Source organism: Streptomyces sp. NPDC002446, assembly GCF_053595675.1.
The window spans coordinates 1-51,952 of record NZ_JBSFYC010000056.1 but is presented as its reverse complement, the minus strand read 5'-3'; the positions used below and the strand labels follow the sequence as shown (position 1 = coordinate 51,952).

Here is a 51,952-nt window from a genome sequence, read left to right as displayed (position 1 = left end):
CCGCATGCAGATGATCGTCGTGATGAAGTTGACCGAACCGAGGATCGTGCCGAAACCGGAGAAGGCCAGACCCATGATCCACATATCGGCACCGATTCCGGGGGAATGCACGGCATCGTTGAGCGGTGCATAGGCGAACCAGCCGAAGTCGGCGGCCCCTTGCGGCGTCAGAAATCCGCCGACCGCGATCAGCGAACCGAAGAGGTAGAGCCAGTAGGCGAGCATGTTCAGCCGGGGAAAGGCGACATCGGGTGCGCCGATCTGCAGCGGCATGATCCAGTTCGCGAAACCGGCGAACAGCGGGGTGGCGAACATCAGCAGCATGATCGTGCCATGCATCGTGAACGCCTGGTTGAACTGCTCGTTCGACAGGATCTGATGGCCGGGACGGGCCAGTTCGGCACGCATCACCAGAGCCATCAGCCCGCCGACGCAGAAGAACGCGAAGGCGGTGACCAGGTAGAGCGTGCCGATCGTCTTGTGGTCGGTGGTCGTCAACCACTTCACGGGGAGCTTCATGTCCCGTACGTGTCCGGAGCCGCCGCGAACCTCACCGCCTACGGGGGCGCAGGGCCGCTCTGACCGGGTGTGAAGTCTCACCCGAAGAGGGTGTGAAGATCGGGGACATGCCGGACACCAAGGGTTCATGAGCACGGACGACGCCTTCGCCGAGGCCTATCGCGCGCACTACTGGGCGGTCAGCCGCTTCGTGGCGCGGCGGCTGGACGGGCAGGCACACGACGTCGAGGAAGTGGTCGCGGAGGTCTTCTCCATAGCCTGGAGACGCCGCTCCGAGCTTCCCGACGCTCCGCTGCCCTGGCTCTACGGGGTGGCCCGCAACTGCCTGGCCAATACGGTGCGCGGCCTGGGCCGCTACCGGCGGCTGCTGCACCGGCTCGGCAACCACGAGGCGGCGCACCAGCGGCAGACCGTGGACAGCCCGGACACCGAGCGGCCCGGCTCCTGGGTGCACGAGGTGCTGGCCCGCCTCTCCCCCGCCGACCAGGAGGTCCTGCGGCTGACGGCCTGGGAGGAACTGACCGTCGAGGAGCTGGCGGTGACCCTCGGCTGCGGCCAGAGCGCGGCGGCCATGCGGCTGCACCGGGCGCGCCGGCGCCTGCGCGCCGAGATCGACCGTACGCGGATGACCGTGTCCCTACGAGCAGGAGGCGACGGCAATGATGACGGACGGGACCGACGGCGATGAGTGACGAACTGGATCTGCTGCGCGCGGCCAACCCCGTACCGGCCGGTGAGGGCCCCTGGCGGGACCGCCCGCTGGGCGCCCGCGCCGAACGCGACCTCTCCCGTCTGCTGCACAGCACGCGCACCAGGCGGGCCGGGCGCCGCCTGGTGCTGCGGGCCGAAGCCGCGGTGCTCGCCCTCTTCGCCATACTGGCCTTCACCTTCTCCGACGCCGGCAGCAGCCCCGCGGCCGCCGCGCCGGCTGCGCTGGTCCCGCACTCCGACGCGCCGCCCGTATCGCTGGACGAGCTCGCCCGCAGGGCGGAGGCGAGGGCGCGGACGGCCGGGGCCGCGGACGGTCCGCGCCGGGGCAGTCATCTGCAGACCTGGTACATGAGCATGGAGTCCGGCCCGGATGCCGCGCCGCCCGTTACCGTCCCCGAGGAGCGCATCACCCGCTGGAACGCCGACGGCAGCGGCTCGGAGCTGGTCGTGGCCACCGATCCGCGGCACCCCGGCCGCCCGGTGATCCACGACGACGGCGGCCGCTGGCGGACCGTCAGCGACGGCAAGGTCCTGCACCGCAAGAGCTATCCGGCGGGCTCGGCCGCGCAGCACGGCGGGCTGGCCGCGCGTACCAGGCCACCGACCGATCCGGTGGCGCTGCGCGCGCACCTGGCGTCGCTGTACGGCGCAGCGGACGGGACCGCCGCCACGCCCCAACTGCTGCTGGCGCTCGACTCGTTCCGCCAGGAGTGGACACCGGGGCCGCGGGAGACGGCCGCGATCGTCCGGATGCTGGCCGGCACGGACGGACTGCGTCCGGCGGGCGCGGTCACCGACCGGCTGGGCCGGCGCGGGCAGGCTTATGTCTACGACGGTCCCGACGGCGCCTCGAACGCGACCCGCCAGATGGTGATCCTCGACCCCCTCAGCGGCCAACTGCTGGGCCGGGAGGTCACCTTCACCAAGGCCCTCCCGGACTTCCGGATCGCCTCGGGGGAGGTCATGTCGTACGAGGCGTGGATGCCGTGACAGGGCCGCGGACGGGTCCGGGGTGCGGGGCCGACGCTCACCTGCGGGGCGGCGCCCGAGTGGCGGGGCAGCGCGACATGACCGATCCTTGAGGGAACGCGACGATCCACATCGGCGCGGCGGTGAAGGGTGCCGCCGCGCCGTTTCGCGTCACTGCGCGGGCTAGCGGGTTCGTTCCGCAGCTCGGATATGTACCGCGCGGTTTGGTATCACAGCGCGGATGTGTGCCGCCGCCCCCATTCCTTTACGCGAGGCACGCGGACGCCCGCAGGGTATGCGTGGGGCACGTCACAATGCGGCATTGGTTGCGGCAGATCGCCGCGAGATGGATCACAGACTTAAGTCCCGCGAATTACTTTGCGAAAGGGAGTTTCCCCTGCAAGGAGCGGGTATACGCCCGACTGCGCGGTCGCCCGCGCACTGTCCGTGATGATCCGTTCTGCCCCTATGGTCGACTTTTGCCCGTCACTCCATGGCGGGCGTTGTCCGCTGTTCCACGGCGGGCGGTGTCATGTAGTCGTCCAAGAAAGCGCAGGCGAGCGAACACGTGCCGACGCAGTCCCCCGTCGCACCCGGACCCCGCAACCCCGTCGGCAAGCATGCCGACGCCGTATCCGATCCACTGCGGAAAAACGCGGCGGAGCCGGGAGAGGCGACACCGGGTGAGGTGACCGTCGTCGATCCCGCGATGGTCAAGCGTGCGGTGTCGGCGGCAGCGCTCGGCAATGCGATGGAGTGGTTCGACTTCGGCGTCTACAGCTATATCGCGGTCACTCTGGGGCATGTCTTCTTCCCTTCCGGGAATCCGACCGCGCAGCTGCTGTCGACATTCGGCGCATTCGCGGCGGCGTTCCTGGTCCGCCCCATCGGCGGCATGGTCTTCGGGCCGCTCGGCGACCGGATCGGCCGGCAGAAGGTCCTCGCCATCACCATGATCATGATGGCGGCGGGCACCTTCGCCATCGGCCTGATCCCGTCGTACGCCTCCATCGGGGTCGGCGCGCCGATCCTGCTGCTCGCCGCCCGCCTGGTACAGGGCTTCTCCACCGGCGGTGAATACGGGGGCGCGTCCACCTTCATCGCCGAGTACGCGCCCGACAAGAAGCGCGGATTCCTCGGCAGCTGGCTGGAGTTCGGCACGCTGGCCGGATACGTCGGCGGAGCCGGCCTGGTCACGCTGATGACCGCGCTGCTGTCCACCGAGGACCTGCACTCCTGGGGCTGGCGCATCCCGTTCCTGATCGCCGGTCCGATGGGCATCATCGGCCTCTATCTGCGGATGCGGCTCGAAGAGACCCCGGCCTTCGCCCAGTTGGAGAAGGAGGCCCGGACGAAGGAGAAGGCGCGCCGCGAGGCCGAGAAGCGGATCGGGCTGCGCGAGATGATCTTCGGTCAGTGGCGGGCGATGCTGCTGTGCATCGGCCTGGTGCTGGTCTTCAACGTCACCGACTACATGCTGCTGTCGTACATGCCGAGCTATCTGACCTCGGAGCTGAAGTACGACGAGACCCACGGGCTGCTGGTCGTGCTCGCGGTGATGGTGCTGATGATGTGCGTCCAGCCGTTCGCCGGCCGGCTCTCCGACCGCTTCGGCCGCCGTCCGGTCATCGCCGCGGGCTGCCTCGGCTTCCTGGTGCTGTCCGTGCCGGCCCTGCTGCTGATCCGGCAGGGGTCCCTGCTCGCCATCGGGCTGGGCATGGCCGCGCTCGGCCTGCTGCTGGTCTGCTTCACCTCGTCGATGCCGTCCGCGCTGCCCGCGCTGTTCCCGACCAAGGTGCGCTACGGCTCGCTGTCGATCGGCTTCAACGTCTCCGTGTCGCTCTTCGGCGGTACGACGCCGCTGGTGGTGACCGCCCTGATCGGCGCGACCGGCAACAAGATGATGCCCGCCTACTACATGATGGCGGCGGCCGTGATCGGCGGCATCGCCGTACTGCTGATGTCGGAGAGCGCCGGCAGGCCGCTGCCCGGCTCCCCGCCGGCCGTCGAGACGGAGGCGGAGGCGGAGGCGCTGCGTACGGGCCGTACGGGCCGTACGGGCCGTACGAGCCTCCAGACGGCCACGGAGGGCTCGGCGGCCCGCTAGCGCCCGTCCTGTCCGGGCCGGGGATCTGCGGAGGTCCCCGGCCGGACGGCCGTCAGGCCGCCGTCCGGCGCGTGCCGCCCCCGGAGCCCCGGCCCCATCCCCGGCCCCCCGGAGCCCCGCCCCCATCCCCGAAAAGGGGAACCGGCCGTACCGCCATCGCCGTCTGTGTCGCTGCCGGTCGCATGATCGGCGAGCGGTGAACCGTGAATGCCGAACGGCGAACCGTGAACGGCGAACGGGGGAGAACGATGGGCGCGGCTCAGGGCGCGGTTGCCCGCATGGGTACGGGGACGGCGGCGGGCACGGCCACCATGGCGCGGACCCGTGGGCGACGGCGGGTGCTGCTGGTGGTGCTGATGCTGCTGGCCGTACAGCTGGTGTCGCTGGCCAGGCCGGCGTACGCCTGCGGGTGCGGTGCGATGGTGCACGACCCGAAGACCACCATGGCGGTGAACCGGGAGACCTCCGCGGTCCACTGGGACGGGAAGACCGAGCAGATCGTGATGAGCCTGACGGTGGACGGCACCGCGCCGGACGCCGCGTGGATCATGCCCGTACCGCACCGGGCCACGGTCGAGCTGGGCGACCCGGAACTCTTCGACCAGCTCGCCACGCTGACCGAACCGGCCGTCGAGCAGCGCCACTACTTCTTGCCGCGGAGCGGCGACTGGCCGTTCCAGGCCACGGACGGCGCCGCAGCCCCGCCACCGCCCGGTGCGGACCGCCCGGCGGTCGGGGTGGTCGGCCGCGGGCGCCTGGGCCCCTTCGACGTCGCCCGGCTGACCGCCACCGACCCCGGCGCGCTGCGCGACTGGCTCAGGTCCCAGGGCTTCCGCCTCCCCAGGTCACTGGCGACCGAACTGCGCCCCTACGTGGCGCAGCGCTGGGAGTACGTGGCGATCCGCCTGGCCCCCGCCGAACGGCACCACCGACTGACCGGCACCCTCGATCCGCTGCGGCTGTCCTTCGCCAGCGACCGGCTCGTCTACCCCATGCGGCTGTCCCGCCTCGCCAGGACGCCGCAGGCGCTGGGGCTCTACGTCCTCGCGCCGCACCGGATGGAGCCGCGCAGCGCGATCGGCGGGGCACGGCCGGAGGTCTTCTACGCGGGCCGGATCCGGCCGAAGGGCGCGGTGCGCGACCTCAGCGGCAACGGCACCAGCAGCGGCGGCAGCAAGGGCGGCGTCTTCCTGACCGCCCTGGACCAGACCTTCCCGCACCCACAACGCATCACCGGCGACCACGAACTCCTCCGTGCGGACCGGGACACGCCGTTCCAACGGGTCAGGTACACCTACTCGCTGCTGAGGGTCGGCGGTGTCCCGGCCTGGGTCCTGGCCTTCGGCGGCGTGCTGTTGCTGCTCACGGCGACGGCAGGCGCGGCAGTGGCACTCGGTCTCCGCGCGCGCCGGCGCGCCGCCGCGCCACCGGCGGGCTGAGCGGCGGGCACCGCGGATGGGGGTCACGCGTACGAGTGACAGAGCGTTAGCTTGTACGACAAGCAGGAAAGCATCCTGACGGATCCGCAATTACCCCAGGCGCCCCGGAAGAAGGAGACCACGCGGTTGCGTGCGCATACGCCGCGCCCGCGTCCGAACAGAAAGGTGCCTGCCTTGCAGCGCATTCTCCGTACCCTCACCACCGCTTCCCTGCTGACCCTGCTCACCGTCGCCCTCGCCGCACCGGCCCAGGCCGCCCCCGGCGGCGGCGACGGCGGCGGCCTTCTCGGCAGCCTTCCGATCCTGGGCGGCCTCCTCTAGAGAGCGCCCGCAGCGCCGGCCGGGTCCTTTCCTGGACCCGGCCGTCCGCGCTGCGGGACGAAACGCGGGACGAAACGCGGGAAGTAACGCAGGAAGTAACGCGGGAAGAAACATCGCTCACGCTGCGGCCATGAAGATGCCCTGCGCGTCGCCCCCGCGTCGCCCGGGGCGGCGGATGTAAGAGACTGCTCGCACGGAGTCAAGATCAGGGCGCCGGTCCGGCGTCCGTTTCGTGAGAGGTGTCACGTGCCCAGCATCGTGAAGATCAATGTTCTGACCGTCCCGGCCGAGCAGCGCGAGGTCCTGGAGAAGCGCTTCGCCTCCCGCGCCGGCACGGTGGACTCCTCGGACGGCTTCGAGTGGTTCGAGCTGCTGCGTCCCGTCGAGGGCACCGACCAGTACCTCGTCTACACCCGGTGGCGGGACGAGGAGTCCTTCCAGGCCTGGATGGAGGGCCCGATGAAGGCCGCGCACCAGGGCGGGGGCTCCGAGGGCGGCGAGCGTCCCAAGCCCGCCGCGTCCGGTTCCACCCTGTGGTCGTTCGAGGTGGTGCAGCAGGCCGGCCCGCGGAAGGGCTGAGCGGGGCGCGGAGCCGGGTCGAGCACCGGCGGCGGCACTCCGTACGGCGCCCCGCAAATCCGTTGCGCACCGGGGCGTACCGGCCGCGACAATGGCGCCATGAGTGACGCCGCCACCCTCCGCCTCCCCTGGGCCGTCTCCGCGGAACCGGTCGGCTCGCCGGCCGCCACGGCGCTGCTGCGCGAGTACTACACCGAGGTGGCGGACCGCTACTTCGAGCTGCACGAGGGGCGCCGCTCGACGCCCGGGGAGATCGACGAGGGGCTGGCGGAGTACCCCAGCGCCGATCTGATGCCGCCCCGCGGGGTGCTGCTGGTGGCCCGCCGCGGCGATGCGGTGGCGGGCTGCGCCGGGGTGCGGCTGCTGGACGCGCGGACCGCCGAGCTCAAGCAGATGTACGTACGCGCCGCGGTGCGCGGCCTCGGCGCCGCGGGCGGGCTGCTCAGGGCCGCTGAGACGGCCGCGGCACGGCTGGGCGCCGAGCGGATACGGCTCGACACCCGGCTGGACCTGGTCGAGGCCATCGCGCTCTACCGGCGGCACGGTTTCACCGAGATCGCGCCGTACCACGACGACCGGTACGCGGAGATCTTCTTCGAGAAGCGGCTGGACACGGGCCAGGAGTGACCCAAGGGGCCCGCCCCGGTCGTCAACTCCCGCCCGGTCCGGTCGTCAAATCCCGCCCGGCCCGGCTCACTTCGCGAGGTCCGGCGGCCGCGGCGAGCGCGGCGGCGTACGCGGCACCGGCTGTCGGGCATCGCCGTCCTGCGGCTCCTCCGCGTCCGAGCCGCACAGCTCCGCCGTCAGCTCCTGGACGAGTTCGGTGAGGTCGGTCGGCCGGTCCTTGGTCCACCAGTCGCCCAGCATGTGGGCGAGCGACTCCTGACGGGCCGCCGAGAGCCGGTCGGCGACCTCCCGTCCGCGGTCGGTGAGCAGCAGCATCAGCCCTTCACGTGCGGCGAGTCCGCGCTCCTCGACCTGGCGGACGCTCTCGGTGATCACGCCGAGGGGGACGGTGCTGCGCTCGGCGAGCAGCCCCGGTTCCACCGAGCCGTAGCGGTGGATGCGCAGGAGCAGCCAGCTGGCGGCCGGTTTGAGGTCCAGGCCGGCGCGCGCGGTGATCTTCTCGTAGATGTGCTTGCGGCCCTCCATGCTGCCGAGTTTGGACAGCGCGCGGGCGACCTCGTCACGGGAGGACCGCTCGACGGGGTTGGAGGAGAGCACCTCGCTGGTGTCGGGGGCGGTCACACTGCTGCGCAGCGGCTCCTCCCGGAGGAACCAGGCCAGGGCGAACGCCACCAGGACGACCGGGACCGCGTAGAGGAAGACGTCGGTGATCGAGACGGAGTAGGCGTTGAGGACGCCGGCCGCCTCGCCGGCCGGCAACTGGGCGACGGTCCGCGGGTCCTCGGCGATCGCCGACGGGGTGACGCCGGGCGGCAGTTGCTGCCCGGCGAGGGCGTCCGCGATCCGGGGCGCCAGGTTGCTGGCGAAGATCGTGCCGAAGATGGAGACGCCGAACGAGGCGCCGATGGAGCGGAAGAAGGTGGCGCCGGAGGTCGCGACGCCCAGGTCCTGGTAGGGGACGGCGTTCTGCACGATGAGCACCAGGACCTGCATGACCAGGCCGAGCCCGAAGCCGAAGACGAAGAAGTAGGCGCTCATCTCGCCGACGCTGCTGGCCGGGTCGAGCTGGTGCAGGAGCAGCAAGCCGAGCGCGACGACGCCGGTGCCGGCGATCGGGAAGACCTTGTAGTGGCCGGTGCGGCTGACGATCTGCCCGGAACCGGTGGAGGCCAGCAGCATGCCGAGCACCATCGGCAGCATGTGCACACCGGACAGGGTGGGCGAGACACCCTGTACGACCTGCAGGAACGTCGGCAGGTACGTCATCGATCCGAACATCGCGAAACCGATGACGAAGCCGATGACGGAGGTGAGGGTGAAGGTGCGCAGCCGGAACAGACGCAACGGAATCACGGGCTCCGCGGCCCGGCGCTCGACGAGGACGAACGCCCCCAGCAGGACCACGCCGAGCACGCCGAAGCCGATGATCTGCCAGGAGCCCCAGGGGAAGGTGACGCCGCCGAGCGAGGTCATCAGGACGAAGCTGGCGGCGACCGCGGCGATCAGGACGGTGCCCAGGTAGTCGATCCGGTGCGGGGTGCGGCGGCGCGGGATGTGCAGCACGGCGGCGATGACGGCGAGCGCGACGATGCCGACGGGGACGTTGATGTAGAACACCCAGCGCCAGCTGAGATGGTCCACGAACAGCCCGCCGAGCAGGGGCCCGAGGACGCTCGTACCACCGAAGACGGCACCGAACAGGCCCTGGTACTTGCCGCGTTCGCGGGGCGGCACGATGTCGCCGACGATCGCCATCGACAGCACGATCAGGCCACCGCCGCCCAGTCCCTGGACGGCACGGAAGGCGATCAGCTCGCCCATGTTCCGGGCGATACCGCAGAGCACCGAACCGATCAGGAAGATCACGATGGCGGTCTGGAACAGCTTCTTGCGGCCGTACTGGTCACCGAGCTTGCCCCACAGGGGCGTCGCGGCCGTCGAGGCCAGGAGGTAGGCGGTGACCACCCAGGAGAGGTGGTTCAGGCCGCCGAGGTCGCTGACGATCGTGGGCAGCGCGGTGGCGACGATGGTCTGGTCGAGCGCCGCGATGAGCATGCCGAGCAGCAGCGCGCCGATCGCGACGAGGATCGTGCGTTGGGACCGGCCCTCGCCGGGGACGGCAGGAGCGCTGGTGTCCTGCGCCATGGACGTCTCCTCCTGTTCCGGGGTGTCCCTTTCCTGGGTTTGCGGGGGTTCGTTTCCTGGGTTTGCGGGGGTTCGTTTCCTGGGTTTGCGGGGGTTCGTTTCCGGGGGTCCGGTGGCCGGTGCGGTACCGGGAGTGCGGGCCGCGGTGCCGGGCGACCGTGCACGGTGCCCGGCCACCGGCGCCCCGCCCGCCGCGGACCGCCGCCGGGCTTATTCCATCCTGGGCGGTTACGCCGGATATGGCCCGCCGAGCGGTGATCGGCATCCGCGGTCGTGCGAAGGACACCTGGGGTACGCCGGGCGGATGTCTGCGAGCGCCTGCGCGGGCGGGTGCGGCGTCTGGATAATCGCTGCCTGTCCGCGGCCTCCAGGGAGGGGACCACTCGTGACGGCATTACGGACCTGCCCGCACTGCTTCGCCCCGGTACGCAGCGACGGCCGGCCGACCTGTCTGTGCGCGGCGGCCGATGCGGAGGACTTTGATCCGCTGCGCATACGGCCGTACGTGTCACTGCCCGACGACGAGGAGGACGCGGGCGAGGCAGCGGGCGAGGACGAGAACGAGAACGAGAACGACTGGAAAGCCGCCCCGGCCGCTTTCCCTTCCCCCTCCCCCTCCCCCTCCGCCTTCGCCGCCGCCTCCGAGCCCCTGATACCCCCCGTACGCCGCCGCTTGGGGCCGACGTCCCGGACGGTCAGCTCCGCCCCCGAGGAACCGGCGGCCGCCCCGTCCGGCCGCTCCGCCGCCGCCTCCGCCCCTTCCCGCCGCAAGCGCGCGTTACCGGCCGTGCTGGCTGCGGCCGGCGCGGCAGCGGCCGCCACCGCCGTCCTGATCGGCACCGATGCCCTGTCCGGCGGCACCCGGGACCGGGCGGCACCGCCCGACGGCGGCCCGGCCTCCCCCACCGCCACCCTCCCCACCAGCGAAGAACCCGCCCCCACGCACAGCGACGCCCCCTCTTCGCCCGCCGCGGCGACCTCCCCTTCGCCGGGCGCGACCGGCACCGGCGTCCCGAGGGCGACCGTGACGCTCCGCCGGACCGCGTCTCCGTCGCCGCCCGCCCCCACCCGGGCCTCCGGCAGCGTCACGGACTCCCCCGTTGACCATCACCCCAGCACGGCGCCCAACGGGCCGATCGTGCTGCGCGAGGGAGCAAGCGGCCCGGAGGTGACGGAGCTCCAGGGGCGGCTGCGGCAGCTGGCCCTCTATCCGGGAGCGGAGGACGGCCGCTATGACGCGGACGTACGGTCCGCCGTGTCGCGCTACCAGCAGGCCTACGGGGTGGCGGGCGACCCGGACGGCGTCTACGGCACACGGACCCGGGCGTCCCTGGAGTCACGCACCCAGGAGCCGTAGGGAGCGGCCGCGCCGGGAGCTGCAGGCCCGGCGAGGGGCAGCCGGGCGGAGCCGGTGCGGCGGCCGCGGGACCCGGCGGGAGCTGCGGAAACGTCCCGGCGTGCGGGGCGCTGACCAGGCCGGTTGTCGGCACCCGGAATCGTTTTGTATCGTAGAAAAACAAAGTGGTCCTGCCCGCACTCCCTGACCAGCGGGCGGGGCCGCTTGTCCTTTCGGCTCGTACGGCCCGTACCGTCCGTTCACCCGTAGCGCACAGGAGCCCGCCGATGACGGCAACCATCACGCTCACCGCCCGCGCCCTCCTGCTGGACATGGACAGCACGATCGTGAACTCCGAGGCCGTCGTCGAGCGCTGCTGGCGCCGCTGGGCGGCCGAGCAGGAACTGGACGCGGACGAGGTCCTCAAGGTCGTACACGGCAGGCAGGGCTGGGCCACGATGGCCGCGCTGCTGCCGGACCGCCCCATGGAGCTCAACCTCGCGGACAACCGCCGGATGCTGGCGCAGGAGACCTCCGACACGGACGGCGTGGTGCCGGTGCCCGGCGCGCCCGCCTTCATGGCCTCCCTCGACGGGCTTGCGCACGCCCTGGTGACGTCCGCCGACATACCGCTCTCCGATGCCCGGATGAACGCCGCCGGGCTGCCCATGCCCGCCGTGCGGATCACCGCGGAGAGCGTGAGCGCCAGCAAGCCCGACCCGGAGGGGTTCCTCAAGGGCGCCGCCGAGCTGGGCTTCGCCCCTGAGGACTGCCTGGTCTTCGAGGACTCCGAGGCCGGCATCGAGGCCGGCCGGGCGGCCGGAATGCGGGTCGTCGGCGTCGGCGACCGCGCGGCGGCGTTCGCGCCCACGGCGCAGGTACGCGACCTCACACAGGTCCGGGTCGAGGCACGGCCGGACGGCGTGCTCGCGGTGCACATCGAGAGCTGAGCGCCGAGCGGGTCGCGGGGCCTGAGCGCGTCGGGGCCCTTCGCGGGATCTGAGCGCGTCGGGCCCCTGGCCTCGGATCTCGGGCCTCGGGCCTCGGATCTCGGGCCTCGGGCCTCGGGTGTGAGCGCGGCGCGGCTCGCGGCCCGCAGCTACCGGCTCCCGGCTCCCGACCCCCCGACTACCGCCCCCGGCTACCGGGACAGCCGCTCGAACCGCTCCTCCTAACCCGCCCACCCCCCGAAGGGGGGTGGGCGGCGGGGAAAAAAACAGGAACGCGGCCCCTCACCCCCCAATGGCCTCATACAGGCTGAACGCCGCCAGCAGGGCCATCACGGCCGCCGCGATCTTCGTGATGAGCTTGAGCGGTACGTACTTCATGAGGGTGCGGCCACCCAGGATGCCCAGGCCGGCCACCGCCCACAGGGCCAGCACGGCGCCGACGCCGACCGAGACGGGGTCGGCGTAACGGGCGGCGAGGTTGGCGGTCATGATCTGGGTCAGATCGCCGAACTCGGCGACCAGGATCATCATGAAGCCCGCCCCGGACACCTTCCAGAAGCTCTGGTCGGCGGGCTTGGTCACCTCTTCCTCGTCGTCGTCCTTCTTGAACAGCAGCACGGCGGCGCCCGCCAGGAAGAGCACCCCGACCACGCCCTGGACGACGCGGTGCGGAAGCAGCGTCAGCACGCTGCCCGCGGCGATCGCCAGCGCGACATGGACGAGGAAGGCGGCGGCGACGCCGACGAAGACGTACGAGGCGCGGTAGCGGGTGCCGAGCATCAGCCCGGCGAGCGCGGTCTTGTCGGGCAGCTCGGCGAGGAAGATCACGCCGAAGACGACGGCGGCGACGGTGAAACTGAACACGGGGTGGGATACCTCGATCGGTCGGGCCGCACCAAAGGGGCCCGGAAGAGGGGTCGCTTCGGCACGGCAGCGTCAAACACTGCGGCCGAAGGTCTCGCTGGCGCCGTACGCATCCGTACCGCGCTCCGGGCGCCGGCTCACCACGTCGTCGGGCGACGGGCGGGCAGTATGTCGACGGTCCGGCAGAGAGCTACTCCCCTTCTGCTGTCCCCAAGGGTACGCGGTGCAGCCGTCCGCAGGCGACCAGTTCCAGTACCACCGCGCACGCGGTCGCCTGCACCGCCAAAAGGGCGACCAGCACGAACAGCTGCACCGCCCCCGCCTGAACGGGTGAGGCACCGCCCAGCAGCATCCCGACGAAGGCCCCGGGGAGTGTGACCAACCCCACGGTCCGGGTCTGGTCGAGGCCGGGCAGCAGGGCGTCCGACGCGGCCGGGCGGGCCACCTCCATCCGCGCCTCCCGGTCCGGCAGCCCGAGCGCGAGCCCCGCCTCGAACTCGCCGTGCCGGGTCTCCAGCTCGTCCAGCGCCCGCCGGCCGGCCAGGACCGTGGCGGTCAGCGCGCCGCCGATGAGGATGCCGGTGACGGGGATGAGGGTCAGGCCCCGCGGCGGCACCAGGCCGGTCGCCAGCAGCAGCCCGACGACCGGGACGACCCCGGTGGCGATCGGTGCGGCGGCCCACCACCAGGTGCGGTTCCGGGTGATCCGGCGGCCGGCGGTCCGTACCGCCACCGCGAACATCAGCACCAGGAAGCAGAGCAGCCACGGAAGGGCGCGCACCACCCAGCCGATGAGGAAGGAGACCGCGGCGAGTTGGGCGGCCGCGCGCAGTCCGGCGACGGCGACGGCCCGCGCATGGCCGAGGTGTGCCAGCGCGGCCACGGCCACCGCGGCGGCCAGCAGGACGGCGAGCACGACCCCGAGCGTGACGTTGACCGGCAGCAGCACGCGCTCACTGTAGGGCGGCGGGGAGCCCGAGCGGTCCAACCGGAGTGCCGCTCATGATGTATGGCACCCCGTCAGCCCTTGAACTGACGTGAGCATGTCGTCACCCTGTTACCTGGTGCCCATCCCATGGAAACCCCACCTCATCACCATGGGCCCGCACCGCACGGCAACTTCCCCCCACTTCAAGGGAGTTTCGATGGCAAAGGTCTACGCGCGTCGAGTCACCATAGCCGCGGGTTCGGCCGCGGCCCTGGTCTGCACGCTGGCGCTGAGCTGCCAGTCCGCCCAGGCGGCGCCGCCCAGCCCGCCGAGCGCGGCCACCGCACGGACGTACCTCACCGAGATCAAGGAGCAGGCCGAGGGCCCGCAGGACGGCTACAGCCGCGACAAGTTCCCGCACTGGATCGACCAGGGGGACAACTGCAACACCCGCGAGGTGGTGCTCAAGCGGGACGGCACCGACGTACAGCAGGACGGCAGCTGTTCGGCGGTGAGCGGCAAGTGGGTCTCGGCCTACGACGACGCGACCTGGACGCAGGCCGCCGACCTCGACATCGACCACGTCGTCCCGCTGTCGGAGGCCTGGAAGTCGGGCGCCGCGCAGTGGACCACCGAGCGCCGCCAGGAGCTCGCCAACGATCTGACCCACTCCCAGCTGATCGCCGTCACCGACAACCTCAACCAGGAGAAGGGCGACAAGGACCCGGCGAAGTGGCTGCCGCCGAAGACCTCGTACCACTGCGAGTACGCCCGGATGTGGGTGTGGGTCAAGCACGAGTACGGCATGACCGCGGACTCCGCCGAGAAGGCCGCGCTGAAGAAGATCCTGGACGGCTGCTGAGCATCCGCCGTCCCCGCTGGGGCGCCGCCCGGCCCTGACCCGCCGGACGCGCCCTCGCCCGCGCGCCCGCCGGCCGGAATCCACCGGTCGGCGGGCGCGCCGCCGTACCGGTCGCCCGCTGTTGCTGTTGTCCTCTTATCCTCTGACCCACGACGAGGGAGGGCACCGATGGCCGGACTGCGCTTGGGGCCGCTGCTGCGGTATGTCGACGCCGACAGTGCGACGGTGTGGGTGGAGACGGACCGGCCCTGCGAGGTGCGGATCAGCTGCGCGGGCACAGCGGGCGGCACCGAGCGCACCTGGCAGGTGGCGGGCCACCACTACGCGCTGGTCCCGGTGACCGGCCTGACGCCCGGCAGCGAGACGCCCTACCGGGTCCTCCTCGACGAGCAGCAGGTATGGCCGCTGCCCGAGAGCCGCTTCCCGGAGAGCACGATCCGTACCCCCGCGGCTTCCGGGCAGGCCCCGCTGAGCGTCGCCTTCGGCTCCTGCCGCTGGTCCGCGACCCCCGCGGCCGCCCACGACCCGGTCGGCCCGGACGCGCTCGACACCCTCGCCGCCACCTTGGCCGCCGATCCCACCCGCGCCCGCCCGGACGTCCTGCTGCTGCTCGGCGACCAGGTCTACGCCGACCAGACCTCCGAGGCGACCGCGCAGAAGCTGGCCGGACGCCGCGACACCGGTGAGCCGCCCTGGAAGCAGGTCGCCGACTATGAGGAGTACACCCTCCTCTACTACGAGTCCTGGCTCGCGCCGGAGGTCCGCTGGCTGCTGTCCACGGTCCCCAGCTGCATGATCTTCGACGATCACGATGTGATCGACGACTGGAACACCTCCGCCGCCTGGCTGAGCCGGATGCGGGCGACCTCCTGGTGGCACGAGCGCATCCTGGGCGGCCTGATGTCGTACTGGGTGTACCAGCATCTGGGCAATCTGCCGCCCGCCGAACTGGCCGCCGACGAGCTGTACGCCCGGGTGCGGGCGGCGGACGACGGGACGGACCCGGTACGGGAGTTCGCGGCCGGCGCGGACGCCGATCCGGCGGCGGCGCGCTGGAGCTACCGCCGGGACTTCGGCCGGGTGCGCCTGGTCATGATCGACACCCGCGCCACCCGCGTCCTGGACGAGGGCCACCGCGCGATGCTCGACAAGGCCGAGGGCGAATGGCTGCGCCAGGCCGTGCTGGAGGGGCGCGACGGCTATGACCACCTGCTGCTGGGCAGTTCGCTGCCCTGGCTGCTGCCGCACCTCATCCACGCCGCGGAGGGCTGGAACGCTGCGCTGTGTGCCGGCGAACGCGGGCCCCGCTGGGCCCGTGCCGGCGAAGTCCTGCGCCAGCGGGCCGATCTGGAGCACTGGGCGGCGTTCCCCGGTTCGTTCGCCGCGCTGACCGATCTGATCGCCGAGGCGGGCTCCGGCGCCGGCGCCCCGGCCACGGTCTGTGTGCTGTCCGGGGACGTGCACCATGCGTACGTGGCGGAGCCGCACTGGCCCGGGGCCGGCCGGCGGCCCGCGAGCCGGGTGCTCCAGCTGACCTGCTCCCCCGTCCACAACAGCATCCCCGGCTCGCTGCAGGCCGGCTTCCGGTTCGGCTGGAGCCGGGCCGGCCGGTGGCTGGGGAAGCTGGTGGCCCGGCACGGACGGCTCGGCAGGCCGCCGGTGAAGTGGCGGCGGACGGGCGGCCCCTGGTTCGGCAATCAGCTGATGACGCTGACGCTGGCGGGCCGTACGGCGCGGATCTCGCTGGACCAGGCCCGCCGGGACAAGCGGAGCGGTCGCGTCCGGCTAGTCACGGTGTGGCGCGATGTGGCAGCTGGTACGCGAGTTGCCGGAGAAAGCGGCGATGGGGGCGGATCCGCCCCGGGGACCGACCGGTCGAAGAGTGGATGAGGCGGGCGCTCCGGCGCCCTTGACCGGCTGAGCGGCCCTCGGCCGGCGTCCGGCGGCGCTGCGCAGAGGCGTGCGGATGTGGCGGAAATCTTTGCCACCCGGGTGCTGCACCGGCGGGTCGGGCGGTGATGATGGGGCGCACCTTTGCTCGTCGCCCGACCTCTTGGACGGCCGCGCCTTTGCGCCGGCCGTCTGCCGCCCCAGGGAGAGCCCCTCTTGGCCGCCGACCACATCGCCGACCGCCGCCACTCCGCCATCGCCGTCGTCGGCGCGGGGCCGCGCGGGACGAGCGTGCTGGAGCGGATCTGCGCCTCGGCCGCCGAACTGGCCCCGGGCGCCCGCCTGACCGTCCATGTCATCGACCCCGCCCCGCCCGGCGCCGGCCAGGTATGGCGCACCGCCCAGCCGCCCGAGCTGCTGATGAACACCGTGGCCTCGCAGGTGACGCTGTTCACCGACGAGAGCGTCGAGTGCGCGGGTCCGATACGTACGGGGCCGAGCCTGTACGACTGGGAGGGGTGCGAGGTCGGCCCGGACGACTATCCGGGGCGCGCGCTGTACGGCCGCTATCTGGAGTGGGTATTCCGGCACACGGTGCGCACCGCCCCGAAGGAGGTGACCGTCGTGCCGCACACCGCCCGCGCGGTGCGGCTGGCCGAGGCCGCCGACGGGACGCAGTCGCTCACCCTGGACGACGGCCGGGAGCTGTCCGGTCTGGGGGCGGTGGTGCTCGCCCAGGGCCATCTGCCGGCCGGCCCGGACGCGGAGCAGCGGCGGCTGGCCGACTACGCCGCCGGCCACGGGCTGCGCTATCTGCCGCCGGCCAACCCCGCCGACCTCACGGCCGAGCTGGCGACGCTGGCACCGGGCAGCGCGGTGCTGCTGCGCGGGCTCGGCCTCAACTTCTTCGATCACATGGCGCTGCTGACGACGGCCCGCGGCGGCCGGTTCGTGCCCGGCGCGAACGGCGCGCTGCGGTATCTGCCGTCCGGGCGCGAGCCCCGGCTGTACGCGGGCTCCCGGCGCGGGATTCCGTACCACGCGCGCGGCGACAACGCGAAGGGCGCGCACGGCCGCCATCTGCCGCTGCTGCTCACACCGGATGTGATCGCCGCGTTCCGCAAGCGCGCCGGGTCCGGCGATCTGCCCGACTTCCTGACGGAGGTCTGGCCCCTGGTGGCCAAGGAAGTGGAGACGGTCTACTACGAGGCGCTGCTGGCACGGCGGGGGGCGGGCGGTGCGCCCGGCTCGCCGGACGGAGCGCCGGGCGGCCCGTGGGGCGGTGCGCTGCGCGACCGCTTCCGGGAGCGGTTCCTGGCGAGTGCGCACCGCAGCCCCGAAGAGGCCACCGTCCTGGACGCCTTCGGTATCGCGCCCGCCGAGCGCTGGGACTGGGAACGGGTCTCCCGGCCGCACGCGGGGCGGGCGTTCGCCGGCCGCGCTGCCTTCCGCGGGTGGCTGCTGGAGCATCTGCGTGCGGACGTCGCACACGCCCGGCAGGACAATGTGTCCGGGCCGGTCAAGGCGGCCCTCGACGTGCTGCGGGACCTGCGCAACGAGCTGCGGCAGATCGTCGACCACGGCGGGCTGGCCGGCGCGTCCCGCCGCGACCACCTGGACCGCTGGTACACCCCGCTGAACGCCTTCCTGTCCATCGGGCCGCCGCGGCGCCGGATAGCGGAGATGACGGCGCTGATCGAGGCGGGCGTCCTGGAGGTGGTCGGCCCCCGGATGGCGGTTCGCCCCGGCGCCGCCGACGGCCACGGGCCCGGTTTCACGGCGCACTCCCCCGACGTTCCGGGATCAACGGTGACGGCGGCGGCCCTGATAGAGGCGCGGCTGCCGGAGCCCGATCTGCGGCGTACGGCGGACGAGCTGCTGTCGCGGCTGCTGGCCGACGGCGGCTGCCGGCCGCACACCGTGGACGGCTACGAGACCGGCGGGCTCGATGTGTCGCCGAGCCCGTACCACCTCGTCGAGGCCGACGGCCGGCGCCATCCGCGCCGCTTCGCGCTCGGGGTGCCGACGGAGGGCGTGCACTGGGTGACGGCGGCGGGTGCCCGCCCGGGGGTCGGCTCGGTGACCCTGGCCGACACGGACGCGGTGGCGCGGGCGGCGCTGCGGACCGCGGTCGGTGACGGCCCGGCGGGGCCGGGCGCGGCGGTCGTGGACGCGGTCATTCCGGGCCGGAGGTCCCACGCGGCCAAAGCTTGAACTTGCAAGCACTCTTAGGTGGCCCTAACCTTTGCCTCCACGGTTCCCTTCGTCCCCAGAAACCGTAGGAGTCCCCACATGTCGGCACCGCTGAACACCTTCACCCAGAGAGCCACCCCGCACGCGCTCGCGCTCTTCCGCGTCGTCATCGGCCTGCTCTTCGCCTGCCACGGCGCGTCCTCGCTCTTCGGCGTCCTCGGCGGCGCGATGGGCCAGGGCGGTACCGTCCCCACCGGCTCCTGGCCGGGCTGGTACGCCGCCGTGATCCAGCTGGCCGGCGGCATCCTGGTGATGCTGGGCCTGGGCACCCGCGCCGCGGCGCTCGTCAGCTCCGGCTCGATGGCGTACGCGTACTTCTCCGTCCACCAGGGCAGCGCGCTGTGGCCGATCCAGAACGGCGGCGAGGCCTCCGCGATGTTCTGCTGGGCCTTCGTGCTGATCTTCTTCACCGGGCCCGGCGCCTGGGCGCTCGACCGCGTCTTCTTCGGCGCGCGCGAGCAGCAGGTGGCCCCGGCGGCCGCTCAGGGCGAGCCCTCCGCCGCCTGATCCCGGCACCTCCCGCACGGCCCGTACGGCACCCTTGCCCTACGGGCCGTGCCGTCTCCGCGGCGGCCCGCACTCCCACCCCTCGCCGCCCGGCGGGAGGGCCAGGCGTACGCTGTACGGCTGTAGAGCCGCCCCTGCCGCACCGAGCGACGTCGCGGCGGGGTCCGGACCGGGAGTAGGACGTTGTTGGAGAGCGTGGGGTCCCTCAGCGGCACCCCATGGGTGTACGTGGTCGTCAGCCTCTCGATCGTGCTCGATGTGTTCGTGCCGATCCTGCCCAGCGGGGTCCTGGTGATCGCCGCGGCCACCACGGCCGCCGGTAGCGGTACCGCGGCCGACGCCGTCGATGTCGCCTCGTCCGTCCACAGCGGCGCCCATCTGGCCGAGATGCTCGCCCTGGTGCTGTGCGCGGCCACCGCCTCCGTACTGGGCGACATGGTCGCCTACCGGCTCGCCTGGCGCGGCGGCGACCGCTTCGACCGGGCCATCGGCCGCTCGCGCCGTCTGACGGCGGCGCAGAAGCGACTCGGCGCGGCGCTGACGCGAGGCGGGGGCGGCATCGTCGTACTCGCCCGCTTCGCACCCGCCGGGCGGTCCGTGGTCAGCCTGGGCGCCGGCGTCGCGCACCGCAGGGTCCGCGAGTTCCTGCCCTGGTCCGCGCTGGCCGGCCTCGCCTGGGCCGCGTACAGCGTCAGCCTCGGCTACTTCGGCGGCCACTGGCTCGGCACGTCCTGGGTGAGCACCGCGCTCCCCGTCGTCGCCCTGTTCGCCGCCGGATCGGCCGCCGCGTTCCTGATGCGCCGGCCGCAACGGCACACGGCGCACTGACGGCGCCCGTCCACCGGCCTCGTACGGCGCCGCAGACGGGCGCGACCAGGTGCGATGCCGGCACGGAGGAGAACCGGCACGGAGTAGAGTCGACCGTCACACCACCCCGCCCGCCGCCGCCCGCGAGCGCATCGCCGCCCTCCCGGGAGGACCCGGGCACCGCACCGCTGCGGCGCCCACGGGACGGGCCGAACCACAGACGCGAGGCACACTTCGGTGAACCCCCCACCGGTCGTCGAATGGACCGAGGCCGACCGGCCCCGCTCCGCCCGTTGGCGCTCCGAGAACGGCTCCCCGCCGCCCCGCCGTATCGTCATCGCGGACGACCGGACACGGGCCGACGACGCCTACAAACTGGCCTGCGAGGGGACCGCGCTGCTGTGGCGCGGCGACTTCCACAACGCCCGCCAGCTGCTGACGGCGATGGCCCGCCGCATCGACCGCCGCCCGCGCAAGGCGCCGCCCGCCGATGTCACCCAGGCGTTCCATCAGCACCGCGCCGCACAGAACCAGCGCGCCCGCATCCTGGGCATGCTGCTGATCCCCCTCGACGCGACGCACGCCGTCCCGCTGCACCGCGCCCCCGACGTCCGTGAGGCCTGCACCAGGGCGTACGGCCCCGCGGAGCCCGCCCCGGACGAGGCCTCCGGCACCGCGGGGAGCACCGCCGAGACCCCGGCCCCGGCCGCCTCGCTCGTCTCGCTGCGCGAACTCCTCGCGCTGATCGGCGCCAACGAGTGGCGCAGGAAGGGCGTGCAGATCCCCGCGCTCGGCGGCGACCGGATCCATCCGCACTACGGCGTCTTCTCACCGGCCCGCGGTGAGTACGTCGACCTGGTCGCCGAGGCGCCGCTGCCCTCGCAGGACCTGGCGTTCGACATCGGCACCGGCACCGGCGTACTGGCCGCGGTGCTCGCCCGGCGCGGCGTGCGCACGGTGGTGGCCACCGACCAGGACCCGCGCGCGCTGGCCTGCGCCCGCGAGAACACCGAACGGCTGGGCGTCGCCGGGCAGGTGGAGGTGGTCGAAGCGGATCTGTTCCCGCCCGGCCGCGCCCCGCTGGTCGTCTGCAATCCCCCGTGGGTGCCCGCGAAACCGACCTCCCCGGTGGAGCGCGCGGTCTACGACCCCGGCAACCGGATGCTGCACGGCTTCCTCAGCGGCCTCGCGGACCATCTGACGCCGGACGGAGAGGGCTGGCTGATCCTCTCCGACCTCGCGGAACACCTCGGCCTGCGCCCGCACGCCGAGCTCCTCGACTCGTTCACCAGCGCCCATCTCACGGTCCTGGGGCGGCTCGACATCACCCCGCGCCACCCGCGCGCCCGTGACACCTCCGACCCGCTCCATGTGGCCCGCGCGGCCGAGGTGACCTCACTGTGGCGGCTGGGCATCGCACACACCTGACCCGGGGCCGCGGGCGCTCGGGGGCCGTCCGCCCCCGGGCCGCCGGACCGGCGTCAGGGCCGTAGCCCCGCACACGCGTTGCGGACGTAGCGGCGCCAGTCACCGGCGTCATGGCGGATCACCGCCGCCAGCCCGCACACGATCATCACCACATCGCCGACCTCGACGTCCGCGCGCACCGTGCCCTCTTCCTTGGCACGGGCGAGCAGTTGGCCCGCGACCGTCTCGGCCTGCGCCCGGCCCTCCCCGGTCGGCTCGGTCGACCCGAAGGCCGCCTCGATCGACGCGGACAGCCCCCGCTCGGCGTCCAGCACCTCCCCGATGTGCTCGACATAGGCGGCCAGCCCGTCGGCGGCCACGGCACTCGGCAGACAGCGGGTACGCCCGAACTCCACGATCTCCGCCTGGCGTTGCTCCCCCACGGCGGCGATCAGGGCCGCCCTGCTGGGGAAGTGCCGGTAGACCGTGCCGACCCCCACCCCGGCCGCCCGGGCAACTTCGGGCATCTGCGCCTCGTCGCCGCGCGCGCGGAACACTTCCCGCGCGGCGTCCAGCACGCGGGTGCGGTTGCGCTCGGCGTCGGCGCGCGGCCTGCGCCGCGGGTCGGGAGAGGTCGAAGTGGGTGCCACATCGCCGATGCTACTGCTAGGCTCATCAAACGGAATCGGATTCCGATTCCGTTTTCGGCTTCCGTTTTTCTCGGCAGCGACTCCGGATACCGATCGGCTCCGCATACCGATCGGCTCCGGATCCCGACCTGGAGAGGACCAGCGATCACCATGTCCAAGGAGCGATTCCTCGTCCTGCAACCCGGCGAACGACGTCCCGGCCGCATCCCTCTGCCGCCCGGATTCGGCGTCAAGGCCCGTACGAGCGACACCGAGGGCCGGCTCGCCATCCTGGAGAACCAGCTCGACGTCGACATTCCGCCGCATATCCACCACGATGCCGATGAATTCGTCTACGTCCTGGAAGGCGAGATGGAGGTCGACTTCGACGGCGCCACCCACCGCCTGACCCCGGGCATGTGCGCCCTGCTGCCCCACGGCGTCCCGCACGCCATGCGCAACGCCTCCCAACCGCCCGCCCGCTGCCTGCAGATCTCGTCACCGGGCGGCTGGGAGGAGTTCGTGGAGGACATGGTCGAGGCCGGACCGGTCGTCATGAAGGGCGGCCACCCCGACCTCGACCGCCTCAACGAGATCGGCGCGAAGTACGGCATGGAGTACTTCGGCTGAGCCACGGGGGGAGGGAGGGAAGCGCCGGAGCCGACCGCGCCCGATCGACGGTCCCCCGACGGCCGATCGGGCACGATGGACGCACCATGAACCCCCGGCACCTCCTCTCCCGCGCCCGACGGCTGGCCGCCACCGCGTCCCCCGACCGGCGCCGGCTGCTCGGCATCACCGGCCCGCCGGGCGCCGGCAAGTCCACCCTCGCCGCCCACTTGGTGACGGAGCTCGCCGGGCAGGCGGCGCTCGTCCCGATGGACGGCTTCCATCTCGCCGAGGCAGAGTTGCGCCGCCTCGGCCGTACGGACCGCAAGGGCGCGCCCGACACCTTCGATCCCGCCGGATACGCGGCGCTGCTGGCCCGCCTGCGCACACCGGAGCCGGATACCGACGTCTACGCCCCGGCCTTCGACCGCCGCATCGAGGAGCCGGTCGCCGGCAGCATCCCCGTAGCGCCCCACATCCCGCTCGTCGTCACCGAAGGCAATTACCTCCTCCTCGACTCCGCGCCCTGGTCGCGGGTGCGCGCGCTGCTCGACGAGGTCTGGTACGTGGATCTGGACAGCTCGGAGCGGATCCGCCGGCTGGTCGACCGCCATGAGCACTTCGGGCGCCCGCGCGCCGACGCCGAGCGGTTCGTGCACACCTCGGACGAGGCCAACGCCCGTGTCGTGGCGGCGACTCGCGACCGCGCCGATCTCGTCATCACCTTCACGCCCGAAGCGGCTCCACCGCCAACCCCTTCCCAAGCGACATCATCGATGTCATCATGACAACATGAGTGTCAATGAGGGGGGCGCGGGGACGCGCGACACCGGGCCGACGCCCACCGAAGACCTGCTGTACGGCGTCATCAGACGCCTGTGGCCGCTCCACCGCACGGTCGTCCGCGCGGTGGAGCGCGAGCTGACGGGCACGGGCCTGACCGCCGGCGAGCATGCCCTGCTGGACGCCCTTCGTAGCGAAGGGCCGCGGACCGTACCGCAGTTGGCCCGTTCGATGGGGCTGGACAGACAGCCGGTGCAGCGCTGGGTGAACCACGCCGCGGAGCTGGGCCTGGTCGTGACGGCACCCAACCCCGCGCACCGCCGCTCGTCCCTGATCGAGCTCACCGCCGAAGGAGCAGCGGCGATACGCAGGATCCAGGACTTCGAGTCGACGGAGCTGCGGCGCCGGCTGGCCGACCTGCCCGCCGACGACGTCCGCACCACGCTGCGCGTACTCGACCGACTCGACGAGGAATTCCGGCACCTGGCGAACACAGCGAACGAAGCGAACGACTCACACGTTCCCTCAACGAAAACCCTGAAAGCGCCGAAAGCCGCGAAAACCCCACAGCCGCGACAGTAACGACACCCAGCCCACCTCCCCCACTCACCGCCTCTCCCGCGCAAAGGACGACCCGGAGCATGACCCGAGCAATCACCGCCTGGTCCGAGATCGACAACGGCCTCGTGCCGGTCGACGACGGCGAGCTGTTCTACGAGACGGCCGGCTCGGGCCCCGCGGTGGTGCTGCTGCACGGCGGCATGCTCGACCAGCACATGTGGGACGAACAGTTCGCCTGGCTGGTGAACTCCGGCCTCCGCGCGATCCGCTACGACTTCCGCGGCCATGGCCTGTCCTCCACGGTGGCCGGGGACTACGCCAACCACGACGACCTGTGCGCCCTCCTCGACGCGCTCGATGTCCCCAGCGCCGTCCTCGTCGGCCTCTCCCACGGTTCGCGGGTCGCGCTCGACACCGCGATAGCCCACCCGGACCGGGTGACGGCCCTCGCGCTCGCCTCTCCCGGCATCAGCGGCCGCCCGTTCACCGACCCCTTCGTGCTGGAGCACATAAGGGAGCAGGTGGCGGCCATCGGCACGCCGGACGGCGCCGAGCGCTATGTGGAGCACTTCCTGCGGATGTGGGTGGACGGTCCGCATCGTGAACCCTCCGCCGTGCACCCGGGGTTCCGCGAGCGGATGCGCGCCTCGGCCATGGCCAACGTCGAGGTGCACGCCGACGGCCTTGGCGGCGGGATGCCCCTCGAGGTCGGGGCCGCCGACCGCCTGGGCGAGATCAGGGTGCCGACGGTCGTGTTCGACGGCGACCTCGACAGTTCGGACATCTCCGCCAACGCCCATGCGATAGCGCTGACCGTCCCCGGCGCCCGAAGAGTCCGCATACCGAGCGCGGCCCATATGGTCAATCTGGAGAACACCGCGCTCTACGACCGCGAACTGCACGCCTTCCTCTCGTCCTTGGCCTACTGACCTGCTGACATCGGTCGTCCTCCGTCCCCACCGGCAGCTAGAGTGGCCGGGCCGTGGTGTTCGGGAAGACCGGTGACGGACCTTGTGGTCCCAGGCCGGAGCGGCCCTCGCCACTGTGATCGGGGAGTTTCCGGCCCTTCTCCGTACGCGCATGGCGCGCGTACGGCGCCACTGACCGCAGCCTGCGGCCGGGAAGGCGGGGGCGGGAACAGCGTCAGCGAACCCGTAAGCCAGGAGACCGGCCACGGCATCTCACGAACTGATCCACGAGGTGCTGGAGCGTGACCGCCGGATGGCCCTGTCCACCGATACCCCGAAGCCCCCTGCCACGCCCGCGTTCCGCTGGCGCCGTCAGGACACCGTCCGCACCGCGGGCCTAATGGCCGTCATAGCCGGCCTGCATGTCGTCGCCTTCGGCGTGCTCTTCGTCCTCGTGGTCCCGAACCACTACTCCGTCGGAAGCCAGGTCTTCGGCGTCGGGCTCGGCATCACCGCGTACACCCTCGGCATGCGGCACGCCTTCGACGCCGACCACATCGCCGCGATCGACAACACCACCCGCAAGCTGATGGCCGACGGCAAGCGGCCGGTCTCGGTGGGCTTCTGGTTCGCGCTCGGCCACTCCAGCGTGGTCGTCGCGATGGCCGCCCTGGTGGCGGGCGGCGCCCAGCTCGCCGGCACCCTGCTCGACGACGAGTCCCGCACCCACCAGATCCTCGGCACTGTCGGCACCACCGTCTCGGGGACGTTCCTCTACCTCATCGCCGCCCTCAACCTCATCGCGCTGGCGGGGATCTGGCGGGTCTTCCAGGGCATGCGCGACGGCCGCTACGACGAGGCCGAGCTGGAGCAGCGCCTGGATTCCCGCGGTTTCATGAACCGCTTCCTGGGGCGCTTCACCCGCTCGATCTCCCGCCCCGGCCAGATGTTCCCGCTCGGCTTCCTCTTCGGGCTCGGCTTCGACACCGCGACCGAGGTGACCCTGATGGTGATGGCGGGCAGCGGCGCCGCGGCCGGCCTGCCGTGGTACGCGATCCTGTGCCTGCCGCTGCTGTTCGCCGCCGGCATGAGCCTCTTCGACACCCTCGACGGCACCTTCATGAACTTCGCCTACCAGTGGGCGTTCTCCAACCCGGTGCGCAAGGTCTACTACAACCTCACCATCACCGGTCTGTCGATCGCCGTCGCCTTCTTCATCGGCACCATCGAGCTGGTGACCGTGCTGCACGACAAACTCGCCCTCAGCGACCCCGTGACCAGCTGGATCTCCGCCATCGACCTCGACAACGTCGGCTTCATCATCGTCGGCCTGTTCGTGGTGGTGTGGGCCGCGGCGCTGGCGTACTGGCGGCTGAGCGGCGTGGAGAAGCGCTGGGCGAAGCGGGCGGAGTCGGCCGAGAGGGCCAAGACGGCGGAGCAGGCGGCGCCGACGTCGGCCTCCTGAGACACGGCACGGGTCCCGGCCGCCCCTCAGGTGGCCGACCCGGCCGCCGCGCCCGTCACCAGATCCGGCCCCCAGCGCCTCAGCGCCACCGCCAGATCCAGCGGCCGCAGCCGGTCCGCCTCCTCCGGCCCGGGCCAGTCCTCCCGCGGGACCCGCCACATCACCTCGAACTCGTTGCCGTCCGGGTCCTTGGCGTACAGGGACTTGGAGACGAGGTGGTCACTGGAGCCGACCAGCGCGCCGCACTCCGCGAGCCGCGCCTCGGCCGCGACGAGTTCCCCGAGCGTGCCCACCTCCCAGGCCAGGTGGTAGAGCCCGACGCGCCCGTCCTCCGGCCCCGGCGCGTTGGGCCCCACCGCGAACAGCCCCAGGTCATGGTCGTTGAGCGACCCGAACGCACTGAGAAACGCGGCCCGCCCCGGTATCTCCACATCCACCACGAGCCCCAGCGCCGCACCGTAGAAGGCAACGGACCGCGCCACATCCCGCACATACAGCACCGCATGATTCAGCCGCCGCACAGCCATAAACCCACTCCCCGATCCCCCACCACTTACTTGAAACTTCAAGTCACCATTACTCGCGACGATACACACCGCCCCTCGCCGACAACAGCCGACGGCGCCCTCCGAGCACGAAAAACGGCCCCCGACTCAAACGAGTCGGGGGCCGCTGACCTCACGGTCTACCACTGGGGGCACAACAGGATGCGAACGTGTGGCATCCGCTCTGCACGTTCACTCCGCGGCCTGGCGCTCAGCGCACTCAGCCTGGCACTGCCCCTGGGCCCAGGCATTACGAGGCGGGCCCCTGTACCTCCTCGGGCAGGAAGGTCTCGTCTTCCCCGAAGTCCGGGGCCTGGAAGGGGTTCGTCGCCGGAGGCGGCGATGCTGCGGTGGAGCAGCGGGGTTGCCCTTCCAGGGCGGAGAACAGCGACGTCAGATCGATGAGAGGTCTCCCTTTCGTTAAAGGTCCCTGAAGGGGCCTGTCATGCCGTGACCGGGCACGGCGGTCCTAGAGCTTGGTCATCTTGGCGTACGGGCTCAAGATCCGCATTTGCGCCGAGCCGAAATCCACGAGCGCCGCGATTCCATCCTCGATACCGATCACCCGGCCGAGGCCGTGCATGTCGTGTGTGACCTGGTCACCCACGGCGAAGTGCTTCGGAGCCGAGGCGACTGGGGCCTTGAAGGGGCTGGTGGGCAGATGACGCTTCGGTGCAGCAGGCTTTGTCATTGCCCCCAGTATGCGCCTACGCGCATCCCGTTGACTGTGCCCGTCCACGTCCACTGCTCGGCACCGACCCGGACGGCAGGAACCGCTCAGGGAGCGGGAGGGCCGGGCTGGTCACCTGAGCTGGGTGTTCATACCTTCAGCTCCGATCTGCCCGCCTCACTGCCGGTGGCCGTAGTTCCCGCAGTTCCCCCTGCATCTGACACACGAATGCACGCCGGGCTTGCCGCGACGGTGGCGCGCCGAGCGGAGCAAAAAGACCCCCTACCATGATCAGTAGGGGGTCTTCTGACGTGTGGGCACAGACGGATTTGAACCGCCGACATCTGCTTTGTAAGAGCAGCGCTCTACCGCTGAGCTATGCGCCCTGGTCGAGCCGACAGACTACCTTGCCATCGGGGCTGAACTGCAAACCAGTGCGCGAAGCGCGAACTTACCGGCCGGTGTGTTCGTTTCCGGTGAGTGGGAGAATGACATCCGGTTCTGGGGCGATCCGATCAGGAGAGGGAAGTGACGGCGACACACACGCAGCCGCATGAGCAGCGAGAACGCCGTCGCGTGCGTGGGGGCCCGGTCCGGGATGTGGTGGCGCTCGCCTTGCTGCCGTTGCCGTTGCTGGTGGCGCTGGCGCCGATGTCGTTCGCCGGTGGGGGGACTCGTCGCTGGTTCGGGCGCGGGGAGAGCCAGCGGGCCGATGCCCAGGCCGCGAAGGATGCCGCGGCGGCGGCGTTCTACGAGCTGGACACCGCGCACCGGGATCTGCGGATCTCCATAGAGACGATCACCGCCGTGGACAGTTCGCCCCAGGCGCAGCGGGCCGCGGCGGAGTACGAGGGCTTCGGGCGGCGGATCGACGAGGTCAGTCACGGCTATATCACCGCGGTCGACTCCCACGATCTGGACCGTGACGACCTGGACGGCGCCGCGGCGGCGCGGGCGCGGGCCGATCTGACGCGGGCCAAGGAGGAGCTGGACCGGGTCAAGGGCGACCTCGACCGGTTCGCACAGGGGCTGGGGCCGCTGCTGCAGGCCGCCGAGACCCAGCTGGCCCAGCTGGCCCCGGCTGTGGAGCGGGCACGGCAGGCGCTGCTGGCGGCGAGCAACGCGCTGGACGCGGTGCGGGCACAGCGGCTGCGGGCGGATGACCTCGCGGCCCGGCTGGCGGCGCTCGGTCCGGAGCTGACCAAGCTCAATCAGGGCGCCGGGCAGCACGGCGTACGGGAAACGATCCGGCGCGCCGACGAGGTGCTGCGCAAGGCCGAGGGCATACGGGCCGAGGCCGAGCGGCTGCCGGCGCGAGCGGCGGAGACCGACAAGCGGCTGGTGTCGCTGCGGACGCGCGCGCAGGCGATCACGACGCGGGCCGGGAAGGTCGCCCCGGTCCTCAGCGAGCTGCGGCGGCGCTACAGCGCGGCGTGCTGGCAGGACCTGCAGCACGTACCGGAGCAGGCGGCGCAGTCCGTCCAGCAGGCCGAGGCCAAGCTGCGGGAGGCGCAGCAGGCGCGTGACGAGCAGCGCTGGGCGGACGCCACGAGCCTGCTGGCGACCGTACGTGCGCTGCTGGACTCCACCGACGAGGCGGTGTCGGCGGCCGGTGACCGGCTGCAGCGGCTCGATGCGGTGTCGTTCGACCGCAACAAGGAGGTCGAGCGGACACGCTTCGCCATCCGCGACGCACAGCGGCTGGCGATGGCCGGGCGCAGCACCCCCGATCCGCGGCATGCCCGCCCCCTGGACGACGCCGTGGCGCGGCTCGATCGCGCCGTCGCGAGCCTGGAGGGACGGCATCCGGACTGGTGGCACTTCCTGACCGAGACCGAAGCGGTACGGCAGGCGGCGGCCAGGGTGGTCCAGGAGATCCGGGAGGCCAGGGGCGGGGCGGGCACCGCTAGCAGCTGAGGCTGCCGGAGCCGGTGGAGCCAGTGATGCCGCTGGCGGAACCGGTGGAGCCAGTGATCCCGCCGGCGCCGGTGGGCGGGCTTCGTCGCTGGGGGCTGCCGGCGGTGGGCCTGCTGCTCGTGGGGCGGGCTCCGGGGCCGTCCACCGGGGCCGTTTCTCCGGCGCAATGGCGTGAAGCGGCCCGTGGGCGGATCCTGGAGATTGAGTACGGCCCAGGCGGCACATCTGCGCGAAGGAGGCCGGACATGGCTACTGGGGCTACTGGCCAGACCCTGCACGGGCCCATGGGGCGGTTCCACCGGGGCAAGGGGCGCCACCGCGCCCGGCTCGACGAGCATCTGCCCGTGGACCACGGACTCAGCACGGTCTACCGCATCGGCGCCGGGCTGATGGGCCTGGTACTGATCGCATTCGGCATCCTCGGACTGACCCACAACATCGGCTTCTTCGACACCGGCGGCGACACCGTTGCCGGGCTGAACACCAACGGCGCCCTGAGCGTGCTCTCGGTCATCGTCGGGGCGATCCTCTTCACCGGCATGGTGATCGGCGGGAACTTCGCCTCGACCCTCAACATCGTCTTCGGCGGTCTCTTCCTGCTGAGCGGCTTTGTGAACCTGGCGCTCCTGGAGACGGACGCGAATTTCCTCGCCTTCCGGATACAGAACGTCCTGTTCAGCTTCGTGGTCGGGCTGATGCTGCTGGTCTTCGGGATGTACGGACGGGTCAGTGGCGGCCTCCCGCACGACAACCCGTACTGGCGCGCCCGGCACCCGGAGGAAGCGGAACAGTTCGCCCGCGGGCAGATGCATCCGGTACCCGGTATGACGGCCGGACGGCAGTTGGCGCGCTACAAGATGCAAGGCGCCCTGCATGCCGGACGTGGGTCGCTCGGCCCCGGTACCAGCACCAACACCCATCGGAGCACAGGCAGCGGCACCGGCGGTGCAGGCACCGGCGCGAGCGGCGCGGGCAGCAAGGAGAAGTAGGCGGGGCAAGGACACGTCAGGGCGTACCGAGGTGGGATTGGGGTGCTCGGTACGCCCTGACGACCGCTGCCCGGCGGATGGTGCACGGCGGATGGTGCACGGCGGATGGTGCACGGCGGGTGGTGCACGGCGGGCGGAGGCTCGGGGCCATCGGGAGCGCAGGGGCGGGGAGCGCGGGTTCGGGGAGCAGGGAGCAGCACCATGGGACGGTCGGGGCAGGCCGCCTCAGCCGGGGGACACGGCGTGCAGAGCGCGGCGGTCGAAGCGCTGGCCGAGCGGATCCTCGACGGCACCTACGGCGAGGGCGAAACCCTGGTCGTCGCGGAGCTGATGGCGGAGCTGGACGTCAGCCAGACCGTACTGCGCGAGGCGTTCAAGGTGCTGACCACCAAGGGTCTCCTCGGTACCGATCAGCACCGCGGCACGTTCGTCCGCACCCGGGAGGAGTGGAACCTCCTGGACACGGACGTGCTGCGCTGGAAGCTCGCGGCCGGTGTGTCCTCGGACTTCTTCGCCGACGTGCTCGAACTGCGGCGTTCCATCGAGCCCGCCGCGGCCGCGCTCGCCGCCGAGCGCCGTACCGATGACGACCTGGCGGCACTGGACGCGGCGCTGAGCACGATGGCCGCGGCCGACGGCGAACCCGCGCTGTTCATACGGGCCGACGCGGCCTTCCACACGGCGATGCTGATCGCGTCGAACAATCGCTTCTACGCGCAAATGCGGCGGGTGATCGTGCCCGTACTGGTCGAGCGCGACCGGGCGGTGTCCGCCGAGGACGGCGCCTGGGGGGAGGCCCATGCCGTGCACGCCGCGGTCGTCGAGGCCGTGCGGAACCGGGACGTCGACGGCGCGTACATGGCGATGCTGGAGCTGCTGGACGCATCGGCGCGGGAGCATCCGTAAGGCGTGCGTTTCCGGAGCCGCAACCGACGGCCCGGCCGTTACGGCGGCGCGCCCCACGGGCAGTAGTCCGCGCAGAGCGCGCACGAGTCCCCGCACACCGCGTACGAGGCCGCGCAGCCCCATGCCCCGGCGCGCACGCCGAAAGGACGGTCCCGGCCCATGAAGATCAGCCGCATCGAGACGTTCCTCGCCCCGCCGCGCTGGATGTTCGTACGGGTGGAGACCGATGAGGGGCTCGTCGGCTGGGGGGAGCCGGTGGTCGAGGGGCGGGCGGAGCCGGTCCGGGCGGCCGTGGACGTGCTGTCGGAGTACCTCCTGGGGCAGGATCCGGCGCGGATCGAGGATCACTGGCAGGTCATGACCAAGGGCGGCTTCTACCGGGGCGGGCCGGTCCTGTCGTCCGCGGTCGCCGGCCTGGACCAGGCGCTGTGGGACATCAAGGGCAAGCGGCACGGCATCCCCGTCCACCAGCTGCTGGGCGGACCGGTCCGCGAGAAGATCCGCGCCTACGCATGGGTCGGCGGCGACGAACCCCAGGCGGTCCGCGAGGCGATCACCGCGCAGATCGAGGCCGGCTTCACGGCCGTCAAGATGAACGGCTGCGGCCGGATGAGCCCGGTGGCGACCCGCGCCGAGGTACGCGCATGCCTGCTCCGCGCCGAGACCGCACGCGAAGTCCTCGGCGAGGAACGGGACTTCGGCCTCGACTTCCACGGCCGGGTCTCCCCCGCCAACGCCCGCAGGCTCCTCCCCCTGCTGGCCGAGCACGCGCCGATGTTCGTCGAGGAGCCGGTTCTCAGCGACTACATGCAGACCCTCCCTGATCTCGTGAACGCCTCCAACATCCCCATCGCACTCGGTGAACGTCTCTTCACCCGGCGAGAGTTCCTGGATCCGCTGCGGGCCGGCGTCGCGATTCTCCAGCCCGATGTCTCGCATGCGGGCGGGATCTCCGAGCTGCGCCGGATCGCCGCGCTGGCGGAGGCGTACGGGGCGCAGCTCGCCCCGCACTGCCCGCTCGGCCCGGTCGCGCTGGCCGCCAGCCTGCAAGTCGCCTTCACCACACCGAACTTCCTCATCCAGGAGCAGTCCATCGGGATCCACTACAACCAGGGCGCCGAGCTGCTCGACTATGTCGCGGATCCGGAACCGTTCCGCTTCCATGGCGGCTCGCTGCTGCGGACCGAACGCCCCGGGCTCGGCGTGGAGGTGGACGAGGCCGCCGTACGGGCGGCGGACGCGCGGGGGCACGCCTGGCGGAATCCGGTGTGGCGCCATGAGGACGGGGCGTTCGCCGAATGGTGACGGAGGCCGGGCCGAAGCGCCCCGCCGCTGCGAGCGGGCCGGAATAATCGAAGGCACCACCCGCGCGCCCGAACGACCCGCCCGCGTGGCACACACGGGCGGGGAGCGGAGAAAGCAGGAAACGCCATGGACTTCAGCGAAGCGCTCCGGACCGAGCGGCTGGTCACCATCATCCGGGGCAGGGATGCGGAGGCTTCCTTCCGCACGGTCATGGCACTTGCGGAGGCAGGCCTTCCACTGATCGAGGTCTCGCTCAGCGGGAGAGACGCGCTCGGCGTCATCCGGCGGGCCCGTGCCGAGCTCGGCGACGCGGCCTGGCTCGGCGCCGGATCCGTCCTGACCGGCGACGATGCCCGGCGAGCCGCCGAGGCCGGGGCGAACCTCATCGTCACGCCGGGGCTGGGCGCGGGCCTGGAGGAGTCCGTGCGGCAGGGGCTGCCGACGCTCGCCGGGGTGATGACGCCGTCCGAGGTGATCACGGCCGAGGCGTTGGGCGTGTCCGCGCTGAAGTTGTTTCCGGCGTCGGCCGGCGGGCCCGCGTATCTGCGGGCGCTCCGCGCGCCGTTTCCCGAGCTGCCGTTCGTGCCGGTCGGCGGGGTGGACGCGGCCCTCGCCCCTGAGTACTTCGACGCCGGAGCGGTGGCCGTGGGCGTCGGCTCGCCGCTGGTCGGGGACGCGGCCGACGGCGGCGATCTGGACGAGCTGCGCAAGCGCGCGGCGGAGTTCAAGGCGGTGTGCGCACGGTGACGGGGCAGGCGGCGGAGGGTACCGGGGGCGGAGAGGAACGCCCTGGTGACGGGCCTCCGCGGGGCGCCTCCGGCCCTTCCCGACTCCCGGGGCGACCGGGCCGCCCAGAGGTCTTCACCTTCGGCGAGACCATGGTCGCCCTGCGCGGCAGCGGCCCGCTGAGGCTCGGCGGCACGATGCAGGTCTCCGTCGCCGGGGCGGAGAGCAATGTCGCGATCGGACTGGCCAGGCTCGGGCACCACGTCTGCTGGGCGGGCGCGGTCGGCGACGACGAGGCCGGTGCGCTGGTGCTGCGTACGCTGCGGGCCGAGGGCGTCGAGGTCTGCGGCGCCGCCACCGACCCCGGCGCCCCGACCGGGCTGGTGATCTTCGAGCCGCGGCTGCCCGAGATCACCCGGGTGCACTACTACCGCGCGGGATCGGCCGGCTCACGGCTCACCGCGGGGGTGATCGACGATGCCTTCCCCGCCTCGCCACCCCGCGTCCTGCACCTGACGGGCATCACCCCGTCGCTGAGTCCCACAGCCCGCTCGGCGGCCCACCGGGCCCTCCAACTGGCGCGTCAGCACCGTTCGTTGGTCTGTCTCGATGTCAACTTCCGGGCACGCCTGTGGACCGCCGAGGAGGCCGCCACGGTCCTGGGCGAGTGGATGCCCTTCGTGGACGTCCTGATCGCCTCCGAGGACGAGCTGCCGCTCTGCCTGCCCGAAGTGCCCGAAAGCGCGGGCAGAGCGGTGGAGCCGGGCGCCGCGGGAGAGACGGGCGGTGCGGAGGGAGCCGCGCGGGAGGCGGGCGCCGCGGGGGAGGCGGGCGCCGCGGGGGGCCTCGCGGACCGGGCCGGGCTTCTGCTGGACCGGGGCGTCGGCGAGGTCGTGGTCAAACTCGGCACGGACGGGGCGACGGTCTTCACCCGCGACGGCTGTGTGCATCAGCCCGCCAAACCGGTACGGGCCGTGGACGCGGTGGGTGCCGGTGACGCCTTCGTGGCGGGGTATCTCTCGGCACTGCTGGACGGCGAAGGGCCGGCCGGGCGGCTGGAGCGCGCCGTCACCACGGGAGCGTTCGCGGCCGCCTCGCACGGCGACTGGGAGGGCGCACCGACCCGGGCGGAGCTGGGCATGCTGGGCGCGCCGCCCGGCACCGTCGTGCGCTGATCAGCACCACGGCTAATCTGTGACCATGCCTCGTTATGAATACCGGTGCCGCCCCTGTGGCTCCACCTTCGAGCTGAACCGGCCCATGGCCGAGTCCTCCGCCCCGGCCGTCTGCCCCGAAGGCCACGAGGACACCACGAAGCTCCTCTCCACGGTCGCCGTCGGCGGCTCCGCGACCGCCCCCGCTCCGAGCGGCAGGGGCGGCGGGGGCGGGGGCGGCGGCTGCTGCGGAGGCGGCTGCTGCGGCTGAGCCACGGCCGGACAGCGTGGCGCAGGACAGCATGCCGGGAGACTGGGGTACGTCCTGTCGGTCGCCTCGGCGCTTGCGTGCCAGCGTGAGGCGCTACCGCTTGCACGGCTGCATAAAGCGCCGCTACCGCTTGCCTGCCAGCATGAGACGGCACTACCGCTTGCGTGCCAGCGTGAGGCCGTCCGCCACGGTGAGCATCACCGCCTCCATCCGCCGGTCCGCCACAACGTGATCATTGAACGCCCTGATCGCCAGTGCCGGCCCGGTGGCCGCCGGGTCGGCGACCTCACCGTGGTAGAGCACATTGTCCGCGACGATCACCCCCCCGGTCCGCAGCCGAGGCACCAGCTCTTCCCAATAGGCGATATAGCCCCCCTTGTCCGCGTCGAGATAGGCGAGATCGATATGCGGCTCGCTCGGCATCGCCCGCAGCGTTTCCAGCGCGGGCGCGATCCGCAGGTCGATACGGTCGGCAACGCCGCCCCTCGCCCATGCCTCCCGGCCGTACGCCGTCCACTCCTCTGACACATCGCAGGCGATCAGCGTGCCGTCGGCAGGCAGCGCCTGGGCCATGGACAGCGTCGAGTAGCCGGTGAACGTCCCCACCTCGACGACATGCCGCGCCCCGATCAGCCGCACGAGGAACGCGAGCAGCGGCCCCTGTTCCTCCGCCGACTGCATCCCCGCCGCCTCGGGAAACTGCTGCTTGGTGAGTTCCACGATGTCCCGCTGCGCGGGATTCAACGGCGGGTTGTGGGCGAGTACGTAGTCGTACAGCTCCGGCGTGATCGGCGTGTTCTTGGACTCAGCCACTGGCTCTCCTCTTGATCAAGGATCGCGGTCTCGGCCGATCACCGGACGGTGCAGCCGACCGCCTCGGCGAGACTAGCCCAGCCACCGCGCCACCAGCCGCCTTTTCCCTCCCTCCACGAGCCGTCGCTCACGTCTCCCTTCCTGTCACGTGCCCAAGTACCGCAACACCGCAAGGACCCGGCGCGAGTATCCGGATGCGCGGATCAGGCCGAGCTTGTCGAAGATCGCGTTGGCGTGCTTCTCGACGGCGCTCAGCGAGATGTGCAGCCGGACGGCGATCGCCGCATTGGTGTGGCCCTGCGCCATCTCACCGAGCACCTCCCGCTCGCGCGCGGTGAGGGTGCCCAGCGGATCCGAGCGACGGGTGCGCATCAGCAACTGCCGTACCACTTCGGGGTCGAAGGCCGCCTGGCCCGCTCCCACCCTCTCCAGCGCGTCCAGGAACTCGTCCACCTGGACCACCCGGTCCTTGAGGAGATAGCCGACCCCCTCGCTGTCCTCGGTCAGCAGCTCCGTCGCATAGCGGCGCTCGACGTACTGCGAGAGCACGAGCACACCGACCTCGGGCCAGCGCTCCCGGATCTGCACCGCCGCCCGCAGCCCTTCATCGGTGTGCGTGGGCGGCATACGGACGTCCACGACCACCGCGTCGGGCTGCTGCTCCGTCGCTGCCGCACGCTCCAGCACGGCGATCAGCTGACCGGCGTCACCGACCGCGGCGGCCACCTCATGCCCCTCCTCGGCGAGGAGGCGCACCAGGCCTTCCCGCAGCAGGGTCGAATCGTCGGCAAGCACTACGCGCACGGCAGCTCCGCGGTGATGATGGTCGGTCCGCCGGCCGGGCTGTCCACCCGCAACCGGCCGTCGATCGCGGCGACCCGGCGCGCCAGCCCGTACAGGCCGCTGCCGCCGGAGTCCGCGCCGCCCAGCCCGTCGTCCTCGATACATACGAGCACAAGGTCCTCGCCGCGGGCGACGCGGACCGTTATCAGCCCGGCGTCGGAGTGCTTCACGGCGTTGGTGACGGCTTCGGAGACCACGAAGTAGGCGACCGTCGCCACGGCGGTCTCGGGCTCGGCGGAGAGTTCGTAGTCGAGCCGGACGGGGATGGCCGAGCGCTCGGCGACGGTCTCCAGCGCCGCTCGCAGGCCCGCCTCGTCCAGCACCGTCGGATAGATCCGCCATGCCACTTCCCGCAGCTCGGTCAGGGCCTGGCCGCTCTCTTCGTGCGCTTGGCGCAGGAGTTGCTCCGCACGCCGCTGGTCCTGGCTGCGCAGCGCACGGCCGAGCAGCATGCCCAGCGCCACCAGCCGCTGCTGCACACCGTCGTGCAGATCACGCTCGATGCGCCGGCGCTCGTCGTTGACCGCGGCGACGACCCCTGCGCGGCTGGTCGCCAACTGCTCGATGCGGCGCTCCAGTTCCTCCTGATGGCTCGGGCCGAGGTAGCGCCGCGCCAGCTTGGTCTCGAGGTTGGCCACCCCGAATGTCCCTTGCAGACTGAGGAAGAGGAGGAAGAGGCCGCCGACGCTCGACAGCAGGACGGTGCCCGGGTAGCGGACGTCTCTGAGCGACAGGATGAAGATCCAGGAGATGCCGTACGCCGCTCCGATCAGCGCGGCGCTCAGGACGAGGACTCCCAGCAGGCCCAACGACCAGCGCAGCGACAGATATTGCAGGGCGCGGTGGTCGGCGTAGTCGTCGGAAGTATCGGTTGTGATGTAGCTGCGGAGGCGGCGCCGGTTGGCTTCGGTCAGGGCCCGTCCGCCGGCTGTCACGGGCCCCAGGACCGCGCGGCGGCCGCGCGGCCAGGCGAGCACGAGCAGCAGGGACAGGCCGGAGAGCACGACGAAGGGGAGCTCGGCCGCGGACATCACCGCACCCAGCATCAGCCCTGTCGCCAGACGCAGTCCGCGCCGTGCAATTCCCAACATGATCAAAACGCTAGCCGCACCGCTCGCCCTCGCGCACTGCGGAAAACCGCAGTCTTCTGTGCGGTCTTCCGCAATGTGCGGGAGGACGGAAATTCATAGCGTTGAAAACATGATCGAGAGCATCGGAAACACCCCACCCGGCTGGATCACCGACCTCATGGACGCGCTCGGCGCGCCCGGCGCGGGGCTGGCGATCGCCGCAGAGAATCTCTTCCCGCCGCTGCCGAGCGAGGTGATCCTGCCGCTGGCAGGCTTCGCGGCCGGCCGCGGCAGTATGTATCTGTCCTCCGCGCTGGCGTGGACGACCCTCGGCTCGGTGACCGGCGCGCTGGCGCTGTACGGCGTGGGCGCGCTGCTCGGGCGCGAGCGCACGGTCGCGATCGCCGCGAAGCTGCCGCTGGTCAAGGTCTCCGACATCGAGAAGACGGAGCACTGGTTCCAGCGGCACGGGACGAAGGCGGTGTTCTTCGGCCGGATGATTCCCCTCTTCCGCAGCCTCATCTCGATACCGGCCGGCATCGAGCGCATGCCGATACCGCTCTTCGTCACCCTGACCACCCTCGGCAGCCTGATCTGGAACACGGTCTTCGTTCTTGCCGGCTATCTGCTCGGTGAGAGATGGGAGGAGGTGACGGGCTTTGTCGACGTCTATTCCCAGGTGGTCCTTGCGGCGGCCGCGCTGGCGGTGGTGGCCTTCGTTTCGGTCCGGCTCAGCCGGCGCGGCCCGGGGATGCGGCGCCGCGGATGAAGGCCCGCGCGATTTCCTCGCCGGCGGCGACACCCCGCTCGTCGAGCGCCGTGACATGAGGGGCCTGCCAGCCGGAGTCCGCCAGCTCGCCGTGTCCCGGCCGCCATCCGTGGTCCGCGGCCAGCAGCAGATCGGCATCGAGAAGGGAGTCACCGGCCGCGAGGATCTGCGACACCCCGGTACGGCGGGCGACTTCCGCCACGGCTGCGCTCTTCGTCAGCGGCTGCGGTACGGCATAGATCTTGCGGCCCTGCAGGGAGACGGTCCAGCCGCGCTGCTCCGCCCAGCCGGCGAGGTCCTTCACCCAGGTGTCGGGCAGCAGCGGCCGCTCCACGACGAGATAGGCGAAGAGGTCCTCGGCGACGCGCTCCTTGAGCAGCCAGGCCGGATCGGCGGTGCGGACGAGGTGCGCGCGGATCTCGTCCAGGGGCGCGCAGTGCGCGGAGAGCCGCTCGGCGACCGTGCGCTGCCAGTCCGGGTCCGACTCGCCCCGTACGAGCAGATGGCCGCCGTTGGCGCAGATCGCGAACTCCGGTGCGGGACCGGGGAGATGAATGCGTCCGTACTGCTCGCGGGTGCGGGTGGTGGTCGGCACGAAGGTGGTGCTGCCGGCCAGTTCGGCGAGCAGCCCGGCGGCCGTCTCCGTCATATAGGACAGCGGCTTGCGTTGATAGGTCTCGACGCACAGCAGCCGGGGGGCCTCGGCGTCCGGCATGGCGAGGTCCAGTGCGGCGGCCGAATAGATCAGGGTGCGGTCGAGGTCGCTGGCGACGATCGTGCTCATCAGGAGGCCACCGCCTTGCCGTCAGTACCCGTTGCCCCGCGCGTGAAGCGGGGGTGGATCAACCCGACACAGGTATAGGGAAGTCCGTCGACCTCTTCGACGGGCACGCCCCGTTGTTCAGCCAGGAGGCGCACATGATCAAGATCGGCACCGGCGTCCTGCCGGGCCAGGATCTTCCAGGGGACCCGGCGCAGCAGTACGCGCGTGGTCTCGCCGACACCGGGCTTCACGAGATTGATGTCGTGGATGCCGTACTCCTCACTGATCCGCTCGACGGCCGCCCAGCCCGCCCAGGTGGGGGCCCGGTCGGCGGCGGCCAGTTCCCTCACCTCCGCTGCGACCTCCTCCGCGACATCGTCGAAGCGCGCGCTGACCGCGTCCAGGAACGCGCGCGACACATCGGTCGCGGCCAGCTCGCGGTAGAACTTCGCGCCGTGGAAGTCGTCCGGGCCCACGAGGTCGTCGCGCAGGACCGTGCGCGATATGAGGCCGGAGACGGTGGAGTTGAGGCAGGCGGACGGGATGAGGAAGTCGTCGCGGGTGCCGTAGGTCTCGACACAGCCGCCGGGGTCGGCGAGCACGGCGATCCTGGGATCGAAGCCTGGGAAGTCCTCCAGGGCCTTGGCGAGTTCGCGGGTGATGGCTCCCTTGCCGGTCCAGCCGTCCACGAACACGACGTCCGCCGGGTTGTGATGGGCGGCCAGCCAGCGCAGCGCGGTGGTGTCGATGCCCCGGCCGCGGACGATGGAGACCGCGTAGTGCGGCAGGTCCAGACCGTGTGCATGCTGCGCCCATCGGCGCATCAGCACCCCGACGGGAGTGCCGGCCCGCGCCAGCGACACCAGCACGGGGCGCTGAGTCCGCTCGGCGAGCACGGTCTCGGTGACGGTTCCGACGGCGCGCGCGATCCGGGCGGCGGACGCCTGCAGAGCACTGTGAAACAGCGCCTGGTACTGCTCGCTCGGCTGGTACTCGACCGGCAGCGACTCGGCGTAGTGGGCGCCGCCGCGCTGGATCGCCTCTTCGCGTTCCTCGGTGGGCGCTTCCAGCGTGACGCCGGACAGGTCCTGCAGCAGCCAGCCGACCTCGTCGGCGTCGTAGGAGGAGAAGGCGGGGCCGCGCAGCGGCTCGGGGAGGGGCATCGACGGGGCCTGAGGTCGCGGGGCGTACGAGGGGATGACGGCGAGCAGCACCTGGTCGGCGTGCTGGGTGAGACGGTCCAGCAGACCATCGGCGGCATGCAGTTCGGGGAGGTCGCCGTGCGAGTCCACGACGGCGACGATGGCGTCGAAGCGGCGTGCCGGATCGGTGCCGGCCGCGACGTTGTAGGCGTAGCGCTCCCCCGGCCCGTCGGCGGGCCGGTCGTGGGCGGGGAAGGACAGCCGGGTCCGTATCGCGTAGCCGGGGTCGTCCAGGGCGAGCACGGGCGACCGGGTGGTGGTCGAGAAGTAGACCCCCGGTCCCGCGGCCGGCTCGGTCAGCTCACCGGTCCGTGGTGCACCGGCGCCGTCCGCTCCCCCGGTCACCAGGGCGTCCAGGGCCTCGGCTATCCGCAGCGGCGCGTACATCAGCTCTTCGTTGCCGAGGACGAGGACGCGGCGGGCGCCGTCCAGCTGCCGCGCGATCCGGGCCGCCATATGGGGCAGCCGGGCCTCCAGGCGCTCGCGGTGCGCGGGGGTGAAGCCGTGCCGCCCGCCGTCGGGCAGCCCGGCGGGCCAGTCGAGGTCGACCCGTACGACGTCCGCACCGCGGTCGCCGGCCGGCTCCGCCGTGCTTCCGGCGTCGGGCGCCGCCGCCCGCGAAGCGAGGGCCTCGTGCTCGGCGACGAGTTCCTGACCGCGGGCCAGGACACCCTCGGGCAGGTGTACGCCGCCCGCGGCCAGCGCCACGAGGTCGACGCGGGCGCCCAGTTCCGCCGCGAACTTCTCCAGATGGCTGCGGTCCGCGTCGGAGCGCATATCGACCAGGGCGACGACGACGTAGCGCTCACGCGGGAAGTGCGCATGCAGCGCCTTGATGGTGTTCAGAACGGTCCGGCCGGTGGAGAACTCGTCGTCGACGAGCACCAGCGGCCCGTCGCCGGCGAGGAGCTCGCGGTCCTCCGGGAGCAGCAGATGCGAGGTGGCGTGGCTGTGCTCCTCCTCGAACCCGCCCACCTGCGCCACGCCCTCCACCGGTCGGCGGGTGGAGTGCAGATACGGCGCGAGCGCCAGGCCGTCCGCCACGGAGTGGCCCAGGCCGGTGGCGGTCTCGGCGTAGCCCAGGACGACGGAGCGGGCGGCGGCCTCGTCGCCCAGCAGCTCACGTACCCGGCGCCCCAGCCCGAAGCCTGCGCGATGGACCACACCCGGCCGCTGCGGCACATGCTTGCCCAGCACGTTCGACACGAGCAGATGGGCCCGCTTGGGGTTGCGGCGCAGCGCCAGCCCCAGCAGTTCCGGCAGCTCGTCCCCGCCGCTCAGCGAGACCTCGAGCCGACCGGCGACCCACTCTCCCGTCCACACCACGCGTTTCGTCTCCTCCGTCGTACCGTTCATGTCGTTCGCCGCATCTCAGGGCTGCGGCAGGCTCGCCGTCAGCAGTTCCACGAAGCCGATGCCCTCCCGGGCGACGCCGAAAGCCTCGGCGCGCAGCAGGGTCCGTTCGGCCCAGGCCCGGTGCGGCTTCACCTCGTTCATCTTGTTCGTATAGGCGGAGCGCAGAACCCCGCCGTCGCCGCGCTCGGGCCGGAGGATGTCCGCGGCGTCGCTGAACTCCTCATGGCTGACGACGGAGAGGGCGTGCACCGGCGCGACATGCGAGGGGTGGATGCAGGTCTTGCCCTGCAGCCCGTTGGCGCGGTCCAGTTCGATCTCGCGCAGCAGTCCGTCCATGTCGTGCTCGATGAGCGCTGTACGCAATTCCTCGGCGCGTCCGAGGAACGGGCTGCGCCGCAACTGTGGCTTGAACATCCGCTCGTGCAGCCGGAAGTACTCCCATACCGGACCGGTGACCGTGAAGCCCGTGCCGTCCGCCCGGCCCAGCACGTTCACCACGTCGGAGATCACGGAGGCGACGATCTGGACGTCGTACGCGGTCATGTCAGGTGCTCTGCGCAGGCCGTAGGCGGAACAGAAGTCCGTGACGCCGAGCCGCAGGGCAAGCACCCGGTCCCGGTACTTGTCGACGGCTCTGGCGATGCCCTGGAGGGTCTCGGGTCGGCTCTCCAGATGCAGCAGCTGCGGGGATTCCAGCACCGGCATCGCGAACAGCCGCCGACCGCAGGCCGACTCGGTCGCCGCCAGCGTCTCAAGGAAGGGGACGCCACGCTCTTCGGTGAACTTCGGAAGTACAAATCCAGACAGCCTGCGCACCGCCGGCCCCATGCGGCGCACCAGATCCGGAATCTGGCCGGGCGTGCGGACGCGGATGAACAGCAGCGGAAGGTTCTCGCCCGTGTCGGCGGCCTCGTCGAGGAGGCCGAACTGCCGGACGAGATTCTCCTCGCCGGCTTCGACATCCCCGTCCCCTATGGAATCTTCGAGGCACAGCACCATGGACATCACGCCACGCCCGGCCTGCTTGAGGACATCCGCCGCGAGCCGCGGGCGGGTGGCGGGGCTGTAGAGCGTGGCGCCGAGGGCGACCGCGAGCGTGCGGGCCGGGGAGTCGGCGGTGAACTCCACCGGCTCCTGATGGAACAGTGTCTTCCGGATGTCGGGCGGAAGGTGCCCAAAGTGCCGCATAGAACTCCCCGTATAGGTGCGGGACCGGGCACCCCCGCTGCGTCTCGCTGTCTGGATCCAGCCGGTAATCGTACGTGCGCGGGGGTGTGGATAGTTCCCGCGTGCGTGAAAATCACGTAACCCGCACGAGGCGTTCAGGTGTCCCCGGTCCCTCCCCGCGCACGGCTCCCGGGCCCCGCGTTGTCCCTGCGACCTCAGGGAAGGCAGGATTGCGGCATGACGCACGCGATGCTGAAAGGGTCGAACGTACCCCTCGATGCCACGGCTGTCCGGGCGGTCCTGCGCTGGACGCCCGGCTCCGGTGTTCCTGATGTCGATGCCTCGGCGTTGTTGGTGGGACCCGAGGGACGCGTGCGCTCCGACGAGGACTTCGTCTTCTACAACCAGCCGCGGCACCCCAGCGGTCTGGTCCGGCATCTGCCCAAGACCCAGATCGCCGACAGCCTGACCGACACCATCGAGGCGGATCTGGCCACGCTGGATCCGTCGGTCGACCGGGTCGTACTGGCCGCGTCGTCGGACGGCGGTGTCTTCGCGGGCGTAGCGGACCTGCGGGTCCTGCTCTACGACGCCGCGGAGAGCGACGGTGAGCCGCTCGCGGTCTTCGACGTGGTGCCCGAGACCGGCGATGAGACGGCCCTGATCTGCGGGGAGTTGTACCGCCGCGGCGAGGGCTGGAAGTTCCGTGCCCTGGGGCAGGGCTACGAGAGCGGTCTGGTCGGCCTGGCGACCGAGTTCGGGATCTCGGTGGAGGAGCCGGACGCGGCCGCCGCGAGCGCCGATTCGCCCGCCGCGGAGGCGCCTGCGGCGACGACGCCGGGCTCGGAGCCGACCGAGGCGCTCCCCTCGCCCGCGCAGAGCGAGCCGTCCGCGTCGGTGACCCCGCCGCCGAGCACCTGGCCCGAAGAGGCCTCCGGACCGCCCTCCGCGGCGGACCCGCAGACCTCCGCACCGCCGGACCCCGAAGCCGCCACCCAGCATGTGCCGGACGCGATGCCGGAGCCGTTCTCGGCCGCACCGCTGCCCCCGGCCGCCGCGGCCTCCTCGGCGCCCGCGCCGACGAGCGGCGGCTACGGCTATCCGTCCAACGTTCCGCCGCCCCCGGCCCAGCCCCCCGTACAGCCCGCCTACGGATACCCGGGCCCGCCGCCCCAGTACCAGCCCCCTCAGCCGCCACCGCCCGCGTACGGCTATCCGCAGCAACCGCCGCACCCGGCCGCGACATACGGCTATCCGATGCAGCAGCAGCCGTTCGTACCGGACCCGTCCTTCGTCCTGCCGCCCCAGGGGCCGCAGTTCCAGCGCCGCTAGGGGCGGGCCGGTGCGGGGGCGCGGCGCGACGGCGGCGCGCCCCGGGCCGGCGGATCACACCTTCGACTTGTACCCCCGCCCCCACTGCAGACCCCAGCCGTACAGCCGGTCGAGCTCGGCCTGGAAGCCGTAGACGTACTTCACCTCGCGGCGCACCGTCAGCTCGCCCTTGTTGTTCTCCAGCATGAAGATGGCGCAGGAGCGGGCCTGTGGCGCCCGTTCGTCGAGCTTGATCTCCATCCGCGGGCCGTTGCTCGGATAGAGCGTCACGACCGCGTGCGTACGGTCGAACGCGGGCGTGCCGTCGTAGATGTACACGAAGATCAGCAGCCGTTTGATCTCGTCGCGGTGGTCCATGTTGATGTACAGCGTCTCGCCGGACGGGGAGCCGAAGCGGTCGTCGCCGCTGAGCTTCACGAAGGGCGCGGCGTTGAGATCGCCCAGGAAGTTGCCCAGCGGCTGCACCACGCCCTTGGTGCCGTCCTTGAGCTCGTACAGGCAGGCCAGGTCCAGGTCGATCTTGACCACGGCCGGCCCCTGCGCCTGCACGATCTCGGGCTTGAACAGCTTGCCCGGGTGACGCAGCAGACTGCCCCTGTTCTGCCCGCCCCGCTCATGGAGGTCCGAGGTCCGCATCTGCCAGTGCAGATTGACCCGCAGATGCCCCGTGGCCGCCCCCTGTTTGGTCAGCGAGACGACCGGATTGCGTTTCGTCAGCTCGACGACGTACGACGCCCCACCGCTGTCGAAGTCCATTTTGTGTGCGCCACCGCGCCACAGATTCCCCAGGAACGACACCCTGCCCACCCCAATGTTCGGCCCCAACTACCGCGGGGCGGCCCGAGGTCTGCACCCCATGGCCGCCCCGCAGAGAGCGTTCCTCAATCAGCGCCGCGTCACACTCCGGACGCGACTTCCGACGGCGCACCGCCTTCGGCCCCCGGTTTGCCGTCCCGCCGGTTCTTCACCACCGAGGACCAGTACGAGAGGATGATCAGCACGACGCCGACCAGGCCGGTGATGACCTCACTGATCTCGTACTTGATCGTGATGAGCAGGATGACGGCGAGCGCGCCGATCGCGTAGTGCGCGCCGTGCTCCAGGTAGACGTACTCGTCGAGGGTCCCCTTGCGGACGAGGAAGACCGTCAGCGAACGGATGTACATCGCGCCGATGCCCAGACCCAGCGCCATCTCGAAGATGTCGTTGGTGATGGCGAAGGCGCTGATGACTCCGTCGAAGGAGAAGGACGCGTCGATGACCTCGAGGTAGAGGAACATGAAGAACGCGGCCTTGCCGGCCAGGCCCACGGCCGCGCCGTTGCCCTTCTTCGCGGGCACCGCCGCGTCGGCCCCCTCGCCGTCTTCCTCTTCCGCTTCCTCCAGCTTGCCCTCGAAGTAGCCGGAGATACCGCTGACGACGAGGTACGTGATGAGGCCGGCGACGCCGGACAGCAGGACCGTGGCGCTCTTGTCACCGCCGCCGTGCGCGACGTCGGTGGCCACCGTCATGGCGCTCACCAGCAGCACCACCAGCGAGATGATGATCGACAGGGTGTCGAGCTTGCCCAGTTTGGCCATCGGCCGCTCGATCCACGCCAGCCACTTGTAGTCGCGCTCCTCGAAGATGAAGTCGAGGAAGATCATCAGCAGGAACATTCCACCGAAGGCCGCGATGGCCGGGTGGGCGCTGGTGACCAGTTCCTCGTAATGCGCCTTGTCGTTGATGGCGAGATCGACCGCTTCGATCGGCCCGATCTTCGCGGTGATCGCGACAATGACGACCGGGAACACCAGCCGCATGCCGAATACCGCGACGATGATGCCGATGGTCAGAAAGATCTTCTGCCAGAAGGCGTTCATCTTGCGCAGAATGCCTGCGTTGATGACGGCGTTGTCGAACGACAGCGAGATCTCCAGGATGGACAGGATCCCGACAATCGCGAGCCCTTGCCACCCCCAGAGCACGCCGGCCAAGGCGAGGCCGAGCACCGTGACGGCGAACGACCAGCCAAAGGTTTTCAGGAGCACTGCCTACCTATTCCCTCGCTGTATGGGATCCCCCGCGCGCAGCGCGCGGCGCTTTACGAAACGTTGACCCCGAAGTCTAGAGCGATGCCCCTCAGACCCGACGCGTACCCCTGGCCCACCGCGCGGAACTTCCATTCGCCCTGGTAGCGGTACACCTCGCCGAAGATCATCGCGGTTTCGCCGGCGGCGTCCTCGCTGAGGTCGTAACGGGCGAGTTCGCTGCCGTCGGCCTGATTGACGATGCGGATGAAGGCATTGCTGACCTGGCCGAAGCTCTGCCCGCGAAGATCGGCGTCATGGATCGAGACCGGGAAAACGATCTTGTCGACCTGCTCGGGCACCTGGGAGAGGTCCACCAGGAGCGACTCGTCGTCGCCCTCCCCCTCACCGGTGAGGTTGTCCCCGGTGTGCTCGACGGAGCCCTCGGGGCTCTTGAGGTTGTTGTAGAAGACGAAGTACTCGTCCCCCAGCACCCGCCCCGACCGGCACAGCAGCGCGCTGGCATCGAGGTCGAACGGCGCTCCGGTCGTGGACCGCGCGTCCCAGCCCAGGCCGACCATGATTTGTGTGAGATCCGGCGCGGCCTTGGACAGGGAGACATTGCCCCCCTTGGCGAGCGTGACGGTCATGCGCTTCCTCCCCGGTGTCGGTACGGGCCGCGCCGGAGTGCGGCCCGCCTCCCTTCAAGCGCGCCCGGCGCCGCACTCCCCACGGACGGGGGCGTACGGCGCCGGACACGGTTGTTCTGCGGCGCGGGCACGCAGTGTGGCAGCGCCGCCCGGCCGGATGCCGTCGATCGGATCCCGGATCCGGTCGATCAGACGTTGACGCCGAAGTCCTGTGCGATACCGCGCAGGCCCGAGGCGTAGCCCTGGCCGATGGCCCGGAACTTCCACTCCGCGCCGTTGCGGTACAGCTCGCCGAAGACCATGGCGGTCTCGGTCGAGGCGTCCTCGCTCAGGTCGTAGCGCGCCAGCTCATTGTTGTCGGCCTGGTTGACCACGCGGATGAACGCGTTACGGACCTGGCCGAAGCTCTGCTGGCGGGTCTCGGCGTCGTAGATCGACACCGGGAAGACGATCTTGGCGACATCGGCCGGCACGGCGGCCAGGTTCACCTTGATCTGCTCATCGTCGCCCTCGCCCTCACCGGTGATGTTGTCTCCGGTGTGTTCGACCGAACCTTCCGGGCTCTTCAGGTTGTTGAAGAACACGAAGTTCTGGTCGTTGGCCACCTTGCCCTGGTCGTTCGTCAGCAGGGCGCTGGCGTCCAGGTCGAAGTCCGTACCGGTGGTGGTACGCGCGTCCCAGCCCAGACCGACGATGACAGCGGTGAGATTGGGGGCTTCCTTCGTCAGCGAGACGTTGCCGCCCTTGCTGAGGCTGACTCCCACGAGTCCTCCCATAGATTCGAGGGGTACGTCATGATGTGCGCCCCCATCGTGCATGGCATCGGATCAACGAATTGATCCTAGTGACCGGTTCCCGCCGATTGCAGTTATCGCACCCCGATCACCGCGGATGTCGGCCAGGGCGCCGGCGCGTCCGCCGCGCGGCTCAGAGGGTCCCGAGGGCCTTGAGGTAGTCGTTCAGGTCGCGGGCGTCGGGCAGGCCGTTGACGACCGTCCAGCGCACCACGCCCTCCTTGTCGATGATGAACGTGCCGCGCACCGCGCAGCCCTTCTCCTCGTCGAAGACGCCGTACGCCCGCGAGGCCTCGCCGTGCGGCCAGAAGTCCGACAGCAGCGGGTACTCCAGGCCCTCCTGCTCGGCGAAGACGCGCAGCGAGAAGGGGGAGTCGTTGGAGACGGCCAGCAGCTGGACGTCGTCGTTGACGAACTTCGGCAGCTCGTCGCGGAGCGCGCACAGCTCACCGGTGCACACACCGGTGAAGGCGAACGGGTAGAAGAGGAGGACGACGGCCTTCTCGCCGCGGAAGTCGGAGAGCCTGACCAGCTCGCCGTGCTGGTTCTTCAGCTCGAAATCCGGAGCCTTCGTGCCGACCTCGATCGCCATGGGGTGCTTCCCTTCCGCTCACGCTCAACAGAACGCGACCAACCCTACGCGCCGGGGCGGGCGGCGGGGGAACCCCTGTGGAACAGGGCGGAGCCCCCTCCGGAACAGGTCGGAGGGGGCTCGGCGGCGCACGTCGAGGGGGTGCGGCTCAGCGCTTGGACTTGGGCGTGACCAGCCGGCTGCCGGCCCAGTCCTTGCCCGCGTTGATGCTCTTGGTCTGGGACAGACCCGCGGTCTGCGCGGCCTCATTGATGTCGCTCGGCTCGACATAGCCGTCACGGCCGGTCTTCGGGGTCAGCAGCCAGATCTGCCCGCCCTCGTCGATCAGGCCGATGGCGTCCACCAGAGCGTCCGTGAGGTCGCCGTCCTCGTCGCGGAACCACAGCAGCACGACGTCGCAGACGTCGTCGTAGTCCTCGTCGACGAGATCCTGGCCGATCACGGTCTCAATGCCTTCGCGGAGATCCTGATCGACGTCGTCGTCGTAGCCGATCTCCTGGACCACCTGTCCGGGCTCGAACCCCAGCCTGGCGGCAGGGTTGGTCCGCTCCTCCGCGTGGTCCGCGGTCGCGCTCACGGATTGCCTCCTGTCATGTTTCGGGAAATGCTCGGGGACCCCGCGCGTGCGCGGAGCATTGGGCGTAGTCCACACGGGCCGGGCGGATCGCGCAAGTACCCGGCGGTCCAGACCGCCGAAACGGTGACGTTTGGAGGCGTCTCGCCGCAACTGCGACCCCAACAGGACAGGCTGAAGTGATTCACGCCACAGCGTTCTCCGGGGCATATCGGGTAGTCGCGCGCGACTGGTCCCTTCGGGGGGCGGCCGGGGCATTCGGGACCGCCATTCGGGGACCGCACATCCGTACGCGGGGCACTTTCGACATGCGCGTATGGTTGCGATTTGGCCGACCTGAGAAACCGGCCTTTTCAGCGCCCTCTCTCTGCGGGTGGTTACCCATCGGTAGAGGTGACGTATCCCTGTGGCTCGGTACACGATGGAAGACGGCGCGACACCAAAGCAGAGACAGCATTCGTCCCGTGCACGGCATCGAAAACCTGCAGAGCACGACACGACCCGAACACGAAGGAACAGCGTGGCTTCCGGATCCGATCGAAACCCGATCATCATTGGCGGCCTTCCCAGCCAGGTCCCGGACTTCGATCCCGAAGAGACCCAGGAATGGCTCGACTCGCTCGACGCTGCCGTTGACGAGCGAGGCCGGGAACGTGCCCGCTATCTCATGCTCCGGCTGATCGAGCGGGCCCGCGAGAAGCGTGTGGCCGTGCCCGAGATGCGCAGCACGGACTACGTCAACACCATCGCGACCAAGGACGAGCCGTTCTTCCCCGGCAACGAGGAGATCGAACGCAAGGTCCTGAACGCCACCCGGTGGAACGCCGCCGTCATGGTCTCCCGCGCCCAGCGTCCGGGTATCGGCGTCGGCGGTCACATCGCCACCTTCGCTTCCTCCGCCTCCCTCTACGACGTGGGCTTCAACCACTTCTTCCGGGGCAAGGACGAGGGCGACGGCGGCGACCAGATCTTCTTCCAGGGCCACGCCTCGCCCGGTGTCTACGCCCGCGCCTTCCTCCTGGACCGACTGAACGAGGCGCAGCTCGACGCCTTCCGCCAGGAGAAGTCCAAGGCCCCCAACGGCCTGTCCAGCTACCCGCACCCGCGGCTGATGCCGGACTTCTGGGAGTTCCCGACCGTCTCGATGGGCCTCGGCCCGCTCGGCGCGATCTACCAGGCCCGGATGAACCGCTACATGGAGGCCCGCGGCATCGCCGACACCTCCAAGTCGCACGTATGGGCCTACCTCGGCGACGGCGAGATGGACGAGCCCGAGTCGCTCGGCCAGCTGTCCATCGCCGCCCGTGAGGGCCTGGACAACCTGACCTTCGTCGTCAACTGCAACCTGCAGCGCCTGGACGGCCCGGTCCGCGGCAACGGCAAGATCATGCAGGAGCTGGAGTCGCAGTTCCGCGGTGCCGGCTGGAACGTCATCAAGCTGGTGTGGGACCGCAGCTGGGACCCGCTGCTCGCGCAGGACCGCGACGGCATCCTGGTCAACAAGCTCAACAGCACGCCCGACGGCCAGTTCCAGACCTACGCCACCGAGACCGGTGCGTACATCCGCGAGCACTTCTTCGGTGACGACCACCGCCTGCGCGCGATGGTCGAGAACATGAGCGACGACCAGATCCTGCATCTGGGGCGCGGCGGCCACGACCACAAGAAGATCTACGCGGCGTATGCGGCGGCCAAGGCGCACAAGGGCCAGCCGACCGTGATCCTCGCGCAGACCGTCAAGGGCTGGACGCTCGGCCCGAACTTCGAGGGCCGCAACGCGACCCACCAGATGAAGAAGCTGACGGTCGAGGACCTCAAGGGCTTCCGCGACCGGCTGCACCTGCCGATCCCGGACAAGGACCTGGAGGACGGCCTGCCGCCGTACTACCACCCGGGCCGCAACTCCGAAGAGATCCAGTACATGCACGACCGCCGCAAGGCGCTGGGCGGCTATGTGCCGACCCGTGTCGTGCGCGCCAAGCCGCTGCCGCTGCCGGACGACAAGGCGTACGCGGGGGCCAAGAAGGGCTCGGGCCAGCAGAAGATCGCCACGACCATGGCGTTCGTGCGGGTCCTGAAGGACCTCATGCGGGACAAGGAGATCGGCAAGCGCTTTGTGCCGATCGCGCCGGACGAGTACCGCACCTTCGGTATGGACGCGTTCTTCCCGTCGGCCAAGATCTACAACCCGCTGGGCCAGCAGTACGAGGCGGTCGACCGCGATCTGCTCCTGGCGTACAAGGAGTCGCCGACCGGTCAGATGCTGCACGACGGCATCACCGAGGCGGGCTGCACGGCCTCGCTGATCGCGGCGGGCTCCGCCTATGCCACGCACGGCGAGCCGCTGATCCCGGTCTACGTCTTCTACTCGATGTTCGGGTTCCAGCGCACCGGTGACCAGTTCTGGCAGATGGCCGACCAGCTCGCGCGGGGCTTCGTGCTCGGTGCGACCGCCGGCCGTACGACGCTGACCGGTGAGGGTCTGCAGCACGCCGACGGCCACTCCCAGCTGCTGGCCTCGACCAACCCGGCCTGTGTCGCCTACGACCCGGCCTACGGCTACGAGATCGCGCACATCGTCAAGGACGGTCTGCGGCGGATGTACGGCGAGAACGCCGAGGACGTCTTCTACTACCTCACCGTCTACAACGAGCCGATCCAGCACCCCGCGGAGCCGGCCGACGTCGATGTCGAGGGCATCCTCAAGGGTCTGCACCGCGTCAAGGCCGGCGAGAAGGGCGAGCACTCCGCCCAGATCCTCGCGTCGGGTGTCGCGGTGCCGTGGGCGATCGAGGCCCAGCAGATCCTCGCCGACGAGTGGAACGTCAAGGCGGACGTCTGGTCGGCGACCTCCTGGAACGAACTGCGCCGCGAGGCCGTCGACGTCGAGGAGCACAACCTTCTGCACCCCGAGGAGGAGCAGCGCGTCCCGTACGTGACGCAGAAGCTCCAGGGCGCCGAGGGTCCGAAGGTCGCGGTGTCGGACTGGATGCGCTCCGTCCCGGACCAGATCTCGCGCTGGGTTCCCGGCACGTACCAGTCGCTGGGCGCCGACGGCTTCGGCTTCGCGGACACCCGTGGCGCGGCCCGTCGCTTCTTCCACATCGACGCGCAGTCGATCGTCCTGAGCGTGCTCACCGAGCTCGCCAAGGAGGGCAAGGTCGACCGTTCGCTGCTGAAGCAGGCGATCGACCGCTACCAGCTCCTGGACGTCGCGGCCGCCGAAGCCGGTGAGGCCGGCGGCGACGCGTAACGCCTGAGCGGCCTCGGCAATGCCTATGCCACGACGACGTTGGGAGAGCCGATGCGTTCCGCGTCCACGCACTCCGCGACCACCGGCAGCGCCACCAGCGCCGCCT

The 51,952-nt window shown here is 71.1% G+C and carries 49 protein-coding genes, 1 tRNA gene and 1 riboswitch; of the genes, 30 read left to right on the top strand and 20 right to left on the bottom strand.

What is annotated here, in order from left to right:
* Window positions 1–519 (bottom strand): cbb3-type cytochrome c oxidase subunit I (locus tag ACWD6P_RS27010; RefSeq protein ID WP_451446753.1); only part of this gene is annotated, 519 nt, incomplete at its 3' end.
* A gap of 127 nt (window positions 520–646) precedes the next feature.
* Here ACWD6P_RS27010 and ACWD6P_RS27005 point away from each other — a divergent pair.
* From ACWD6P_RS27005 to ACWD6P_RS26975, 7 genes are all read left to right on the top strand, one after another.
* Window positions 647–1,207 carry an RNA polymerase sigma factor gene (locus ACWD6P_RS27005; RefSeq protein WP_451446752.1) on the top strand — a complete coding sequence of 187 codons (561 nt, stop codon included), beginning with the start codon at window positions 647–649 and terminating at the stop codon, window positions 1,205–1,207.
* Window positions 1,204–2,220, top strand: a complete 1,017-nt coding sequence (locus ACWD6P_RS27000; RefSeq protein ID WP_451446751.1) for a CU044_5270 family protein — start codon at window positions 1,204–1,206, stop codon at window positions 2,218–2,220. Before ACWD6P_RS27005 ends, ACWD6P_RS27000 begins: the two co-directional genes overlap by 4 nt.
* A 622-nt stretch (window positions 2,221–2,842) precedes the next feature.
* Entirely contained in the window at window positions 2,843–4,306 is a 1,464-nt protein-coding gene (gene proP, locus ACWD6P_RS26995; protein WP_451446757.1) for a glycine betaine/L-proline transporter ProP, read from the top strand.
* 356 nt (window positions 4,307–4,662) lie between these two features.
* On the top strand, window positions 4,663–5,745 hold the full coding sequence (locus ACWD6P_RS26990; RefSeq protein WP_451446756.1) for a DUF2330 domain-containing protein: 1,083 nt from the start codon (window positions 4,663–4,665) through the stop codon (window positions 5,743–5,745).
* A 174-nt stretch (window positions 5,746–5,919) separates the two neighbouring features.
* Window positions 5,920–6,066 (top strand): hypothetical protein, encoded by a 147-nt coding sequence (locus ACWD6P_RS26985; protein ID WP_451446750.1) that lies wholly within the window; start codon window positions 5,920–5,922, stop codon window positions 6,064–6,066.
* Between the two features lie 246 nt (window positions 6,067–6,312).
* Window positions 6,313–6,645, top strand: coding sequence for an antibiotic biosynthesis monooxygenase family protein (locus tag ACWD6P_RS26980; protein WP_451446749.1), 333 nt, complete (start codon window positions 6,313–6,315; stop codon window positions 6,643–6,645).
* Window positions 6,646–6,744: 99 nt separating this feature from the next.
* Complete coding sequence (locus tag ACWD6P_RS26975; RefSeq protein ID WP_451446748.1) at window positions 6,745–7,272, top strand: GNAT family N-acetyltransferase; 528 nt, start codon at window positions 6,745–6,747, stop codon at window positions 7,270–7,272.
* Window positions 7,273–7,338: 66 nt separating this feature from the next.
* On the opposite strand, the gene ACWD6P_RS26970 is transcribed toward ACWD6P_RS26975, so the two are convergent.
* Window positions 7,339–9,417 (bottom strand): MFS transporter, encoded by a 2,079-nt coding sequence (locus tag ACWD6P_RS26970; protein ID WP_451446747.1) that lies wholly within the window; start codon window positions 9,415–9,417, stop codon window positions 7,339–7,341.
* Between the two features lie 385 nt (window positions 9,418–9,802).
* Here ACWD6P_RS26970 and ACWD6P_RS26965 point away from each other — a divergent pair, with 385 nt between their 5' ends.
* Both ACWD6P_RS26965 and ACWD6P_RS26960 read left to right on the top strand, forming a co-directional pair.
* The gene (locus ACWD6P_RS26965; protein WP_451446746.1) at window positions 9,803–10,774 is read left to right on the top strand and encodes a peptidoglycan-binding protein; all 972 of its coding nucleotides are present in this window, start codon (window positions 9,803–9,805) and stop codon (window positions 10,772–10,774) included.
* 266 nt (window positions 10,775–11,040) lie between these two features.
* Window positions 11,041–11,703: an HAD-IA family hydrolase gene (locus ACWD6P_RS26960; RefSeq protein WP_451446745.1), complete on the top strand. Its 663-nt coding sequence runs from the start codon at window positions 11,041–11,043 to the stop codon at window positions 11,701–11,703.
* A 282-nt stretch (window positions 11,704–11,985) separates the two neighbouring features.
* Here the strand turns inward: ACWD6P_RS26960 and ACWD6P_RS26955 are convergent, their stop codons facing one another.
* Both ACWD6P_RS26955 and ACWD6P_RS26950 read right to left on the bottom strand, forming a co-directional pair.
* Entirely contained in the window at window positions 11,986–12,567 is a 582-nt protein-coding gene (locus tag ACWD6P_RS26955) for a TMEM165/GDT1 family protein (protein ID WP_451446744.1), read from the bottom strand.
* Window positions 12,568–12,757: 190 nt separating this feature from the next.
* Window positions 12,758–13,516, bottom strand: a complete 759-nt coding sequence (locus ACWD6P_RS26950; protein ID WP_451446743.1) for an ABC transporter permease — start codon at window positions 13,514–13,516, stop codon at window positions 12,758–12,760.
* A gap of 196 nt (window positions 13,517–13,712) precedes the next feature.
* Here ACWD6P_RS26950 and ACWD6P_RS26945 point away from each other — a divergent pair, with 196 nt between their 5' ends.
* The 6 genes from ACWD6P_RS26945 (at window position 13,713) to ACWD6P_RS26920 (ending at window position 21,242) form a co-directional block, all read left to right on the top strand.
* Complete coding sequence (locus ACWD6P_RS26945; protein ID WP_451446742.1) at window positions 13,713–14,357, top strand: HNH endonuclease family protein; 645 nt, start codon at window positions 13,713–13,715, stop codon at window positions 14,355–14,357.
* A gap of 168 nt (window positions 14,358–14,525) precedes the next feature.
* Window positions 14,526–16,247 carry an alkaline phosphatase D family protein gene (locus ACWD6P_RS26940; protein WP_451446741.1) on the top strand — a complete coding sequence of 574 codons (1,722 nt, stop codon included), beginning with the start codon at window positions 14,526–14,528 and terminating at the stop codon, window positions 16,245–16,247.
* A gap of 216 nt (window positions 16,248–16,463) precedes the next feature.
* Window positions 16,464–18,461, top strand: a complete 1,998-nt coding sequence (locus ACWD6P_RS26935; RefSeq protein ID WP_451446740.1) for an FAD/NAD(P)-binding protein — start codon at window positions 16,464–16,466, stop codon at window positions 18,459–18,461.
* A gap of 78 nt (window positions 18,462–18,539) precedes the next feature.
* On the top strand, window positions 18,540–19,007 hold the full coding sequence (locus ACWD6P_RS26930) for a DoxX family protein (protein ID WP_451446739.1): 468 nt from the start codon (window positions 18,540–18,542) through the stop codon (window positions 19,005–19,007).
* Window positions 19,008–19,190: 183 nt separating this feature from the next.
* The gene (locus tag ACWD6P_RS26925) at window positions 19,191–19,835 is read left to right on the top strand and encodes a DedA family protein (protein WP_451446738.1); all 645 of its coding nucleotides are present in this window, start codon (window positions 19,191–19,193) and stop codon (window positions 19,833–19,835) included.
* A gap of 216 nt (window positions 19,836–20,051) precedes the next feature.
* Window positions 20,052–21,242 (top strand): methyltransferase, encoded by a 1,191-nt coding sequence (locus ACWD6P_RS26920; RefSeq protein WP_451446737.1) that lies wholly within the window; start codon window positions 20,052–20,054, stop codon window positions 21,240–21,242.
* Between the two features lie 53 nt (window positions 21,243–21,295).
* Here ACWD6P_RS26920 and ACWD6P_RS26915 read toward each other — a convergent pair whose 3' ends face one another.
* A complete protein-coding gene (locus tag ACWD6P_RS26915; RefSeq protein WP_451446736.1) occupies window positions 21,296–21,871 on the bottom strand; it encodes a TetR/AcrR family transcriptional regulator in 576 nt (191 codons plus the stop codon).
* Between the two features lie 150 nt (window positions 21,872–22,021).
* Here ACWD6P_RS26915 and ACWD6P_RS26910 point away from each other — a divergent pair, with 150 nt between their 5' ends.
* The 5 genes from ACWD6P_RS26910 (at window position 22,022) to ACWD6P_RS26890 (ending at window position 26,176) form a co-directional block, all read left to right on the top strand.
* Window positions 22,022–22,480 (top strand): cupin domain-containing protein, encoded by a 459-nt coding sequence (locus ACWD6P_RS26910; protein WP_451446735.1) that lies wholly within the window; start codon window positions 22,022–22,024, stop codon window positions 22,478–22,480.
* An 86-nt stretch (window positions 22,481–22,566) separates the two neighbouring features.
* Window positions 22,567–23,247 (top strand): nucleoside/nucleotide kinase family protein, encoded by a 681-nt coding sequence (locus tag ACWD6P_RS26905; RefSeq protein ID WP_451446734.1) that lies wholly within the window; start codon window positions 22,567–22,569, stop codon window positions 23,245–23,247.
* Between the two features lie 4 nt (window positions 23,248–23,251).
* Window positions 23,252–23,824, top strand: coding sequence for a MarR family winged helix-turn-helix transcriptional regulator (locus ACWD6P_RS26900; RefSeq protein WP_451446733.1), 573 nt, complete (start codon window positions 23,252–23,254; stop codon window positions 23,822–23,824).
* Window positions 23,825–23,883: 59 nt separating this feature from the next.
* Entirely contained in the window at window positions 23,884–24,732 is an 849-nt protein-coding gene (locus tag ACWD6P_RS26895; protein WP_451446732.1) for an alpha/beta fold hydrolase, read from the top strand.
* Window positions 24,733–24,769: 37 nt separating this feature from the next.
* Window positions 24,770–24,993, top strand: a riboswitch (cobalamin riboswitch).
* The gene (locus ACWD6P_RS26890) at window positions 24,992–26,176 is read left to right on the top strand and encodes a HoxN/HupN/NixA family nickel/cobalt transporter (RefSeq protein WP_451446755.1); all 1,185 of its coding nucleotides are present in this window, start codon (window positions 24,992–24,994) and stop codon (window positions 26,174–26,176) included. Its footprint overlaps the riboswitch before it by 2 nt.
* A 26-nt stretch (window positions 26,177–26,202) precedes the next feature.
* Here the strand turns inward: ACWD6P_RS26890 and ACWD6P_RS26885 are convergent, their stop codons facing one another.
* The 3 genes from ACWD6P_RS26885 to ACWD6P_RS26875 form a co-directional block, all read right to left on the bottom strand.
* Entirely contained in the window at window positions 26,203–26,703 is a 501-nt protein-coding gene (locus tag ACWD6P_RS26885) for a VOC family protein (protein ID WP_451446731.1), read from the bottom strand.
* 487 nt (window positions 26,704–27,190) lie between these two features.
* Window positions 27,191–27,412 (bottom strand): CarD family transcriptional regulator, encoded by a 222-nt coding sequence (locus tag ACWD6P_RS26880; protein ID WP_451446730.1) that lies wholly within the window; start codon window positions 27,410–27,412, stop codon window positions 27,191–27,193.
* Window positions 27,413–27,705: 293 nt separating this feature from the next.
* Window positions 27,706–27,777: transfer RNA gene (locus ACWD6P_RS26875), tRNA-Val, on the bottom strand.
* Between the two features lie 142 nt (window positions 27,778–27,919).
* On the opposite strand from ACWD6P_RS26875, the gene ACWD6P_RS26870 reads away from it, so the two are divergent.
* The 7 genes from ACWD6P_RS26870 (at window position 27,920) to ACWD6P_RS26840 (ending at window position 34,659) form a co-directional block, all read left to right on the top strand.
* Entirely contained in the window at window positions 27,920–29,308 is a 1,389-nt protein-coding gene (locus tag ACWD6P_RS26870; protein WP_451446729.1) for a hypothetical protein, read from the top strand.
* Window positions 29,309–29,553: 245 nt separating this feature from the next.
* A complete protein-coding gene (locus ACWD6P_RS26865; RefSeq protein WP_451446728.1) occupies window positions 29,554–30,297 on the top strand; it encodes a DUF4383 domain-containing protein in 744 nt (247 codons plus the stop codon).
* A gap of 201 nt (window positions 30,298–30,498) precedes the next feature.
* Entirely contained in the window at window positions 30,499–31,203 is a 705-nt protein-coding gene (locus ACWD6P_RS26860) for a FadR/GntR family transcriptional regulator (RefSeq protein ID WP_451446727.1), read from the top strand.
* Between the two features lie 159 nt (window positions 31,204–31,362).
* Window positions 31,363–32,508, top strand: a complete 1,146-nt coding sequence (gene dgoD / locus ACWD6P_RS26855; RefSeq protein ID WP_451446726.1) for a galactonate dehydratase — start codon at window positions 31,363–31,365, stop codon at window positions 32,506–32,508.
* A 126-nt stretch (window positions 32,509–32,634) separates the two neighbouring features.
* Window positions 32,635–33,255 (top strand): bifunctional 4-hydroxy-2-oxoglutarate aldolase/2-dehydro-3-deoxy-phosphogluconate aldolase, encoded by a 621-nt coding sequence (locus ACWD6P_RS26850; RefSeq protein WP_451446725.1) that lies wholly within the window; start codon window positions 32,635–32,637, stop codon window positions 33,253–33,255.
* Complete coding sequence (locus tag ACWD6P_RS26845) at window positions 33,252–34,409, top strand: sugar kinase (protein WP_451446754.1); 1,158 nt, start codon at window positions 33,252–33,254, stop codon at window positions 34,407–34,409. Before ACWD6P_RS26850 ends, ACWD6P_RS26845 begins: the two co-directional genes overlap by 4 nt.
* A gap of 25 nt (window positions 34,410–34,434) precedes the next feature.
* Window positions 34,435–34,659: an FmdB family zinc ribbon protein gene (locus ACWD6P_RS26840; RefSeq protein ID WP_451446724.1), complete on the top strand. Its 225-nt coding sequence runs from the start codon at window positions 34,435–34,437 to the stop codon at window positions 34,657–34,659.
* A gap of 153 nt (window positions 34,660–34,812) precedes the next feature.
* On the opposite strand, the gene ACWD6P_RS26835 is transcribed toward ACWD6P_RS26840, so the two are convergent.
* The 3 genes from ACWD6P_RS26835 to ACWD6P_RS26825 all read right to left on the bottom strand — a co-directional run bounded on the left by ACWD6P_RS26835 (window position 34,813) and on the right by ACWD6P_RS26825 (window position 37,406).
* Complete coding sequence (locus ACWD6P_RS26835) at window positions 34,813–35,472, bottom strand: O-methyltransferase (protein ID WP_451446723.1); 660 nt, start codon at window positions 35,470–35,472, stop codon at window positions 34,813–34,815.
* A gap of 144 nt (window positions 35,473–35,616) precedes the next feature.
* Window positions 35,617–36,276 (bottom strand): response regulator, encoded by a 660-nt coding sequence (locus ACWD6P_RS26830; RefSeq protein ID WP_451446722.1) that lies wholly within the window; start codon window positions 36,274–36,276, stop codon window positions 35,617–35,619.
* Window positions 36,267–37,406 carry a sensor histidine kinase gene (locus ACWD6P_RS26825; protein ID WP_451446721.1) on the bottom strand — a complete coding sequence of 380 codons (1,140 nt, stop codon included), beginning with the start codon at window positions 37,404–37,406 and terminating at the stop codon, window positions 36,267–36,269. Before ACWD6P_RS26825 ends, ACWD6P_RS26830 begins: the two co-directional genes overlap by 10 nt.
* Window positions 37,407–37,515: 109 nt before the next feature.
* Here ACWD6P_RS26825 and ACWD6P_RS26820 point away from each other — a divergent pair, with 109 nt between their 5' ends.
* Entirely contained in the window at window positions 37,516–38,154 is a 639-nt protein-coding gene (locus ACWD6P_RS26820) for a DedA family protein (RefSeq protein WP_451446720.1), read from the top strand.
* Here the strand turns inward: ACWD6P_RS26820 and ACWD6P_RS26815 are convergent.
* The 3 genes from ACWD6P_RS26815 to ACWD6P_RS26805 are packed head-to-tail and all read right to left on the bottom strand — an operon-like array spanning window position 38,117 to window position 42,663.
* On the bottom strand, window positions 38,117–38,938 hold the full coding sequence (locus ACWD6P_RS26815) for an HAD family hydrolase (protein WP_451446719.1): 822 nt from the start codon (window positions 38,936–38,938) through the stop codon (window positions 38,117–38,119). The two genes, ACWD6P_RS26820 and ACWD6P_RS26815, sit on opposite strands and share 38 nt — an antisense overlap.
* On the bottom strand, window positions 38,938–41,475 hold the full coding sequence (locus tag ACWD6P_RS26810; RefSeq protein ID WP_451446718.1) for a phosphoribosyltransferase: 2,538 nt from the start codon (window positions 41,473–41,475) through the stop codon (window positions 38,938–38,940). Before ACWD6P_RS26810 ends, ACWD6P_RS26815 begins: the two co-directional genes overlap by 1 nt.
* Window positions 41,476–41,490: 15 nt before the next feature.
* On the bottom strand, window positions 41,491–42,663 hold the full coding sequence (locus tag ACWD6P_RS26805; RefSeq protein ID WP_451446717.1) for an HpcH/HpaI aldolase/citrate lyase family protein: 1,173 nt from the start codon (window positions 42,661–42,663) through the stop codon (window positions 41,491–41,493).
* 216 nt (window positions 42,664–42,879) lie between these two features.
* On the opposite strand from ACWD6P_RS26805, the gene ACWD6P_RS26800 reads away from it, so the two are divergent.
* On the top strand, window positions 42,880–43,974 hold the full coding sequence (locus ACWD6P_RS26800) for a TerD family protein (RefSeq protein ID WP_451446716.1): 1,095 nt from the start codon (window positions 42,880–42,882) through the stop codon (window positions 43,972–43,974).
* Between the two features lie 54 nt (window positions 43,975–44,028).
* Here ACWD6P_RS26800 and ACWD6P_RS26795 read toward each other — a convergent pair whose 3' ends face one another.
* From ACWD6P_RS26795 to ACWD6P_RS26770, 6 genes are all read right to left on the bottom strand, one after another.
* A complete protein-coding gene (locus ACWD6P_RS26795; protein ID WP_451446715.1) occupies window positions 44,029–44,730 on the bottom strand; it encodes a TerD family protein in 702 nt (233 codons plus the stop codon).
* Window positions 44,731–44,870: 140 nt separating this feature from the next.
* Complete coding sequence (locus ACWD6P_RS26790) at window positions 44,871–46,004, bottom strand: DUF475 domain-containing protein (RefSeq protein WP_451446714.1); 1,134 nt, start codon at window positions 46,002–46,004, stop codon at window positions 44,871–44,873.
* A 53-nt stretch (window positions 46,005–46,057) separates the two neighbouring features.
* A complete protein-coding gene (locus tag ACWD6P_RS26785) occupies window positions 46,058–46,633 on the bottom strand; it encodes a TerD family protein (RefSeq protein ID WP_451446713.1) in 576 nt (191 codons plus the stop codon).
* Window positions 46,634–46,821: 188 nt separating this feature from the next.
* Entirely contained in the window at window positions 46,822–47,397 is a 576-nt protein-coding gene (locus tag ACWD6P_RS26780; protein ID WP_451446712.1) for a TerD family protein, read from the bottom strand.
* 163 nt (window positions 47,398–47,560) lie between these two features.
* Window positions 47,561–48,019: a peroxiredoxin gene (locus ACWD6P_RS26775; protein WP_451446711.1), complete on the bottom strand. Its 459-nt coding sequence runs from the start codon at window positions 48,017–48,019 to the stop codon at window positions 47,561–47,563.
* Window positions 48,020–48,167: 148 nt separating this feature from the next.
* Window positions 48,168–48,596, bottom strand: a complete 429-nt coding sequence (locus tag ACWD6P_RS26770; RefSeq protein ID WP_384427224.1) for a DUF3052 domain-containing protein — start codon at window positions 48,594–48,596, stop codon at window positions 48,168–48,170.
* A 517-nt stretch (window positions 48,597–49,113) separates the two neighbouring features.
* Here ACWD6P_RS26770 and aceE point away from each other — a divergent pair.
* Window positions 49,114–51,846 (top strand): pyruvate dehydrogenase (acetyl-transferring), homodimeric type, encoded by a 2,733-nt coding sequence (gene aceE / locus ACWD6P_RS26765; RefSeq protein WP_451446710.1) that lies wholly within the window; start codon window positions 49,114–49,116, stop codon window positions 51,844–51,846.
* Window positions 51,847–51,952 lie beyond the last annotated feature (106 nt).

Coding starts and splice junctions, on each gene's coding strand:
- ACWD6P_RS27005 (WP_451446752.1), top strand. CDS start 647: ATGAGCACGGACGACGCCTTCGCCGAGGCCTATCGCGCGCACTACTGG.
- ACWD6P_RS27000 (WP_451446751.1), top strand. CDS start 1,204: ATGAGTGACGAACTGGATCTGCTGCGCGCGGCCAACCCCGTACCGGCC.
- ACWD6P_RS26990 (WP_451446756.1), top strand. CDS start 4,663: ATGCTGCTGGCCGTACAGCTGGTGTCGCTGGCCAGGCCGGCGTACGCC.
- ACWD6P_RS26975 (WP_451446748.1), top strand. CDS start 6,745: ATGAGTGACGCCGCCACCCTCCGCCTCCCCTGGGCCGTCTCCGCGGAA.
- ACWD6P_RS26970 (WP_451446747.1), bottom strand. CDS start 9,417: ATGGCGCAGGACACCAGCGCTCCTGCCGTCCCCGGCGAGGGCCGGTCC.
- ACWD6P_RS26960 (WP_451446745.1), top strand. CDS start 11,041: ATGACGGCAACCATCACGCTCACCGCCCGCGCCCTCCTGCTGGACATG.
- ACWD6P_RS26945 (WP_451446742.1), top strand. CDS start 13,713: ATGGCAAAGGTCTACGCGCGTCGAGTCACCATAGCCGCGGGTTCGGCC.
- ACWD6P_RS26940 (WP_451446741.1), top strand. CDS start 14,526: ATGGCCGGACTGCGCTTGGGGCCGCTGCTGCGGTATGTCGACGCCGAC.
- ACWD6P_RS26930 (WP_451446739.1), top strand. CDS start 18,540: ATGTCGGCACCGCTGAACACCTTCACCCAGAGAGCCACCCCGCACGCG.
- ACWD6P_RS26910 (WP_451446735.1), top strand. CDS start 22,022: ATGTCCAAGGAGCGATTCCTCGTCCTGCAACCCGGCGAACGACGTCCC.
- ACWD6P_RS26905 (WP_451446734.1), top strand. CDS start 22,567: ATGAACCCCCGGCACCTCCTCTCCCGCGCCCGACGGCTGGCCGCCACC.
- ACWD6P_RS26900 (WP_451446733.1), top strand. CDS start 23,252: ATGAGTGTCAATGAGGGGGGCGCGGGGACGCGCGACACCGGGCCGACG.
- ACWD6P_RS26895 (WP_451446732.1), top strand. CDS start 23,884: ATGACCCGAGCAATCACCGCCTGGTCCGAGATCGACAACGGCCTCGTG.
- ACWD6P_RS26885 (WP_451446731.1), bottom strand. CDS start 26,703: ATGGCTGTGCGGCGGCTGAATCATGCGGTGCTGTATGTGCGGGATGTG.
- ACWD6P_RS26880 (WP_451446730.1), bottom strand. CDS start 27,412: ATGACAAAGCCTGCTGCACCGAAGCGTCATCTGCCCACCAGCCCCTTC.
- ACWD6P_RS26865 (WP_451446728.1), top strand. CDS start 29,554: ATGGCTACTGGGGCTACTGGCCAGACCCTGCACGGGCCCATGGGGCGG.
- ACWD6P_RS26860 (WP_451446727.1), top strand. CDS start 30,499: ATGGGACGGTCGGGGCAGGCCGCCTCAGCCGGGGGACACGGCGTGCAG.
- dgoD (WP_451446726.1), top strand. CDS start 31,363: ATGAAGATCAGCCGCATCGAGACGTTCCTCGCCCCGCCGCGCTGGATG.
- ACWD6P_RS26850 (WP_451446725.1), top strand. CDS start 32,635: ATGGACTTCAGCGAAGCGCTCCGGACCGAGCGGCTGGTCACCATCATC.
- ACWD6P_RS26840 (WP_451446724.1), top strand. CDS start 34,435: ATGCCTCGTTATGAATACCGGTGCCGCCCCTGTGGCTCCACCTTCGAG.
- ACWD6P_RS26825 (WP_451446721.1), bottom strand. CDS start 37,406: ATGTTGGGAATTGCACGGCGCGGACTGCGTCTGGCGACAGGGCTGATG.
- ACWD6P_RS26820 (WP_451446720.1), top strand. CDS start 37,516: ATGATCGAGAGCATCGGAAACACCCCACCCGGCTGGATCACCGACCTC.
- ACWD6P_RS26815 (WP_451446719.1), bottom strand. CDS start 38,938: ATGAGCACGATCGTCGCCAGCGACCTCGACCGCACCCTGATCTATTCG.
- ACWD6P_RS26810 (WP_451446718.1), bottom strand. CDS start 41,475: ATGAACGGTACGACGGAGGAGACGAAACGCGTGGTGTGGACGGGAGAG.
- ACWD6P_RS26805 (WP_451446717.1), bottom strand. CDS start 42,663: ATGCGGCACTTTGGGCACCTTCCGCCCGACATCCGGAAGACACTGTTC.
- ACWD6P_RS26800 (WP_451446716.1), top strand. CDS start 42,880: ATGACGCACGCGATGCTGAAAGGGTCGAACGTACCCCTCGATGCCACG.
- ACWD6P_RS26795 (WP_451446715.1), bottom strand. CDS start 44,730: ATGGACTTCGACAGCGGTGGGGCGTCGTACGTCGTCGAGCTGACGAAA.
- ACWD6P_RS26785 (WP_451446713.1), bottom strand. CDS start 46,633: ATGACCGTCACGCTCGCCAAGGGGGGCAATGTCTCCCTGTCCAAGGCC.
- ACWD6P_RS26775 (WP_451446711.1), bottom strand. CDS start 48,019: ATGGCGATCGAGGTCGGCACGAAGGCTCCGGATTTCGAGCTGAAGAAC.